Source organism: Clostridium sp. MT-14 (assembly GCF_042436595.1).
GTDB classification, from domain to species: Bacteria; Bacillota; Clostridia; order Clostridiales; family Clostridiaceae; genus Clostridium_B; species Clostridium_B aromativorans.
The window spans coordinates 1-48,464 of sequence record NZ_JBHMIY010000029.1; the positions used below are offsets into that span (position 1 = coordinate 1).

Annotated in this window: 54 protein-coding genes and 1 tRNA gene; 9 read left to right on the forward strand and 46 right to left on the reverse strand. The window is 29.4% G+C overall.

Features of this window, described 5'->3' with window-relative positions:
• Positions 1-551 precede the first annotated feature (551 nt).
• The 33 genes from ACFHWD_RS16250 to ACFHWD_RS16410 form a co-directional block, all read right to left on the reverse strand.
• Complete coding sequence (locus ACFHWD_RS16250) at positions 552-1,724, reverse strand: Ig-like domain-containing protein (protein WP_378062682.1); 1,173 nt, start codon at positions 1,722-1,724, stop codon at positions 552-554.
• A 15-nt stretch (positions 1,725-1,739) separates the two neighbouring features.
• Complete coding sequence (locus ACFHWD_RS16255; RefSeq protein WP_378062683.1) at positions 1,740-2,087, reverse strand: hypothetical protein; 348 nt, start codon at positions 2,085-2,087, stop codon at positions 1,740-1,742.
• A gap of 61 nt (positions 2,088-2,148) precedes the next feature.
• Entirely contained in the window at positions 2,149-2,667 is a 519-nt protein-coding gene (locus tag ACFHWD_RS16260; RefSeq protein ID WP_378062684.1) for a hypothetical protein, read from the reverse strand.
• Positions 2,668-2,716: 49 nt separating this feature from the next.
• Positions 2,717-3,100, reverse strand: coding sequence for a hypothetical protein (locus ACFHWD_RS16265; RefSeq protein ID WP_378062685.1), 384 nt, complete (start codon positions 3,098-3,100; stop codon positions 2,717-2,719).
• An 872-nt stretch (positions 3,101-3,972) separates the two neighbouring features.
• Positions 3,973-5,370: a phage portal protein gene (locus ACFHWD_RS16270; protein WP_378062686.1), complete on the reverse strand. Its 1,398-nt coding sequence runs from the start codon at positions 5,368-5,370 to the stop codon at positions 3,973-3,975.
• Positions 5,371-5,599: 229 nt separating this feature from the next.
• On the reverse strand, positions 5,600-7,180 hold the full coding sequence (locus ACFHWD_RS16275) for a terminase large subunit domain-containing protein (RefSeq protein WP_378062687.1): 1,581 nt from the start codon (positions 7,178-7,180) through the stop codon (positions 5,600-5,602).
• A gap of 19 nt (positions 7,181-7,199) precedes the next feature.
• Complete coding sequence (locus tag ACFHWD_RS16280; protein ID WP_378062688.1) at positions 7,200-7,634, reverse strand: hypothetical protein; 435 nt, start codon at positions 7,632-7,634, stop codon at positions 7,200-7,202.
• Between the two features lie 305 nt (positions 7,635-7,939).
• Positions 7,940-8,269 (reverse strand): hypothetical protein, encoded by a 330-nt coding sequence (locus tag ACFHWD_RS16285; RefSeq protein ID WP_378062689.1) that lies wholly within the window; start codon positions 8,267-8,269, stop codon positions 7,940-7,942.
• Between the two features lie 276 nt (positions 8,270-8,545).
• A complete protein-coding gene (locus ACFHWD_RS16290; RefSeq protein ID WP_378062690.1) occupies positions 8,546-9,652 on the reverse strand; it encodes a hypothetical protein in 1,107 nt (368 codons plus the stop codon).
• 49 nt (positions 9,653-9,701) lie between these two features.
• Positions 9,702-9,917 (reverse strand): hypothetical protein, encoded by a 216-nt coding sequence (locus ACFHWD_RS16295; RefSeq protein ID WP_378062691.1) that lies wholly within the window; start codon positions 9,915-9,917, stop codon positions 9,702-9,704.
• Positions 9,918-9,976: 59 nt separating this feature from the next.
• Positions 9,977-10,126 (reverse strand): hypothetical protein, encoded by a 150-nt coding sequence (locus ACFHWD_RS16300; protein WP_378062692.1) that lies wholly within the window; start codon positions 10,124-10,126, stop codon positions 9,977-9,979.
• A gap of 42 nt (positions 10,127-10,168) precedes the next feature.
• A complete protein-coding gene (locus ACFHWD_RS16305; protein WP_378062693.1) occupies positions 10,169-10,876 on the reverse strand; it encodes a hypothetical protein in 708 nt (235 codons plus the stop codon).
• 312 nt (positions 10,877-11,188) lie between these two features.
• Positions 11,189-11,368: a hypothetical protein gene (locus tag ACFHWD_RS16310; protein ID WP_378062694.1), complete on the reverse strand. Its 180-nt coding sequence runs from the start codon at positions 11,366-11,368 to the stop codon at positions 11,189-11,191.
• Positions 11,369-11,458: 90 nt separating this feature from the next.
• Positions 11,459-12,340 carry a DUF5309 domain-containing protein gene (locus ACFHWD_RS16315; RefSeq protein WP_378062695.1) on the reverse strand — a complete coding sequence of 294 codons (882 nt, stop codon included), beginning with the start codon at positions 12,338-12,340 and terminating at the stop codon, positions 11,459-11,461.
• A gap of 111 nt (positions 12,341-12,451) precedes the next feature.
• Positions 12,452-12,874 (reverse strand): hypothetical protein, encoded by a 423-nt coding sequence (locus tag ACFHWD_RS16320; RefSeq protein WP_378062696.1) that lies wholly within the window; start codon positions 12,872-12,874, stop codon positions 12,452-12,454.
• Entirely contained in the window at positions 12,861-13,055 is a 195-nt protein-coding gene (locus ACFHWD_RS16325) for a hypothetical protein (RefSeq protein WP_378062697.1), read from the reverse strand. Before ACFHWD_RS16325 ends, ACFHWD_RS16320 begins: the two co-directional genes overlap by 14 nt.
• A 1,311-nt stretch (positions 13,056-14,366) precedes the next feature.
• Entirely contained in the window at positions 14,367-14,714 is a 348-nt protein-coding gene (locus tag ACFHWD_RS16330) for a hypothetical protein (protein ID WP_378062698.1), read from the reverse strand.
• Positions 14,715-15,564: 850 nt separating this feature from the next.
• Positions 15,565-15,822 carry a hypothetical protein gene (locus ACFHWD_RS16335; protein WP_378062699.1) on the reverse strand — a complete coding sequence of 86 codons (258 nt, stop codon included), beginning with the start codon at positions 15,820-15,822 and terminating at the stop codon, positions 15,565-15,567.
• Positions 15,823-15,832: 10 nt separating this feature from the next.
• Positions 15,833-15,976, reverse strand: coding sequence for a hypothetical protein (locus ACFHWD_RS16340; protein ID WP_378062700.1), 144 nt, complete (start codon positions 15,974-15,976; stop codon positions 15,833-15,835).
• 2 nt (positions 15,977-15,978) lie between these two features.
• Positions 15,979-16,941 carry a tyrosine-type recombinase/integrase gene (locus ACFHWD_RS16345; RefSeq protein WP_378062701.1) on the reverse strand — a complete coding sequence of 321 codons (963 nt, stop codon included), beginning with the start codon at positions 16,939-16,941 and terminating at the stop codon, positions 15,979-15,981.
• Between the two features lie 106 nt (positions 16,942-17,047).
• A tRNA-Thr gene (locus tag ACFHWD_RS16350) sits at positions 17,048-17,123 on the reverse strand.
• Positions 17,124-17,342: 219 nt separating this feature from the next.
• Complete coding sequence (locus tag ACFHWD_RS16355) at positions 17,343-18,677, reverse strand: replicative DNA helicase (protein WP_179978235.1); 1,335 nt, start codon at positions 18,675-18,677, stop codon at positions 17,343-17,345.
• 65 nt (positions 18,678-18,742) lie between these two features.
• Entirely contained in the window at positions 18,743-20,641 is a 1,899-nt protein-coding gene (gene lonC, locus ACFHWD_RS16360; RefSeq protein ID WP_150357033.1) for a Lon family ATP-dependent protease, read from the reverse strand.
• A 12-nt stretch (positions 20,642-20,653) separates the two neighbouring features.
• Positions 20,654-21,097: a 50S ribosomal protein L9 gene (gene rplI / locus ACFHWD_RS16365; RefSeq protein WP_378062702.1), complete on the reverse strand. Its 444-nt coding sequence runs from the start codon at positions 21,095-21,097 to the stop codon at positions 20,654-20,656.
• Positions 21,098-23,083 (reverse strand): DHH family phosphoesterase, encoded by a 1,986-nt coding sequence (locus ACFHWD_RS16370; RefSeq protein WP_179978236.1) that lies wholly within the window; start codon positions 23,081-23,083, stop codon positions 21,098-21,100.
• Positions 23,084-23,099: 16 nt separating this feature from the next.
• The gene (locus ACFHWD_RS16375; RefSeq protein ID WP_378062703.1) at positions 23,100-24,089 is read right to left on the reverse strand and encodes a YybS family protein; all 990 of its coding nucleotides are present in this window, start codon (positions 24,087-24,089) and stop codon (positions 23,100-23,102) included.
• An 11-nt stretch (positions 24,090-24,100) separates the two neighbouring features.
• Positions 24,101-24,418 carry a MazG-like family protein gene (locus ACFHWD_RS16380; protein WP_150357037.1) on the reverse strand — a complete coding sequence of 106 codons (318 nt, stop codon included), beginning with the start codon at positions 24,416-24,418 and terminating at the stop codon, positions 24,101-24,103.
• A gap of 205 nt (positions 24,419-24,623) precedes the next feature.
• Positions 24,624-24,878 (reverse strand): 30S ribosomal protein S18, encoded by a 255-nt coding sequence (rpsR, locus tag ACFHWD_RS16385; RefSeq protein WP_179978238.1) that lies wholly within the window; start codon positions 24,876-24,878, stop codon positions 24,624-24,626.
• 21 nt (positions 24,879-24,899) lie between these two features.
• Complete coding sequence (locus ACFHWD_RS16390; protein WP_150359051.1) at positions 24,900-25,340, reverse strand: single-stranded DNA-binding protein; 441 nt, start codon at positions 25,338-25,340, stop codon at positions 24,900-24,902.
• A gap of 12 nt (positions 25,341-25,352) precedes the next feature.
• Positions 25,353-25,640, reverse strand: a complete 288-nt coding sequence (rpsF, locus tag ACFHWD_RS16395) for a 30S ribosomal protein S6 (RefSeq protein ID WP_150359052.1) — start codon at positions 25,638-25,640, stop codon at positions 25,353-25,355.
• A 106-nt stretch (positions 25,641-25,746) separates the two neighbouring features.
• The gene (locus ACFHWD_RS16400) at positions 25,747-25,956 is read right to left on the reverse strand and encodes a DUF951 domain-containing protein (protein ID WP_150359053.1); all 210 of its coding nucleotides are present in this window, start codon (positions 25,954-25,956) and stop codon (positions 25,747-25,749) included.
• A gap of 3 nt (positions 25,957-25,959) precedes the next feature.
• Positions 25,960-26,850 (reverse strand): mechanosensitive ion channel family protein, encoded by an 891-nt coding sequence (locus ACFHWD_RS16405; protein ID WP_179978239.1) that lies wholly within the window; start codon positions 26,848-26,850, stop codon positions 25,960-25,962.
• A gap of 15 nt (positions 26,851-26,865) precedes the next feature.
• A complete protein-coding gene (locus ACFHWD_RS16410; protein ID WP_150359100.1) occupies positions 26,866-27,111 on the reverse strand; it encodes a DUF3343 domain-containing protein in 246 nt (81 codons plus the stop codon).
• Between the two features lie 259 nt (positions 27,112-27,370).
• On the opposite strand from ACFHWD_RS16410, the gene ytvI reads away from it, so the two are divergent.
• The gene (gene ytvI, locus ACFHWD_RS16415) at positions 27,371-28,426 is read left to right on the forward strand and encodes a sporulation integral membrane protein YtvI (protein ID WP_150358933.1); all 1,056 of its coding nucleotides are present in this window, start codon (positions 27,371-27,373) and stop codon (positions 28,424-28,426) included.
• Positions 28,427-28,504: 78 nt separating this feature from the next.
• A complete protein-coding gene (yyaC, locus tag ACFHWD_RS16420) occupies positions 28,505-29,092 on the forward strand; it encodes a spore protease YyaC (protein WP_378062704.1) in 588 nt (195 codons plus the stop codon).
• Positions 29,093-29,096: 4 nt separating this feature from the next.
• On the opposite strand, the gene ACFHWD_RS16425 is transcribed toward yyaC, so the two are convergent.
• The 13 genes from ACFHWD_RS16425 to rpmH all read right to left on the reverse strand — a co-directional run bounded on the left by ACFHWD_RS16425 (position 29,097) and on the right by rpmH (position 38,892).
• Positions 29,097-29,327, reverse strand: a complete 231-nt coding sequence (locus tag ACFHWD_RS16425; protein ID WP_150358935.1) for a YkuS family protein — start codon at positions 29,325-29,327, stop codon at positions 29,097-29,099.
• Positions 29,328-29,384: 57 nt separating this feature from the next.
• Positions 29,385-29,888 (reverse strand): DUF4446 family protein, encoded by a 504-nt coding sequence (locus ACFHWD_RS16430; protein ID WP_179978240.1) that lies wholly within the window; start codon positions 29,886-29,888, stop codon positions 29,385-29,387.
• Between the two features lie 52 nt (positions 29,889-29,940).
• The gene (locus ACFHWD_RS16435) at positions 29,941-30,804 is read right to left on the reverse strand and encodes a ParB/RepB/Spo0J family partition protein (protein WP_179978241.1); all 864 of its coding nucleotides are present in this window, start codon (positions 30,802-30,804) and stop codon (positions 29,941-29,943) included.
• Between the two features lie 7 nt (positions 30,805-30,811).
• Complete coding sequence (locus ACFHWD_RS16440) at positions 30,812-31,579, reverse strand: ParA family protein (protein WP_150358938.1); 768 nt, start codon at positions 31,577-31,579, stop codon at positions 30,812-30,814.
• A 184-nt stretch (positions 31,580-31,763) separates the two neighbouring features.
• Positions 31,764-32,543: a nucleoid occlusion protein gene (gene noc, locus ACFHWD_RS16445; RefSeq protein WP_179978242.1), complete on the reverse strand. Its 780-nt coding sequence runs from the start codon at positions 32,541-32,543 to the stop codon at positions 31,764-31,766.
• Between the two features lie 99 nt (positions 32,544-32,642).
• The gene (rsmG, locus tag ACFHWD_RS16450; RefSeq protein ID WP_150358975.1) at positions 32,643-33,356 is read right to left on the reverse strand and encodes a 16S rRNA (guanine(527)-N(7))-methyltransferase RsmG; all 714 of its coding nucleotides are present in this window, start codon (positions 33,354-33,356) and stop codon (positions 32,643-32,645) included.
• A 109-nt stretch (positions 33,357-33,465) separates the two neighbouring features.
• Entirely contained in the window at positions 33,466-35,361 is a 1,896-nt protein-coding gene (mnmG, locus tag ACFHWD_RS16455) for a tRNA uridine-5-carboxymethylaminomethyl(34) synthesis enzyme MnmG (protein ID WP_179978357.1), read from the reverse strand.
• Positions 35,362-35,371: 10 nt separating this feature from the next.
• Complete coding sequence (gene mnmE, locus ACFHWD_RS16460; RefSeq protein ID WP_378062705.1) at positions 35,372-36,751, reverse strand: tRNA uridine-5-carboxymethylaminomethyl(34) synthesis GTPase MnmE; 1,380 nt, start codon at positions 36,749-36,751, stop codon at positions 35,372-35,374.
• A 93-nt stretch (positions 36,752-36,844) separates the two neighbouring features.
• Entirely contained in the window at positions 36,845-37,471 is a 627-nt protein-coding gene (gene jag / locus ACFHWD_RS16465) for an RNA-binding cell elongation regulator Jag/EloR (RefSeq protein ID WP_179978244.1), read from the reverse strand.
• A gap of 16 nt (positions 37,472-37,487) precedes the next feature.
• Complete coding sequence (locus tag ACFHWD_RS16470) at positions 37,488-38,150, reverse strand: membrane protein insertase YidC (RefSeq protein ID WP_150359026.1); 663 nt, start codon at positions 38,148-38,150, stop codon at positions 37,488-37,490.
• 20 nt (positions 38,151-38,170) lie between these two features.
• Complete coding sequence (yidD, locus tag ACFHWD_RS16475; RefSeq protein ID WP_106010981.1) at positions 38,171-38,380, reverse strand: membrane protein insertion efficiency factor YidD; 210 nt, start codon at positions 38,378-38,380, stop codon at positions 38,171-38,173.
• Positions 38,377-38,712: a ribonuclease P protein component gene (rnpA, locus tag ACFHWD_RS16480; protein WP_150358972.1), complete on the reverse strand. Its 336-nt coding sequence runs from the start codon at positions 38,710-38,712 to the stop codon at positions 38,377-38,379. The genes yidD and rnpA overlap by 4 nt, the downstream gene beginning before the upstream one ends.
• A gap of 45 nt (positions 38,713-38,757) precedes the next feature.
• The gene (gene rpmH, locus ACFHWD_RS16485; protein ID WP_179978245.1) at positions 38,758-38,892 is read right to left on the reverse strand and encodes a 50S ribosomal protein L34; all 135 of its coding nucleotides are present in this window, start codon (positions 38,890-38,892) and stop codon (positions 38,758-38,760) included.
• Positions 38,893-39,422: 530 nt separating this feature from the next.
• Here rpmH and dnaA point away from each other — a divergent pair.
• The 7 genes from dnaA (at position 39,423) to gyrA (ending at position 48,196) form a co-directional block, all read left to right on the forward strand.
• Positions 39,423-40,772 (forward strand): chromosomal replication initiator protein DnaA, encoded by a 1,350-nt coding sequence (gene dnaA, locus ACFHWD_RS16490; RefSeq protein WP_150358970.1) that lies wholly within the window; start codon positions 39,423-39,425, stop codon positions 40,770-40,772.
• Between the two features lie 258 nt (positions 40,773-41,030).
• Positions 41,031-42,134: a DNA polymerase III subunit beta gene (gene dnaN / locus ACFHWD_RS16495; RefSeq protein ID WP_150358969.1), complete on the forward strand. Its 1,104-nt coding sequence runs from the start codon at positions 41,031-41,033 to the stop codon at positions 42,132-42,134.
• 27 nt (positions 42,135-42,161) lie between these two features.
• On the forward strand, positions 42,162-42,368 hold the full coding sequence (locus ACFHWD_RS16500; protein WP_150358968.1) for an RNA-binding S4 domain-containing protein: 207 nt from the start codon (positions 42,162-42,164) through the stop codon (positions 42,366-42,368).
• Positions 42,369-42,436: 68 nt separating this feature from the next.
• Entirely contained in the window at positions 42,437-43,528 is a 1,092-nt protein-coding gene (gene recF, locus ACFHWD_RS16505) for a DNA replication/repair protein RecF (protein ID WP_150358855.1), read from the forward strand.
• Between the two features lie 19 nt (positions 43,529-43,547).
• On the forward strand, positions 43,548-43,811 hold the full coding sequence (remB, locus tag ACFHWD_RS16510) for an extracellular matrix regulator RemB (protein ID WP_150358856.1): 264 nt from the start codon (positions 43,548-43,550) through the stop codon (positions 43,809-43,811).
• Between the two features lie 19 nt (positions 43,812-43,830).
• The gene (gyrB, locus tag ACFHWD_RS16515) at positions 43,831-45,744 is read left to right on the forward strand and encodes a DNA topoisomerase (ATP-hydrolyzing) subunit B (RefSeq protein ID WP_150358857.1); all 1,914 of its coding nucleotides are present in this window, start codon (positions 43,831-43,833) and stop codon (positions 45,742-45,744) included.
• Between the two features lie 16 nt (positions 45,745-45,760).
• A complete protein-coding gene (gyrA, locus tag ACFHWD_RS16520; RefSeq protein ID WP_179978246.1) occupies positions 45,761-48,196 on the forward strand; it encodes a DNA gyrase subunit A in 2,436 nt (811 codons plus the stop codon).
• The last annotated feature ends 268 nt before the right edge of the window (positions 48,197-48,464 follow it).

A 48,464-nucleotide genomic window follows, 5' to 3' on the forward strand; every position in this document is an offset into this window, starting at 1 on the left:
CGGGGCAGGTTCACCTCAGGCACAGAGAATAATGATAGCTAGACAAGGTAATTTGGACCATAAAAAATCCTTAGCAAAAGCAATTACAAGAATTGAGGAATAGGACTTGGGGGATAAATGGAGAATATAGACAGATTTATGTAAAATAGATTTGATTTAGTTTTATATAACTGGGAATTTTGATTTTCAGTTATATTTTTTTATATTTGAGTAGAGAGTCAAGAGTGTGAAGTCTTTTATGATATTATTAACAAATAGCTATATACCCTTTCTTAATTTTTAAGAACTTATTTTATTATTCATTTCTATACACATAAAAAAGCCCCAGCCATTTACTAAATTTTACTATAGTAAATAGATGGGACAAAACCGTTGATTTAACTGGTGCTCCCAGCAGGAGTCGAACCTGTGACCTACTGATTACGAATCTTCTTAGTCACTATTATCTTACAATATAAGCATAATCTATATAATTCATATAGATCACACTCTTGTCTACTATCTAATTGATTTAAACTTACCTCTTCAGGATTATTTTGTCAAGGCCTTTTTTACCATTCGCCGGCCAATCTTATCTTAATATCTGCGGTTGTAACTCCGTCTGCTCCCGTTGCTGTGATGGTTACGTACTCCCCGCCATCACCTTTAATATTTTCTAAATTAAACTTATTTCCATCCACTACAGTTAATTTATAATAAGAACTATCTCCACCATTTTGTGAAGTTACTGCAAAAGTAAATATATCTGCTGTTTGCATATCTCCATTATAAGCATATGCAGTTATTGTTACAGTATCAGCATTTAATAATTTATATGGCTGTGTAGTAATCTCACTAGTACCATTAAAAAATCTTACTGTTTTAGCAACCACAGCATTTATTACCGTTGGTATTGTTTTTGTATATGTGTTACCATCTGCACCAACAAAACTAACTGTTATATTACAATTACCCTCAGCAATGGCCGAAACAAGTCCAGTATTATCAATTGTTGCTATATCTGTATTATCGGATGTATATGTAAGATTAGGATTTTCTACGGTTGTCCCCGAATTCGTTATTGTGGTTGTTATTTGTTGCGTTGTCCCTGCATCTATAGTAATACTTTCTGGAGAAACTGTCATCACATAATTATAAAAATAACTTCCTGCTGGTATCTCATTTATTAGATCGTCACCAGATTGAACGGTGTCTATGTCTGCTGTGATCTTTAAAAGTCCCTCCAGACTCAAGTCCAACCCAGTAACCTTCCAGGCACTTTTCATTTTAATAAATCTATCATTCACTTTTATCTGATTTGTAATAAAATTTAAAGGCATTGTTACAATTATAGTACCTGTAGGCAAAATAATTGTTTGTCCAGTAGTTACATCTATAGTTTTTGTTTCTATATATCCAACTACTGTATTCATACTTGTATTAATACTAAAATTGATACTATAAGGGCATTTTCTAATTATGTATTTATTATATGTACCCTGGTTATTCTCTTCATTTCGAGTAACTACCAGATAATTCATATTCTTGTATTCGATTATATTACCCTGCTTCAAATATGTATCTGTAAGTAAATACATTGTATCTGTTCCCTTGTTTTTATCGTCAATTTTGTGGAATAGGCCAATATGTAAATCTGCTGGATCTGTAGATATTGTAAATTCCTCCCCGAATGTATTCCCTACAATATTATAAGCATCACCAATATTAAAATAATTATTTACCATTATATTATCACCTCTTTAGTCCGTAAACATATATATAAAACTTGCTCCAGTATTATCATCTGAATCGTCCGAACTCATAAGACGGATCTTTCTGTCCAGGGCATCTATACGATCATTTATATTCTTACTAAATTGACTAATAGTCATATCATCGTTTTTAATATTTCTCATATAGATTGGATTATTGGCTATACTCTCCAAAATAGCTAATGCAGCCCTATATATATTTTTCTTATTTATATTACTTGTTGGAGTATATTCCTCAGTTGCAGTAAGATTATTTTCCTCCAGATACACAGATAATTTATCATCCTCTAGAGCAATCCCTTCTATTTCCATTTTCAATCTATCTAAATTTGTCATTGTATTACTTCCTTCCTTTATATAATAAAAGCACCCATGAGTTGACGGATGCTAAATGCTATTATTCCCTATTTATAATTGTATTATATACCTCAAATATATCTGAGCATTTTACATTTTCATGCTCACACTCATAGTAATATTTGTACTCTTTAAAATCTCTATTTTCTTTTAGAAATTGAATTGAATCTTCAAATTCTTTTATTACTTTTTCAACATTGGATAAAATATTTTCATTATCAACTTGATGTATATAATTTACTGAATATGGTTTCTTGTCTATACTAAAAGCATCTCCCAATCTTAATTTAACATTTAATATGACTTCAAATCTCCATAAAAAACTTTCATTTCTATTATCAATTACCTCCAAATTATTTTTATTTATTCTGTACTCAAAAGAACTTGATTTATAATAATTAGGTTTTATTAATTTAATACCATTATGTTTTTCAATAAGCAATTTTATGTCTTTTTTTAATATAGGATTTGCTACATCATTATATAAATCATTAACTTGATTCATTTTGTTTTTGCATATGTCTTGTAACTCTTTTAATCTTGAATATTCATTACCCATTAAATAGCCCTCTTTCGATATAATAACTAAACAATTTATTAATTATCTCTTAATTTATCTGTACATCTTCTATATGACCGCCATAGCCTTGATGTCCTTCATCATATTTATCATTAACTTTAATCGTGACCGTAAAATTATTTCTTATTGTTCCTCCAAAACTATTTTCTGCATCTACATAACTTGAAATTTCAAACTCATTGTTACCTAAAGCCTTAAATTCTGCCTCATCATATGAAAATGGGAATTTTGCTGTTGAAGGTGATTTTAAGTTATTTTTTACAGCATCTTCGGACATACTCCACAAATAGCCCTTCTGTTCATCTAAAGTCAATTGGCTAAAGGGCTTGTTTTCATCACTGCTACTTCCACATCCCACCATAAAAATACTAACAATAAGGCAACAAATAATTACAGGTATTTTCTTTTTCATAATGCTCCCCCATATCTATATTAAATTGTTCATACTTTATTCATATAGTCATAATATTCTACAAAATTATAGTAATATCCTCCTGATATACTAATTTTTTAAAAATAAAAGTATTGATTTTACTGCATTTCAAGAAACATATATCGTCAAATCTGACTTTTAAGGCTATTAAAATATTAAAAAGTATAATTATATACCCCTGAATTTAATTGCTTTTATATTGGTTATATGGAGTTTATTGCCCTGAATTACATGAATTTTTTGGTGTGTGAAAAAAGTAGTCTACTAAAGCCCTATTTTAAAGGAAAGGGGGAACCAAATTTTAAATAAAACCAAAATTTTAAGTAGTACCTTACTTAATTTTTATACATTTATTCTAATTTACACAAATGATAATGTATTTCAACTGATATGCTAACTTCGCTAAATATTCTTTTTACGAAGTTCATACTACTATTAAAATATCCTCGTAGCCCTTGATATCACTGTATTTTCTCCAACTTCACACTTTAGTTATATAAATAATTTAATTGAGAATAGCCAGAATTACCAATTATTTTACCTAATTATTACCATTCATTACATTTAATATGATATTTATACCCGCTTATTAACAATGTATATTATACAATAGCATTGAATATTTATGTATATTCTCCCTGCTTTGTTGGTCTATATGGTTATCTTAATTAATAATTATTATTTTTTAGTATTAATTTTTAAAATTTTTGAATTTCTTTAAAATTTTTTTTGAAATTGCCATAACAAATAAAACATAAATGGTATTTAATACTACATAACATAGTTTCAATAACTTCTATATATCTAATTCATTTCTGATTAAGTAATAATTATTACTTAATATTAATTGTTTATATATTATTCTCTTTATCTTCTGAAGTAGTTCCTTTTTCTGTAGTAGTACCTTTATTTACAGTAGTACCTTGGTTATCCTCCTTGCTTACCTCTTGCCCTGTCTGTATTGCCTTGATCTCTGTCTCTATGTCGTTCACATAAGGACTGTGTTCTATTGCACTATCAATACTCATTAATTTATTATTATATAAGTTCACAATATTATTTACTAATTCTGTTTCATTTGATGGTATACTCATGTTAAAGGTACAATCAACCAAACCATTTACATTAATACCTTTATACTGTAATAACTTCTCTATCTGTTCCCACCTACTATAATAACCTTGCTTCAAGTATTCAGCAGACATACTACCCTTTAATACTGGTAATGTATACATCATTCGTATTGATTCCTCTGCCAGATTAGCAGGGTTGCTACTACCATTCATTGCAATAGACGGTGTCATCGATATATCAAGTAGACTATTCATTAATATCTTATATAGTTCCTTTAATGAATTTATATCCATCTTACTCAATACCAAATCAAATGATGAATCATTATCTAATTGCATAACATTCCCTACAACCTTCTTATCTATAGCACCATTACCATCTTTATCTATATTCAATTTAGTCCCTGTCACGACTGGGATCGGATTAAGGAATTTATAAAATGAATCATGGTATTTACTAAGCAAATCTTCCATCTTATCAATGATATTGACATAGTCTTCTAAATCACTTCTGCCCTGTGTTATATCCTCTTCATTTTCTCTTTTAATATATAGCACTGGCAAACCACTCAAATTTTTATATGTATTCTTTAAATATAAGCCATTACCGCCCTGATTGTCCCACTGTTCCACTCTATCTGTATAAAACACATTGTAATAACTTATACTACTGGCTTGTATCGTGTAATGCTCTATAAAGCATACGTAATCCCCCGTATCGGTGAATACAGGATAACTATCCTCTGGCCTTATCAATTTACTTTTAATTATATCATTATCATCAATGAATAAATACTCTGAAACCATACCATATTTATTCATCTTGTCAAGTATTTTACTATCTGTATTGTTAAATCTTCCCTGCTTGTATACATCATTGATTTGATTTAATGTATTTGTATCCTCACAGGTCAATGTAATCGGATTTTTCAGCAAAAAACTCTTCTGGAACGCCAATAATGGTTTAGCATACTGCAAGCATATTTTAGTAGTTTTAAAAGTCCTACCATTGTAAACCGTATCTGCTCTGTTTAATATTGCATGGCTGCCATCTAAATATTCCTGTATATTTAATATATTCATTATCCTGTCTTGATGTATGTATTTATTACATTCATCTTGAAACCACGTTGGTTTCCCATTATAATACAAATTTATATATTCTTCTAAATTCATTTTTAAACTTCCTTTCTTTTGTAATATCCCTGAAGGAATTTACATTATGTAAAGTTCTAAAAGGACATTACATATTTATTTTACATTTCACAACTTTGGGAATGGCTTGTATCTGTTTCTTGTTAGAGCGATTTTTTTCGCCTTAGCAAATATGATAATCCAACTTTGAATTCTCTTCCGCCTGAGAGTCCGAACGGATTTCCCTAAATCGGCGTAAACTTACGCTTATTTATACATAACTTTTCCCACTTTTCAATGCTTGTACTGCTAAACTCAAGGCATCCACTAAATCATCGTGATTTTCCGATCCTTTAGCATTTCCAAATGATCCGTTATGTTCCTGAAATATACGCATCTGATCCAATGTGTCTCTATCATTGACCAATATCATGCCCATTTCAAAAACCTCTTTTAAGTCCATGACCAATTTACTTTTACTTACATTGTCCGTATACCAGCCATAATCATACTTGCTTTTGCCTGTTATCTTATCGAAATGCTTATTTCTGAGTACATTAATATATCCCATTTCTTTCCTTAATCTAGTAATTAAATCTAATCCATATGTATTTCTTTCTGGCAACAACAATGCATAATTAAAGTAATAGCCTAAATCATAACAAATTTGAGCAAATTTATATACTGGTACATCATTTCTGTTAAATGTTGCCACCTGCTCCCCTGAACTATCCAGTACACATATACTACTAGCATCTTGTTTTAATCCTGCTGATGTATCTATTCCCCCGAAATATCTCTCATTTTTCTTTATATCCTTATAAATATTTAAGCCATTACCATAATAAATACTCAAACTATTAGGTAATGGCTTTATATTCTTGATATTTAATATTTTAGGTATATAATTATACCTCTCTACAATTGTATTTGCATCAAATACACCAGTATCCTCACTCTGGAACATTTCTTCAGGTGTAGAAGGGAATTCTTGCTTGAATTGTTTTTCTGGTATATCTAATAACTTCCATTCTCTCCACATTATTTGGAGTAAACTAGCACCTTCATTCTTTAATTCCTGCTCAAGTGGAGTAAGATCCTTACTCTCCAATCTCCTGCCATGATTCCATGATTGTGTCCATGCCTCGGCTTCCTTGTATTCATCATAAAATTGCTTTTTATCGGCATACCAAGGGAAGAAAAATGCTTTGTATCTGCTATGATCTTTATAAGCATTGGTAAATAGTTTATAATAATTGTTACTTACTCCATGTGCTGTGGATTCAATTATAATATGTGAATCTTTATCCTTAGCTAGTGCCTGTTCTAATGCTAATAATCCCTTTGTATCCTGCTCATTCTGCCAGTATGCAAACTCCGTACAATGTATAAAATTATATGTTGCTCCCCTTCCTAGTTCTTTAGTTCCAACAGTAGAATTTGTTATTCTGCTGCCATTATCCAATAATAACTCATGCCTATTGAATTTGCGTGATTTAGAAGTATACTTTTCTGGTATACTCTGGTACATCTTTTGTAATTTTGTATATACTTCTGACACTGAATCACCCGAATAACTAAGCACAATACAATTAGAATTAGGTTTTGTAATAGCAGTATACAATATTAATCCTAAACTTAAAGTAGTTATACCTAATTGCCTACCCTTACCAATAATTGAGAATTTAATATTATTGTCATATATTTCTTTTACAATTTGTTTTTGCTGCTCATTTAGTTTAAAAGGAATTAATTGAGAATGGTTATCCACTATCTTAACAAAATTCTTTAGCCAAAGCACAGGATCATTATTAATTTTATCTAATTTCTGCTTATATGTAATAATAGCCATATATATGTTAACCCCCCTTTTAATCCTCTGATATGTCCAAATCATCTTTGTTTTCTTCTTGGCTATCCTCTGGAGAGATACCTGATTTTTCTATAGGACTTTTCCATATCTCTTTTTTAAGCAATAAAAAGGTTTTAATTGCCTTATCATCCCCCTTTAATGCTTTATCTTTTACAACTTCATATATTTTATATAAATCCTGTTGGCTTCTAATTTGCATGAGCAATCTATAAAGATTCTGATATTCCTCTGTTTGTTCCCATCTAGTTTTATATATTTTAAGTGTTAAAGGATATATTAGTTTCGGATATTTTTCTAATATATCCTCTTCAGTCATCTCTGAGAATTTTGTACTAATATTATTCACTTTATTTTTCCAACAAAAATAAATCCATTTTTTTCTGGATTGTCGTCTTAATTTATCTAATTGTATTTTAAATTCACTTTTTTGCATAATAATCTCTCCTTCCATAAAATTCATCGTTCATAGAGCCTTTTTAATCCATGTTTAAGCCATTAGAGGTATGAATAATCTATTCAAAATAAAAATCTATATATTGCCCCGTTATTACTCAAAATGATAGCAATATAAACGTGATGATCTCTGCGTCACTATCAACCAATCGAAACTTTGACTGGTTATTATTAATCTGCTCACCCCATGGAATGGGATCACTATCTGGATCACTTTGAGTGATTGACAAGCGTGGAAAATTCCACTTTTGCAACTATTAAAATTAGATACGGCCAAACTTGGACTTATCTCAAATACAAGTATTTAAATTCAATTTCATTATTCCCGGTATCTTCATAGAATGGAATATTAAAATATTTTATTTGATCCTTGTCAATGCAAACAGTTTTCTTCTTCTTATAATCATTAAAAATGAAATACTTATTTGTGAACTTCTCTTTGTCCTCTACCTTATAACTATTTAATGCAGGATTATTATTCAACCAATCTACAAATTCTGTTGATTCTGTTGCAGTTGTCCAAATATCTAATTCCTGCCTGAATCCTTTCAACATTACATTTATTAAAACTAAAGTTGTATCTAAATCTATTTTATTTTTATTAATTTTTGCCATATATTAAAATCTCCTTATCATTATTGAATTACACACTAAGGGGGAACGCCAAGGTCGGCACATAAGCATAGCGATTGTGCCGATAGAAGCAATTTGACTGTCTGTCAAGACACCTGTCTGGTAAGACTATGGTATTGATATATAAAAGCCCGTAAATAAAATAACCCCCTTTTGGTGGGGATTATTTATTTACTCATTAACATAAAAAAGTTGTCTATTCAAAACTATATTAAAGGAACTATTTAATAAGGTTTTAAATAGACAAGTTTTTAATCTCTAAATATCATATGTATCAATTTCATTTAAAAGATAACTCCAGTATTCCTCATGTTCATTATGTTTTTTAATTTTATATTTGTATTCCATTAGTTCAGGGATATCTACAATATCTTTGTTTTCATATGTATCTTTAATCTGGTCTTTCTTATAATTTTCCTCATTGATTTTTTTATCTTGCTTTTGCAATTTATTATAATAGTTACTGTGATCCTTCTCATACTTTGCTACTACTAAATCATCTGTATGAAGATCATACCCTTTAAAATCAATTAATTTATTAATTAAATTCTGCTCATTGCTATTTTTATCAATTATCTTGAATAATTCTTCTAATCTGTCTATTATTTTATTATTTAATTGTGCTTTCTTTGATTTTATCTCATCATACCTTTGGTTGATTGCTTTTCTGTTACAAATTAAATAATATGCCTGGTAATACCAATCAAAAGGTAATTCTTTGTAAACTAATTCCCTAAATTTTTTATACATTCTTTCACCCAAACAAAATATATCTTTTTTAGTCTGCACGCCATAATAATTAAGGGTATCCCTTTCTGCTTGTAGAATCCATTCTGTTTCCTCATTTGTTGCGCATCTTCTATTAATAATTTCTTTTTTATGCTTATCTCTGGTAATATTAACAACTACATATTGTTTATTAGGTAGCAAAATACAACGTTTTTCCATGCTATTCAATGCCCTCTCAATTATTCCTTTAAATTCTGCTCTAGTAGAAGAATAAAAATTATATATTGCCGGCATCTCAATTTTCAAAACATCACTCAATTCTTTCTTTTTGTATGTGCCTATAGAATATGTATTATTTGCAAGTCCAAGTATATTAATTAATTCACTAATAGACAATCCTACTTTATTACCACCTTTATTTACGTTATGCAATTTAAAGTGTATGTAATAAATCAATATATCCTGTATTTCATCTATGTATTTGCTATTGTTACCCTTATGTATTGGCTTTGGTAAAGGTATATTGTAAATTTCATCTATAATAAATTTATTCCCCTGTTTATGCCATTTCACATATCTACTCCATTCTTTTAATTGTGCTTGTTTGCTTGTACCAGTTTTAATCTTTTCATTCATAAGTGTACAAAACTCCTTATAATTTTTAATTACTTGTCCAACTTTTATATTATTTATTATCAATACAACTATTCCCCCAAACATTACCATATAACTTTTTTAGTTCTATCAGATGCTTCAAGGCCAATTCAAACTCGGGGGTCTTTTCAAATACAAATGTTTGTCTACCTCTTTCATCTAAAATCTTATCGTAATGATATCCAAGGTACGAAAGTCCACTTGCAAGTGTAAATTTATTAATATTATAAGTTACTTTATTTTCCATTTTATTTACCTCCTGTATAAAATCAAGGGATACAAAATTTAGTACCCCTTGATAATTTTCTACTTAAATATTTTATTTATTAATCTATGTATTATGTTTTTCTTCTTGCTTATGTATGTATTGATATTTTCATCTTTACAAATCTGTGACCACTTTAATTCTCCATCATGTGATGGTGATCTGTAGCAACCAAAAAATTTCTTTTCCATATAAACATCTCCTTATCAAATAATTTAATTAAAACTTTACTTTTAATATGTACTATAAATTGCACTGTTCTTATAACTCCATGCAAGACTAAATATTTTAGTGTCCTGCTGTGGGACACCAGTATGTATTTCAAATTTACCTATTTTTTCGTAGTCCCTCTGAGGGATATCTAAATCAATATCAAATAATTGTGACAATTCCTTGAGTTTAATATCTGTAGATATAAGATTCCAGTCATCCATATAAATCTTACCTTTTAGATTATATTTAATTTGCAGGTCTATAAAGTATTCTTGATCGTGCTGCTCTAATATATATATAAGTTCAGGATACTGGAATATTTCCCCGATATAATAAGATGCAAGTTTCTTATCAAACTTGTAATGCAAATATGTAGAATCCACACAAAGCAAGATCGCTTTCTGCTCATCTGTGAAACTATTTATATCTATGTCTAATATACTCATGACCATTAATAAGGTAGAACCTGCGTATTTTCTTGTATAGTTCCATCTACTAACATTACAATACCTATTTAAATTAATGCAATCTGGATTTTTATTGTCTGTGACGTGATTAGATAAGCATTTACCATTACAGATATCCATATCAATAGCAATACAATTCTTTTCTACTGTTGTACCTGCTTCTTTATAAATACTATAGAAGTTATAGAAATACTTTATCGGCCATCCCCTATATTTCGTTAGATAATAGCAACTCCATAAACTATCCAAATCATCTGACAAACATAAATTATATTCACCCTTTGTATAAACCCATTCGGGTAATTCCCCCTTTATTTTTTCGTTCAATTAATTCGTGCTGTGCTTGTAAAGAAACAAATCATATGTATTTAACTAAAAAACGACTATATTTAAGATAAAACTTTAATACATTTGCCTACCCTCCTGTCCTTTGTGTCAGATTTTTACAACCTATACACTTCCACCTTCCTTCCTGTAAAAATTTGTTTTTAATGAACTTCATAATTTTTTCCCCTTTTCTCTGAAAAATAAAATAAAAAAAGTACCTTCAAAGGTACATATAAACTAACTTCTTTAATAATTTTTATGCTTATTTTTTAATTTTCTAGCATTATTATTTTTTGCTTTCAATTCCATCATTTCTATTTTTGTATGCTTTTTATGTCCTGCTTCTTCTAATCTTTCTTCACTTTCCCTCAGAAATTTCTGTAATTTATTCTCAAATTTTTTCTGCGGTGTCAATTTTCTTTTCATGGTATCATCCTTTTATTTATTTTATATATTAAAGGGTACACAAAATATGTACCCTTTGAATTGTGGCTAAAATGACCACATTTTTATGTACTATGCACTTATTGTAAATGTTGCCAATGCTTTTGAATTAAGTACTTTCAATGTTGCTTCGGCAATTACCTGTCCTTTCACTGAATCGCCTGTTTTGGCCAGTATCTCGGAGAATGGGGTACGTAAAAAGCCAAGGCGTATATATGAAGGATCAAACACAATTAACGATCCTTCTGGTATATGCCTATCCAATATTAAAGAAACATGGCCAAAATTTGTATTGATACCGTTTGCCACAAGTCCAAACTCTCCCTGTGGTGCATTGTAATTATATTGTGTATTGTAAAAACTGTCTATTATTTCTTTTAAATCTGCATTACATAATGCAACATAACCATTAGAACCTAGTCCATTATCCCAAAGTTTCTTTACAGTGCCTTTGAAATCTTCTTCTGCTAATGCCGTATTAGTTACTTTATTTCCTGCATCTACAAAAGAATAAATACCATCCATATGTCTAACAAATGGAGTAGCAGAACCATCATTTTTAATTCCATTTATTAATTTATCTTCTAAATTAACTTTTAATTCGATCAATCTGTCTGCCATTTCTGAACTATACATATCTGCTATACCAGTAACACTTGATGCCTGTGCTGTTCCAGATACCTGTACCGCCTTTTTAAATATTTCACAAAAATTTGACTTTGGTACTCTTGTAGAATTCTGGAATACTGTAGTTTCGCTGCCTTCAACTTGTGAAATGTCCTCTGTAGTATCAAGAGTTTTTTCTCTAAAATAAACCAGTGGTGCTGTTTCCTTGTCTACCTGTCCTCTACCCATTAAAAGAGTTGTAAGTGGAGTATCAAGTGGCTGTGCAACCCCCAATTCTGCCATAAGGTCTATATTTTCCATTGATAAAAAATCTTTTGTTTGTATCATATAAAAACTTCCTTTCATATTTTTATTTATTTTATTGGTTTTATTTAATAAAAAAAGTAATAGAATATTTATCTATTACTAATTTATAATCTATTTATTTTATTTTTGATTTTATTTGAATAACTTGGACATTTTCGCTTTTAACATACCACCTACATCACCTTTTTTCTGTGCCTCGGTATATTCTGTCTGTGCTGTATTATGTTCAGTTGGTTTATATCCATTATCAATATCATTTTTCTTTTTTATATCAATCAATTTATTAATTTTTTTACTTGCAGTATCTATGTCCTTGCTATCTGCTACAAGATCAAACATATCCTCACTAAGTCCATTCTTAAGCATTTCAACTTTAATACTATTAGTTAAATTTGACTTTGTAAGAGAGTCTATCTTCTCTTTTTGCTTGTCTGCATCAGCAACCTTTGTATTTGCTTCATTTAGTTTAGTTGTAAAATCATTTATTTTAGTATCATAACCCTGTAGTATTTCTGTTACTTCTTCTTTTGTATAACTATCTTTATCTAATTTCATATAAATATCCCTCCAAAAATTCATCAATTTTATTTATTTTATTTTTACTCAGATACCTTCCATGTATAAAATGACTCATGTCTGTTCCTGTTAATCCTACTTGTTTTGCAATCCATGTATAAGTAATTCCTTTATAATTTTTTAGGTACTTAATTTGTTTTATAATTCCATCCTTTTGCACCTTCTCTCACCTCTGCTTATTAATTTTATTAAATTTATTTACAACTTTTTAGGTATAAAAAAAAAGAGGTAAATAAATACCTCTTAGTCTACAAAATAAAAGTATTACAATCTAATTATCATAATACTTATAACGCATTAATTCCCGTTATCCATCTAATTATTCAATGTTTTCTTGGAAGAAGTCAGATTTGAACTGACATGAACATATTAGCAAAAGTTACCAAAATAATGACTATACTATTTTTTCCCAAACACATAGAAAAGGGAAAATAAATTGTTATGCGGCACACATAACACTAATCACAAAAAAGTGACTAGAATCAATTATCTTTTATTATTAGATAACTCATCTTAATCACTTACTTTTATTACTCATATAATAAAAAAACATCATTCTTCGCTACCCTAGTGATACCAACGGTTATAGCATTTTTCTATTTTTCTTCCTATTCCAATTCTCTCTTTCCCTTAAAGTGATTTGTTCATTATCCTTCTAAACGCTATTATACATACGGTTTAGAGTACATTTCTATCTTATAACGCATCCTTATTTTTGTATACCATATAATAAAATAATTACAATACCTCTAAACGCTATTATACATACGGTTTAGAGCATATTTCTATTTTTCGGATTTATTTCTTTTGTATACCCTTAAAGTAAATAAATTATATTTTGCTAATCGCTATTATACCAACGGTTTAGAGCATATTTCTATTTCGTCCGAATTTATTTCCCCTTAAAGACTCATATCTCAAATTGCTCACAATCCCAATGATATCAATTGTTATACTACTATTATCCCTTAAAGTGATTCACCCATTATTCTCTTACCCCTAGTCATATCAACGGTTTAGAGCATATTTCTATTTTCTTAACATCCTCTTTTTTGTCTATTTCCCTTAAAGTAAATAAATTATATTATACTGAAATGCTATTATACATACGGTTATAGCGATTTTCTATTCCGTTAGAATTATTACTTTTTATGAGCATTATACCATCTATTAATCTTCTACATATCCCTTAAAGTGATTCACCTATTATTCTCTTAACCCTAGTAATACCAATGGTTTAAAGCCTATCTTTATTTATACAGAATTATGTTTTTTATGATAATATTCTTTTTGTTTTTGAGCATTATATTTATTCCATATTTCCTTAGCACACTTTTGCTTTCAAGGCATCTCATATTATTTATTTTATATGAGATACCTTGGCGATTTATATATTAGGAGGTATTATTAATTTTATTAGATTAGGTAGACTAAAGGGGAAAACCCCCCTAGTCCTATTCCTCAAATTCTTTTAAAAAAGTATAGAAATTTCCTGGTTATCCATTACTATGTTATATCCGCCACCCGGGATTTTGTCCACCTCCCAGATATTATCTAAATCAATAGAAAATCCGCAAGGATTATCATCTTCATCCCTATTTCCAAAATAAATTTTATCGTTTTTTACTTCCAAATTTAATTCTGGTATTCCAAATAGTTTACTTATACCTCCATCAAAACTTACCTCTACTTCTTCACCTTTCAATTTCTCCATTTCATTTAAAAAGTTTACAATGCTGTAAAAATTTTTGTATGCCACCTCTGTAAGATCCTCCGCAGCCATCCCATTTATTTCCTCTTGCAATTTTTTAAAATCCATATAAAATCAACCTCCTAAAATTTAATATACTACTATAATAGCATATTTCTTCAAATAAGTCAATCTATCTAATTTATCTCACTATTTTTATTAATTTTATATGGATTACTCTTAATAACTCTCTTTTATTAATTTTATATGGATTATATAAACCAAAATTAAGTTCTGGAGTTTCTACCTTATACCCTGAAAAACCGATTTTAAGAATCAAGTAAAATCAATGCTTCCCGGACTTCAATTTTCCCAAATTTGTCATTTAAGCCCCGTTTATTTCTAAAAGGTATAATTATATACCTTCAATTTTACCATGCCTTAAATCGGTTCTATAAAGATTAAATACTTGACTTTTTAATTTAATCGTGATAAACTCCGGCAATAGTTAAGCAATTTGGATATAGTTTGCCCTGGGATTTTTGAGCAAACTATTTGACATAAACTCCGTATAATGAGTTGAAGTTTCTTTGTCACACTGCCATTGTTTTATTATAGACTATCCTAACTACTCACCCATTAGGAACTACAATAAAGCCATCTTTCGATTGAGTGTACCACCCTGTATAATTTATTAGACGGTCATACATACCCGACTGAGGGGCATTAGTATAATAGCAGAAATACGCTTGTCCCCATGAATTTTAATTGCTTACGGCTCCATGTAACCCCAAGAATTATTTAATAGTTGCTCTAGTGCTTACACAACTCACATATATACCTTAAAAAAGGGTATAAGAAATAAACCTTGCAAAACTTTAATTTTTTTGATAAAATTTATGTTAGTAGATATAAATTATCAATAATAGTTTTGTAAGAACATTATTGATATTCAATTATGGCCATCTGTTAAGGGTGGTTATTTCTTTTGTAATTGCAATAACTGCTCAATCTGGGATTCACCTAAAATCATATCTTTTATGTTGTTCCAACTAATTGGCTTGTCTTTGTTTCCATCTGCTTTTATAATCCGTATATTGTCTTTCTGTTCCACAATAAAAATAGATACTCTAGAACCAAATATATCTATATCCTGTAAAACAATATTATCTGGACTTATATAGGCAGTTTGATAAAATTCCGGTAAATACTTGTATTCCTCTTGGTTTTTTAACATTTCTATCACCTCACAGAGCCGATTTAAGGCACTTTAATGCCTGAGTATGAATATCTATATCTTTCTGGCTTGTATCGTGCTGTAATTGCCATTCTAAGGCTTTAATTGTCTTTTCAATTTTTTCTTTGCTGTCTGGTATCGTAAATTCCAACATTTTTAATCACCTTTCTTCATTTTTATAAAATTTTTGTTATTTGACTTTAATTGTTCCAGTGGATTATAAGTATTAAAATCTTGTTGGAGATCATCATTGAACATATCTACATAGTTTTTTACCATACTTATGGAGGAATGCCCTAACATTTTTTGCAATTTGAATATATCACCACCATTTAAAATCCATTTCTTTGCGAATGTATGCCTGAACCTGTGAACTCCTGTGGTCATCACACCACGTTTTCTATTGTATTTCTCTATATTGTGAGAGAGGATATCAATATTTAAAAATCCACCATATGCATTTACAAATACATAATCATCAGGCTTTCCTTCTCTATATTGCAGATATTCAAGCAATACTCTTTTTAAAGTATTGCTCATAGGTACAACCTGCTGCCGTCTGTTTTTAGTCCATTCATATGTTATTAGTTCATTTTCAAAATCTAAATCTTTTATTTTCATGTTACATAATGTTCTAGCCCTACAACCTGTAGCTATAAGAGTATTTATTATTACATAATTCCTATACTCTAAAAAAGTACATTTTTTTATATTTGGCTTTTCCAGTAATATTCGCAATTCTGCATCTGTATAAGTCTCTATTACTTTTTTATCTACTTTTATAGTGTGAATTTTAAAAGTTTCCATATAATCCAGACGCATAAAGTAATATAGAATTGCCCTTAATGTTACAATACTGGTTTTTATACTTACTTCATTTTCTTTTGTTTTAGTTCTTAAAAATAAAATAAATTGTTGAATAGTTTCAGGATTAATTGTGTTGATTTGTGTTGATGGTTTAAAAAATTTATAGATAACGTGACGCATCATATTTTTATAATGCCTTATTGTAGTTTCTCTTAAATTTTTTGCTCTACAATATAAAATAAATTCTTCAAAACCTTTTTGAAATGTTTTATTTTTCTTAATTTTATTTAACTCAATTCTTTCTTTTCTCATAAAAAAAATCGCTCACTCATTTACCATATTTTAGATAGTAAACAAGTGAGTGATTTTCGCATTTCAATATTTTAAAATGCCTGTAAATCCTTCATATATCATTCTTTGGTGCTCCCAGCAGGAGTCGAACCTGTGACCTACTGATTACGAATCAGTTGCTCTACCTACTGAGCTATAGGAGCAAAGACACAATACTATTTTAATACAAATCCTGACTATAATCAAATATAAATTAATTTTATTTCACAATATTATTCTTTACTAACNAGTTGCTCTACCTACTGAGCTATAGGAGCAAAGACACAATACTATTTTAATACAAATCCTGACTATAATCAAATATAAATTAATTTTATTTCACAATATTATTCTTTACTAACAATTCACAATGATATATTGACTTACTCTTGATGAATTACGTCAAGATTCCCAAATTTACTGAACTGTCCCATCCATGCCAGTTTTACCGTCCCCGTAGGACCATTTCTCTGTTTCGCAATAATACATTCTGCTATATTTTTCTCTTCTGTTTCCTTATTATAGTATTCATCTCTATATAAAAACATAACTATATCCGCATCCTGTTCTATGGATCCAGATTCTCTCAAGTCAGAAAGCATAGGTCTATGATCTGTTCTTGCTTCTGGGGCACGTGATAACTGAGATATAGCAATAATAGGACACTGCATTTCCTTGGCAAGAGCTTTAATAGATCTTGATATTTCCGACACTTCCTGCTGTCTATTCTCTGAACTTCTTCCTCCTCTCATAAGTTGAAGATAATCCACAATTATGATATCTATACCCTTCTCTATTTTCAATCTCCTGCATTTAGATCTCATTTCCATAATTGATATACCAGCTGTATCATCTATAAAAATTTTTGAAGCAGCCAAAGGCCCTGAAGCTCTAGCAATATTTTCCCAATCTTTATCTTCCAAATTTCCAGTCCTGAGTTTTAACATATCTATATGGGCTTCAGAACATAATAATTTATACGCCAGCTGTTCTTTTGACATTTCAAGAGAAAATACAGCTACTTTTTTCCCTTCTCTCAAAGCTGCATATTCTGCTATATTAAGTGCAAAAGTCGTTTTGCCCATGGAAGGTCTTGCTGCTACTAGAACCATATCTCCTTTTTGAAATCCTGAAGTTTTGGCATCTAGTTCTCTAAATCCTGAAGCTATTCCTGTAGTTTCACCCTTATTGTTAAATAATCTTTCTATCTCCAAAAATCCTCTTTCAAGCACCACATTCATAGGCTCAAACTCCGATGTTTTCATATTGTTGGAAAGATCAAATATAGATTTTTCAGCCATATCAATGGTTTTTTCCACATCATCTTGATTATTATAGCTCTCCTCTATTATTTTTGTAGAAGCTTTAATAAGCTTTCTAAGGGTAGATTTATCTTTGATAATTTTTATATAAGATTGCAAATTAGCTGTGGATACAATAGATCCGCTTAGCTCGCTTATATAAGTTATTCCTCCGGCAGCATCAAGCTTGGACTTTGATTTTAAATTTTCCGTCAATGTTATTATATCAACAGCAATATCTTTTCTATATAGATCAAGTATGGAATCAAATATAACTTTATGGGCATCTTTATAAAAATCCTCAACCTTTAAGACCTGCATTGACTCCACTATGGCGGTTTTATCAATAAGCATTGATCCAATTACACTTTGTTCAGCCTCTATATTATGAGGTATATTTTTAAAAGGTACATCCATGGGAACCTCACTCCTAAGATTTTAATATTAAGTAAATTTATCTAGATTCACAATACCCACGATATCTATTCAAACATTATATCCATAAGTTCTTCTATATTGGATATAGTTCTTATCTTTATATCCTCGATATCATCAGATACATCTCCTAAATTTTCTTCAGGTATTAATACAGTTTTTATTCCCTTTCTTTTTGCACCGTAGATCTTTTCGAAGATACCCCCTACAGGCTTTATATTACCTCTTAAAGATATTTCACCTGTTACTGCTATATCCTGCCTTAAAGGTTTATTTAATAGAGAACTTATAATACATACCGTAATAGCAGCCCCTGCTGAAGGTCCGTCAATCTTTCCACCTCCTATTATATTCACATGTATATCATAATCCCTTATATCCTTATCAGTAGTCTTTCTTATAACCGAAGCCGCATTAAACACCGAATCCTTTGTCATACTTCCTGCAGTATCATTGAATCTTACAATTCCCTTCCCATTCTCTTTAGCTTTAAACACCACTGATTCTATTTCTATAGTATCTCCTATATATCCCATCACTCCTAATCCATAAATATGCCCTACTTCATATTTCTTTCTTGGAATAATTTCTTCAAAAGAAACAAGTCTACTTATGGATATAACCTTTTGCAAGTCATCTACTGAGATATTAACTTTATCCTTTATACCCTCAGCTCCACTATTATAGAGTACATAACCATAGGCATCCGCTAATATATTGACTGCCTTTCTTCCTTCAATGGTATATTTGCTTATAAGCTCAGATACACCATCTTCTATTTCTATATGAAGCTTATCAGCTGCATTTTCCACTATTCTTTTTATATCTTTTATAGAAAGTGGTTCAAAATAAACTTCAGTGCACCTAGATCTCAATGCAGGATTTATTTCACTAGGAGCTTTTGTAGTAGCACCTATTAGTAAAAAATCTGCTGGAGCTCCTTTTTCAAACAAATACTTTATATATTTGGGGATATTTTCATCATCTGGATCATAATATGAAGATGAAAACTGAACTCTCTTATCTTCTAACACTTTAAGAAGCTTGTTCTGAAGCATTTCATCTAATTCGCCTATTTCATCAATAAAAAGTACTCCTCCATGAGCCTCAGTAACAAGCCCTAATTTAGGCTCTGGTATACCAACTTCCGCTAGATCTCTTTTCGTACCCTGATAAATAGGATCATGTACAGAACCTAGAAGAGGATTTGTAATCTCTCTAGGATCCCATCTTAAAGTACTTCCATCTACTTCTACAAACTTAGCATCACTGCTAAAAGGAGTAAATTTCAACCTTTTAGCTTCTTCAAGGGCAATTCTGGCAGCTGTAGTTTTACCTACTCCTGGAGGCCCATATAAAATTATATGCTGCGGATAAGGCGATGCTATTTTCGAAATCATTGATTTTATGGCCCTTTCCTGACCCACAATTTCTTCAAAGCTTTCAGGTCTCAAAAGTTCCTGAATGTTTTTCCCAAATATTTTGGAATCCATCACTTCAAGCTTTGCATACTTTTTTAAAGTCTTTGCATTTTCGCACCCTTTTTGTTTCCTTATAATATTAAGCCTTATATCATCCATATATTTATCTTGACGTTCTATAAGATTTTTCTCCACTTCTTTTTCAATACTGTTTCTAACATACCTTTCCGCCAAAATTTCTGCAATCCAATTATTAGTATCCTCTAACGCATTCTGTGCTTCTGATTGATTTGGTACAATATCCAGACCTTTTCCATCACTTACTATTTTATTTAGAGCATATAATCTCTCTAATACATTTTTACTATTTACATAGTTTTGAAGTTTATACTTTACTATCCTGGATTTTATAGTGCCCTTATCCATCATTTTTTTCAATAAATTATTCAGTACATTCACTTGAGTATCTAATGATACAGAATTATTTATATCCTTTTTTAATCCGTCCATAAACTGCAGTTTCACAAATTTTCCTCCTTATTCTTCTTCAATAACCACTTTTATCTTAGTAGATATTTCAGGGTACAATTTAATCTCTACAAAATAGGCACCAAGTTGCCTTATATTATTAATCACTATTTTTTTCTTATCTACGTTTATATTAAATTTCTTTTTAAGCTCATCCGAAATATCCTTACCCGTTATTGAACCAAACAATCTCCCATTTTCTCCCGATTTTACTGTCAGTCTTATTTCTTTCCCCTTTAAATTTTCTGCAAGTTTTTGTGCCGCTTCTATTTCTGAAATCTTCTGTTTTCTCTGTGCCTCCTTTTTATTGTTCCATATATGAAGATTTACATCATTTGCTTCCTCAGCAAGTCCTTTGGGTATCAAATAATTTCTTGCATATCCATCTGAAGTTTTTACTACCTCTCCTTTTTCCCCTAATGATTTCACGTTTTTTAGTAATATAACTTTCATTTAATTTTCATCCTCCTCGACATATTTCTTTATAACAGTTTTTAATTTTTCCAGTGCTTCATCTATAGTTACAGCTTCTAATTTTGCTCCTGCCATAGTCATATGACCACCACCCCCTAAAGCTTCAAGTATAATCTGTACATTTATATCACCTAAAGATCTTCCACTAATAAATATCTCGTCTTTTATTTTAACAAAAACAAAAGAGGCTTGAATACCAGTAATATTTAGCAGTTCATCTGCTGCCTGGGCAATTAGCAATATAGTTCCTATTTCTTCAGGACATATTGCTATGGCAATGTTATTATATATTTTTGCTGATTTTATAATTTCAGCTCTTTTTAAATAGGTATCCAGATCGTCAGAAAAAAATTTTTTTACATTTATAGTATCTGCTCCCAATCTTCTTAAAAAAGAGGCAGCTTCAAAAGTTCTCACTCCAGTTTTAAAATAGAAATTTTTAGTATCCACACATATTCCTGCAAGAAGAGCTTCTGCCTCTATAGTTTTTACTTTCGGTTTTTCCACCATATATGGTAACATTTCAGTAATTAGTTCAGAAGTAGAAGAAGCATATGGTTCAATATAATTCAGAAGAGAATTTTCAATAAAATCCGGAGGTTTTCTATGATGATCAATTATGGCCATTCTATTGAACTTTTTAACCAAATCCATATTTTGAACATATCCTTTACTATAAACATCTACTATTATGAGAAGACTGTTTTCATTTACATTATCTTCGCAATCCCTACTGTGTACAAAAGCATTCCCATATTCTTCCTCTTCTTTTATCTTATTCAGTATGAGTTTTATACTCTCATTACTATTATCCAGTATTATAAAGCATTTCTTATTCAATTGAGTTATTACGCTATGTAAACCTGCTGAAGAGCCCAAGCAATCTATATCAGGATTAATATGACCCATAATAAATACATTACTGCTGTCCCTTATTATATCTACAAGTGCCTGTGCTATCACCCTTGCTTTTACTTTGGTCCTCTTTTCAACTTCCTTGGTCCTGCCGCCATAGAACAATAACTTATCTTGAGTTTTTACTACTGCTTGATCTCCACCTCTTCCTAGTGCCAATTCTTTGGCTGATACCGCATATTTTTCATTTTCTTGCGGACTTTCTCCTCCTCTTCCAACACCTATGCTCAATGTCACCGAAAGTTTATTTCCCATATTTATTTCTCTTACAGCATCAAGTATTTCAAATTTCTTTTCCATTTCTTGTTCTATATATTTGTTTTGTACACAAAATACATATTTATTTGATTCATACTTCCTTACCATGGAATTTAAACTTTGAGCGTATATATTTATAGTTCTCTCTATTTCAGCTATTATAAGAGGCTTATCATCTTCCTCCATAGTTTTTATAACATCATCAAAATTATCTACTTCTATCAGCATTATTGTATTTTTATTCGCATCTATAGAAGACATAATATTATATGAATTCGTCACATCATAAAAATATAATATCATAATCTTATCTTTAGAGTCTTCAGAAGTTTCCACTATATTTGCATATATATCATAGTGTTTATCCTCAATCTTTATATATCTGAATATATTTTCTCTTCCATTTGCAGCTTGTTTTATGTTAAAATCTCCAGCTATATTTTTAATATTCTGCCCCAATATATCCTTACCTTTTAATATAAGTGAAAAATTCTGATTATACCATAATACATCACCGGTCATTTTTATTATAACAAGTGGAAATGGCAACTTTACAAGAGTACTTCTAGTAGCTACATCAAGTTTAGATGAAAAATCCTCTATAAATTCCTTCCATCTGTTCTTTCTAGATCTGGTATTTTTTATATTATAAATTATAAGAAATACATATAAAAAAGTAGCTGTAATACCTATATTTATATGCCCATATAATATCAGCATTAAAATAAGCACTGCAATTATTATCATATATACCTTATTGCTATTTATAAAATAATTGTACTTATTATCCATTAATATAAGCCTCCAGTTATTGTTTTTTTGATTTTCTATAAGGGTCAAGTTTCCTAAAATCAAATATCATATCTATAAAACCTGCCAAAACACAAAATAATGATAAACTGGATAAAGCTGCAAATACTATAATGATAGCAACAATTTTTTTAGATATTCTAAATTTTTTCATTAAATAATATGTTAACAATGCCAATCCATCTATAAGGAATATAAGTTGTAATATAATTTCTGAAGAGGTAATCATATACTGTCCAATAGCCATATTTTCTCTATCAAATAAAATTCCACTAACAAGTATTAATCCCACTAATGTTCCCAGCCTAGTATTCATATACCATTGGTTTAAGGGTTTAATTCCATTAACTTGATATTTTAATTTTATAAGTATGGCTCTGGTTATTATGTAATTTAGATATGACAAAATAAATGAAATAATTATTATTCCTGCAGGAATAAGTCTCATAACATATTCTGGTGTAAGTACTTTAAGCATATTTTCCATAGAAGCAAATTGATTACTTGATACACCAGCTTTTTCATACATGCTTTTGCTTAAATTCATGGACTGCTTAAAATTTTCCAACATCCCATTGACAAATCCATATATTCCTTCTTTACTTATAAGCATTATATGTACAGCAAAATAAAAAATTATTCCCACTGCCATAGATATAGATAAAAATATTATAGTAGTTCCAAATTTCTTCTTATTTTTTATGCAATATCCTAAAGTCATTCCTGTTAATCCTATTAATACTATTAAAGATAATGCAGCTATGGGATTATAAAACATTGATATCAATATATCACTAGCTATGACAGAAATCAAAGCTATCTTATAATCTTGTCTAATATACAGTACAGTTATAGGTATTGGCAATATAAAATTAACAAATATAAAAAATATGGGTACATATATATTTATTAGCATTATTACTACTATAAGTGCTGTAGTTAAGCTGCCTTCAATAAGTGCCTTTGTATTATACATCCTTTTTTGCATTTTTACCTCCGCTAACTCTTTTCTTTCAGATGATTATATAATTTACTTAAATTTTTTCCATGTTGTTCTATTTTATCTTCCTCAATTATACCAACTTTCAATTTTTTTTTCATGGTTTCATCTACTTCCACATGGGAATATCCCAATCTTTCCGCAAGCAAATATAAAATTATTATTGCCCCGGAAATACAATCCAGTATGGATTCCCTTGCCACATTGCTTCCCTTTGTAAGCAATTTGAAAAAATCTCCTATTATACACAAAAGATCTGCTTTTAAATCTTCTATAATCTTAACATCATACATTATATTAAAATTCTCTTTATTCATACGTCCTTTTACCCCCCCATCATTTAACTTGACTTTAGTCCTCTTATATAATTTTACAAAACATATCCTATTCCTATAATTCTAACTTATGTATAATAATATTATACATAAGTTAGAATATAATATTAAGCTAAAATAGTAATTTAAAAGATTATTATTTTTAATATAAAAAAAAGTGAAGAATAAAATTCCTCACCCTTAAAAATTATTCTGTTGTAAATGGCAATAATGCTATATTTCTAGCTCTCTTTATAGCTTCAGTAAGTTCTCTTTGATGTTTTGCACAGTTTCCAGAAATTCTTCTTGGAAGAATCTTCCCTCTTTCTGTAACATATTTTCTCAATTTATTTATGTCTTTGTAATCTATAGATTCAGCTTTATCCATACAAAAAGCACAAACTTTTCTCTTAGATCTTCTCATCTTACCAGAATTTCTTCTTCCGCCCTCTCTATTGGCCATAAAATTCATTCCTCCTTACCTTTAAAATGGGATATCTCCATCATCAACTGGTGTAATATCCTCTCCATAAATCTCTTCATTAAAACCTTTAGTTTTATCTAAATTTTCTGATGAATTTTCATTATATGAATTTCTTGCAGTTTTTTCTCCCCATTCAAGGAATTGAACTTCTTCTGCAATAACTTCAGTAACATATCTCCTACTGCCGTCTTTAGCTTCATAACTTCTAGTTTGGATTCTACCGCTAACACCTATAAGCTTTCCCTTGCTCATATAGTTTGCTGTAGATTCAGCTTGCTTTCCCCATACAACAATGGGAATAAAATCCGCTTCTCTCTGTCCATCCTTAGAAAATCTTCTATCAACGGCTATAGTAAAGGTTGTAACTGCCTTACCCATTCCCGGTGTAAATCTCAGTTCTGGATCTTTAGTCAATCTTCCAATTAAAACAACTTTATTCAATTAAAACACCACCTATTTTTCATCCTTTACTATTATGTGCCTTATAACTGTGTCTGTAATTCTAAATATTCTATCTAATTCTTTGGGTAATTTAGAATCGCAACTAAAATTTATTAAGGTATAATATCCTTCGTTAATTTTATTTATTTCATAAGCAAGTTTTCTCTTACCCCAAATATCAACGTTTTCTATTACTCCTCCACCATTTTCTATCACATCCTTAAATTTTTCTACATTAGATTTAAAAGCCTCTTCATCTAATGATGGATGCAATATAAATATAGTTTCATATTTTTTCATTGATTCCACCTCCTCCCTTTGGACTAATGGCTGTAAACTTTACAGCAGGGACTACAGCTTATTATTTTACCACTGATTTCACATAAAATCAATCAATTTAACTCATTTACGTAGTTTTTATATTGTCAGGATTCTGCTTAATAATTCTCTTCACATTTTTAGAAAATTTGTTTCTTGGAAGCATTACTATTCTTCCACATCCACAGCATTTAATTTTTATATCAGCCCCAAGTCTTATTATTTCCCATTCATTGCTTCCACAAGGATGGCCCTTTTTCATCTCTACTATATCACCCATATAAAAAACTTTTTTCATTCATTATCCCTCCTTTAACAATTTTATCGATAAACAAGGAGTTTTTATATTTTCTAGTTTAAACATCTCTCCAATTTCTCTTCTAAGTTTAGTTTCCATATTCCACTGAGTCATTGGTTTAGTTTTACCAGATACTCTAATTGTCACTTTGTCATCTGCTATTTTCATTATTCCCTGAACAATTGGTCCTTCTGTAATAGCACCGTTTTCTTCCTTAAATTTACTACATAAATTGGACAGCAGACTTATAACTCTATTTATATCCTCTTCGTAAGAAACATCAATATCCACTACAATTCTCACATTTCCCTTGGAATGATTAGTAACTCTTGTAATAAGCCCATTTGGTATTATATGTAAATCGCCATTAAAATCTCTTATTTTAGTAACCCTGAGTTCTATACTTTCCACAACACCACTTTTGTCATCTATACTAATATAGTCCCCAACTGAAAACTGATCTTCAAATAGTATAAAAAAACCATTGATAATATCTTTTATGATATTTTGCGCTCCAAAACCAATTGCAACTCCGCCTATTCCTGCAAAAGTTAATCCAGTAACACTTATCTTCGGTGATATTATTGAAATTATAGTAAATATACCAAAAAAATATACCGAGTATTTCAATATACTTTTTAAAATGGCTCCAACCGTTTTGGCCTTTTTATCATTCAATGATATTTTAAAATTTTTTTGTCTTGAAACATATTTTGTTATAATCTTATTTCCTATTTTAATAATTAAATACATAAAGAGCAATATTAATGTTATCTTAAAAATTACTTCTATAAAATTAAAAATGCTTTCTTTATATATAGATATTTTTCCTATTTTAACAGCATCATCTTCTACAACAAATTTTAAAAAGGAAAACATCTTATTGAATAACATATTTTACCTCCAAAGTTACACTTGTATATATCCATTATCACTTCTTTTATAAATATTTTTAACAACCAGTTGTTCCTGCTCAATCAATTTTTTTACCATTTCTATATCCTCATCATCGATTTTTATACTTATTCCACAACTCCTGGTAATAACAGCTGGTGTCGGCATAACAGCAACTTTAATATCTTTTTCTTTTAAAAGCTTTTCTCCATTTATAGCGCCATGAGTATTCTTAAAAGTTATTATATAATAATCTTTCATAATTATAATAACAGCCTAAATAAAACTGTAACCTCCTGTAAAATTTTACAATAATTATATACAATATCAATTTATTAGTTTATAATTATGTATATACTTAATTTACTATTTTATATATTATTATAACAGAAATATTACTGCAAGTTTATAAAATATATATCATTTATAATTATTTTACAAAAGCTTTTCAATCCTGCATACACACTTTTATATTGCTATTAACATTTATGAAAAAACAAAAAGGAGTTGTCATCACTCTGTGAAAGAACTGATAAACAAAATCGATAAAATTGCTTTATTTTTTATACTTTATACATTAATATTTTTAATATTTTTTAGCACTATTGATTATACACTGCCTTTTGTATTAGCTTTAGTATGTGCACTAATACTCAGAAGGCCAACTATATTTATTACCAAGAAACTGAAGCTCAGCAACGGAATTGCCTCTTTAATTACAACTACAGTATTTTTTACAATAATATTGATTATACTCTCCTTTGGAATAGTAGTCATGACCCAAGAAGCCATCCAATTTGGAAAAAATGTTCAATCATATATTTCTAATAACTACAATAATATATATAACTCTATATATAAATTGCAAAAATATTACAACAATTTAGATCCATATATAATAAATACCTTCGAGGGAAATTTTACAAATTTTATTAATAAGGCATCTAATATAGCAGTAAGCTTTTCCGGGAAACTTGTAAGTTATCTAGTAAATTTAGTAGCCACAATACCTTATGTATTAATGGTGATACTCTTTACATTGCTGACAACATATTTTTTTACAAAAGATATGACTTCCTCCAATGTAAGTATACCTAATTTACTTCCAGATAACAAAACAGCTAAGCTATACAAAATATATAATGAAAGTAAAAAAATGATTGGAAATTATTTATTATCATATATGATTATCATTTCACTTACTTTTATAGAAACTTTAATAGTATTCTCAATATTTAAAATCAAATATGCACTGATATTAAGCATTATATGTGCTATAGCAGATATATTACCTATTATAGGAATAGGAATTATATATATACCTTTAGCACTCATTTATCTGATTACTACAAATAATTATGTTATTTGCCTTGGATTGATAGTATCTTACCTTATAGTCTCGATTATTAGACAGATTATTGAACCTAAAATAGTATCTTCCTCTTTAGGTATACATCCTGTGGCAGTGTTAGCATCCTTATTCATTGGATTAAAGGTCAACGGTATCTCAGGAGTAATATTTTGTATATTTTTAGTTATTTTCTTTAATATATTTAGAAAATTAGATATGTTATAGCACCTTAGATTTATGAAATATTATTATATGTATAAATAACCTCCTTATGGTAAAAACTACATTATAGGAGGTTTTCTTATGATTAAAAAAATGATAATAGATCCATCATCTTCAAATTCAATATTTATCTTAAGAGATGTTATAAGCAACGAAATATATCCTATCATAAAGTCCGGAAGAACTATAATAATACTATGCATAGGTACAGATAGATCTACTGGAGATAGCTTAGGTCCTATAGTTGGATATAAACTAAAACTTTTAATGAAAAATAAAGTTGAGTTATATGGTAATTTACAATATCCAGTACATGCAAAAAATATAACAGATGTGATAAATGAAATAAATTCTAAATACAATAATCCATTTATTATAGCTATTGATGCCTGCTTAGGTGCAATTCAAAATGTAGGTAAGATAATAATCGAGACAAAACCACTTCACCCAGGATCTGCAATGAATAAATCTCTGCCTCAAGTTGGTGATCTAAGCATCACAGGAATTGTAAACATATGTGGTACTATGGAATTTATGGTATTGCAAAATACCAGATTGTTTACTGTAATGCAGCTTGCTGATACAATTTCTAGAGGAATATATCATTCTATGTTAAAAACTGTAGGCGTAGAAAACTCAAACAATGTTTTTATAAATGCAGAAACTTAATATTTCAAAAAACTCTATCCCTAAGTATATATTCTATTTCTTCTGCATTTTTTCTCCCTAAATCAATTATCAAGGTATTCTTATTTTTTATGTGCAAATCTGCAAGTCCATTATCTTTCAATTTGCAAATTACAGCATCATATTTTGTATCTTCATTGTCATTTACTATTATATATCCTTTTTTTCGCAATTCATCTCCTATGTAATTTAAATCCTTTGGAATATATATTTTCATATAAAAAACCTCCTTAAAAAGTAATTTTCCCTTAAGGAGTTTTTTTATGTAAATAATCTATATTCTTTTATTTATACATTCCTCTAGGACCTGTTTTTCCTCCTGGGACAGTTCATATCTAGACATACCACTGTCTATAGGCTTTGCATAAGTTGTACTTTCATCTCTTCCATATATTCCAGTAATTATCACACCATCATTATTTTCATCCAATAATGCAATTGAGAAACTAAGATCACTACCTACATCTTCAAAAGCCCTATATCGTATGATTGATAATTTCTGAATACAATTTTTTACTTTTGAATTTAGATTACTATACAATTTTTTAATATCATCAGATTCTTTTTTTACATTATCTATATTATCTAAATATTTTACAATAAGTTCCTCCAAATTTTTGCCATTTGAGCCACGCATAAGTTTTCTATACCTTTTTTCCAATCTATTTAGTGATTTAAAAATTATAACATTCATGATTAACAATATTATCACTAATACAACTAGTCCAATTACAATATACAATTGCAAATTATTTATTAAGTTACTGATATTTTGCATATTTTTCTCCCTTCATGATATAAAAATGTTTCACGTGAAACATCAAAATTTATTAAATTTTTAATATATCTAATATTCTCTGTAAATCTTCCTGAGAATAGTATTCTATCTGTATTTTCCCCTTATCCTTTTTATTTATCAATAAAACCTTAGTTCCAAATAAATTTTCTAATCTCTCCTTTATATCTAAATAATAAATATTTTCCTTTTTAACAGATTTTTCTTCATCTTTTTTTGTAGAATTCAAATTTTTAATAATTTTTTCTACATCTCTTACCGTTAAATTTTTATTTATTATATTCAAAGCTAACTTATACTGCAATTCTCCATTTTCTACGCCCAAAAGTGCCCTTCCATGCCCTTCACTAATGATCCCATCTATAAGATATTTTTGAACTCTTTCATCTAGATTTAGGAGTCTCATACAATTAGAAATTGCCGTTCTGGACTTTCCTATTCTACGGCTTAATTCTTCTTGAGTTATATTAAAATCATTAATTAACCTCTTATAGGCTAAAGCCTCTTCTATGGGATTTAAATCCTGTCTCTGTATATTTTCTATAAGGGAAACTTCCAAAATCTCTCTATCAGATAAATTCATTATAATTGCAGGTATTTCTTTAATACCAATAAGTTTAGCTGCTCTCCATCTTCTTTCACCTGCTACTATGTTATACGTATTATCTTCAATTTTATTAAGTATAAGAGGTTGTATTATACCATGTTCTTTTATTGATTGAGAAAGTTGTTCTATTTTATCCTTATCAAAACTTTTTCTAGGTTGAGTCTTATTAGCTTTTATAAAATCAATATTAATATAATTTATATCATTTTGGGCTCCTTCTCCTTCATCCTCTAAAGTGTTATCAGGTATCAATGCTCTAAGTCCCTTACCTAATCCATATTTTTTACTCAAATCCTATTCACTCCTTTTGCCTATGTAAAAACTCTTTAGTCAATAATTCATAGGCTTCCGCCCCCTTACATTTATCGTCATAAAGCACTACAGGAAGCCCAAAACTCGGAGCTTCTGCCAGCCTTATATTTCTAGGTACAGTAGTTTTATATACTTTATCTTTAAAAAACTTTTTCACTTCCGAAATAACTTGAGTAGATAAATTAGTTCTCATATCACACATACTCATAATTACACCTTCAACTTCTAAATTCTTATTTAGTGACTTTTTAACTAATTGTATCGTGCTTATTAGTTGTCCAACTCCTTCTAATGCATAAAATTCACATTGAATAGGTATAATAACACTATGAGATGCTGTAAGTGCATTTATAGTTAATAGTCCCAAAGACGGTGGACAATCTATGAATACGAAATCATATTCTTGTGTTAAGCTTTTTAATTTGTTATTCAATATATTTTCTCTATTCTTTTTATCTATAAGCTCTACTTCAGCACCAGCTAACTCCATTGTAGAAGGAATTATAAAAAAATTATCTATGAGCTCACATTTTCTTACACTATCATCTATACTGATTTCTGAGTTTAACACATCATATATAGAATTTTCTATACCTCTTTTATCAATACCTAACCCACTAGTAGTATTTCCCTGTGGATCGATATCTATATCCAATACCTTATATCCCTGTATAGCTAAATATGCACTCAAATTAATACACGTAGTAGTTTTTCCAACTCCACCTTTTTGATTAAATATTGATATAATTTTTATACTGTTCACCCCCTCAATTCATTCTTTACTTTATTTTTAATTATATATTTTTATTTAAAATAATAAAAGAGTTTTCATATAAATTTAATTTTAAAATAAAATAATCATATACTTTTTTAAAGTGTATGATTTTACGATATAATTATTTAGTTTATAAAAAATAAGATGTTTCACATGAAACATCTTATTTTTTAGGTATTGTAATTATTATTTGTATTCTATCGTCAAAATCCTGGGATTTATAATTCGCATTTAACCCATATTTATCAAATATCTGTTTAACTGTATTTATATAAACCTTAGGAGAAAATATCCCCTTTATTTTTTTTGCCTTACTTTTTTTTGTTTTTCTGTTTATGATTTTATCCAATTCCCTACTGATGAGTTCTTCTGTCTTCTTCACATTTAAATTTTTTTTAACTACATCTTTCAATACCTTTTTCTGAAGCTCCACAGTAGGAAGCTTAAGCAGTGCTCTTGCATGTCTCTCAGTTAAACCATTATCCAATAATATATTCCTAATTTCATTATCTAATTTCAATAACCTGATCTTATTTGCAATAGTAGATTGCTTTTTTCCTATAACCTCAGCTAATTTTTCTTGAGTATAAGAATGATCTTTTATTAAATTGTAATATGCCTCTGCTTCCTCCAAAAAATTAAGATCTTCTCTTTGCAAATTTTCTAAAAGTGCTATAGCCGCAGATTGTTTATCACTTATATCAACTATTATTACAGGTACTTCAGTTAATCCTGCCTTTTTTGCCGCTTTAAGTCTTCTCTCTCCAGCAACCAATTCATACTTATTTTCACCTAATTTTCTCACTGACAAAGGCTGAATTACCCCGTATGCATTTATGGATTGAGCCAATCCTTCCAAACTCTCTTCGTCAAAATATTTTCGTGGCTGATATACATTAGGCAAAATTAAATCTACAGGTATATAATTAATATTCTTTTGCATATTTAATCATCCCTCTTATGTTTCCTATTATTAACATTTCTTTATTCTTTTATAAAATCCTGCTAGTTCGTATAAATTTCGTATGACAAATTGCTACATTTATTTCAGTGGTTTTTTAATAATTACTCCCGATTTTCTTGGGTAAATTTTAGGAGTTTCCCTAATCTTTTTTATTACGACTAAATTATGATTAAACCCATAATTTTCTACCTTGATTATATCCTCTACTTTCCCACCTAAAATATTAATTGCATTTCTACCATCTTTTATTTCATTCTCCACTGCAGGACCTTTCATAGCTATAAAATATCCATCTATTTTTACATATGGAATACAAAATTCACTTAAAACTGCCAAATTTGCCACTGCTCTTGACACAGCCATATCAAACTTTTCTCTATATTCCAGTTTTTTAGAAAAATCTTCTGCTCTTCCATGTATACAGTTTATCTCATCCAATTTAAGTTTTAACACAACTTGATTTAAAAAATTTATCCTCTTATTTAAAGAATCTAACAGTGTGATTCTTTTTCTTTCATCAAGTATCTTAATAGGAATTCCTGGAAATCCAGCTCCTGTTCCAACATCTATAATATTTAAAGCAGCTTTTATAGGTGAAAATTTAAATATTTCTATACAATCTATAAAATGCTTTTTAACAATATCCTCGTCTTCTACTATTGCAGTAAGATTCATTTTATTATTCCATAATTTTAATATATCTTTATATTTCATAAACTTGTTATACTTTTCTTCATTGAAACTCAATTCAATATCATTACATACTTCTTTCATAATTTGAAAATGATTCATAAAATTTCTCCACATCATTGTTATTTTAAATGACTATCAAATAATTCTAAAGTTCAGATAAGAAATGCTTTTTTGTATCTGAGCTTTAGAAGAATCTAGAAAAAAGCAATTAGCCCTTAGATAAAGCTCTTTCTCTGATTCTTTTTTCCATATAAATCAGCAATACAGAAATATCCGCCGGTGAAACCCCTGAAATTCTAGAGGCCTGGCCAATATTCATAGGTTTCACTTTATCCAATTTTTGTATAGCTTCTATCCTCAGTCCTTTAATCTCAGCATAATCTATATCACCAGGTATAAGTTTGTTTTCAAATTTTTTAAATTGATCTACCTGCTCAAGTTGTTTGTTTATATATCCCTCGTATTTTGAAATTATATTAACCTCTTCCTGAACGTCCTCACTTAATTCAGGTCTGTTCATATCCAACCCCTCTACATTAAAATAATTAAGCTCTGGCCTTTTAATCAGTTCATATAAGCTAACACTTTTTTTTAATTCAGAAGAATTCAATGAATTTAAAAAATCAATCACTTCTTTTTTCGGTGTTATTTGGACACTTTTAATTCTACTCAGTTCTTTTTCTATATTATACTTTCTTTTCAAATATCTTTTATATCTTTTTTCATCGACCAGCCCTATTTTATACCCTATTTCCGTAAGCCTTAAATCTGCATTGTCCTGCCTAAGCAATAACCTGTATTCAGATCGAGATGTCATCATTCTATAAGGTTCTTCAGTTCCTTTTGTAACTAAATCATCTATCAAAACACCTATATAAGCATCAGATCTCTTTAAAATAAAAGGTTCCTTTCCTTTAGATTTAAGAGCAGCATTAATACCCGCAATTATTCCTTGGGAAGCTGCCTCCTCATATCCAGAGCTCCCATTTAACTGACCTGCTCCAAATAGACCTTCAACTTTTTTGAATTCTAAAGAAAGCTTTAACTGAAGTGGATTTATACAGTCATATTCAATAGCATAACCTGTTCTTAAAAATTCTACATTTTCAAGCCCAATTATAGTTTTATACATGGCAATTTGTACGTCTTCAGGCATAGATGTAGAAGCACCATCCACATACATTTCATCTGTATTTTCTCCCTCAGGTTCTATAAATATTTGATGTTGTTCCTTATCTGGAAATCTAACTATCTTATCTTCAATCGATGGACAATATCTTGGACCTACAGATTTTATTGATCCATTATAAAGTGGTGATCTATCTATATTATTTCTTATAATTTTCGATGTATTTTTTGTAGTATAAGTTAAATAGCAGGAAACTTGATCTCTATCTAATTTTTCACTCATAAATGAAAATGGAATTATCCTTTTATCACCCGGTTGCTCTATCATCTTTGAGAAATCTACACTTCTCTTATTTATCCTAGCAGGTGTACCCGTTTTAAACCTCCTAAGTTCTATCCCTAAATCAAGTAAACTCTGTGAAAGATCATTAGATGGCATAAAACCATTGGGACCAGAACTATAACTAACGTCTCCTATAATTACTTTACCTTTTAAATAAGTTCCTGTAGCCAAAATTACAGCCTTCGCTTGAAAATATGCCCCATTTTTAGTAAGTACTCCACAAACTCTTTTATTTTTATCTGTTTTTATTTTTACTACTTCCAGCTGCCTCAAATACAAGTTGTGCTGTTTCTCAATTACTCTTTTCATTCTCCCTGAGTAATTTCTCTTATCAGCCTGAGCCCGCAATGAATGTACTGCAGGTCCTTTTGAAGTATTCAACATTCTTGATTGAATAAAAGTATGATCGATATTTACGCCCATTTCACCTCCCAACGCATCTATCTCCCTAACCAAATGACCTTTGGCCGTTCCTCCGACATTAGGGTTACAAGGCATAAATCCTATGCTATCCAAATTCATAGTACACATCAAAGTTTTACATCCCATTCTAGCTGCAGCAAGCCCTGCCTCACATCCGGCATGACCTCCTCCTACAACTATTACATCATATTTACCCGAAAAGTATTCCAATATCAACTACCTACTTTCCTAAACAAAATTGTGAAAATATCTTATCAATTATATTTTCTTCTAAAGTATCACCAGTTATCTTTCCCAAATTAATCCAGGCATTTCTCATATCTATAGAAGCTAAATCTATAGCAGAAGTATTTTTTAATGCATCTAACGCTTCAACGCAGTTTTCCCTGGCTCTAATTAAGCTTTCCTTATGTCTAACATTAGTTATAAATAAATCTGCAGGCTTGATTTCGCCCTTAAAAAACAGCTCTTTAATACAGATTTTAACTTTATCCAATCCCTTACCTAATTTAATTGAAGACTTTATTACAAATTTCGAATTCAGTCCACAAATATTATCTAAATCTATTTTATCACCTATATCTATTTTATTTAATAAAATTATATATTTTTTATCATTTATATAATTTATTATTTCTTCGTCTTCATCATCCAATTCTTTGCTTGAATCCAACATCAATATAATTAAATCCGAACTATCAATTCTCTCCTTGGATTTTTTAACTCCAATCTTTTCTACTAAATTATCGGTTTTTCTGATTCCAGCTGTATCAATTATCTTCACAGGTATTCCATCTATATTCATATATTCTTCTATAACATCTCTTGTAGTACCTGGTACATCAGTAACTATAGCCCTATTTTCCATTATCAGCGAATTTAAAAGAGAAGATTTGCCTACATTCGGCTTTCCAACAATTACTATGCTCAATCCTTCCCTAATTATTTTGCCTTCTTCCGCATTACTCAACATATAATCCATTCTGTTTAATATTTTCTTTAACTTTAAAGAAACTTCATCAGATGTTATTTCCTCTAAATCAGCTTCTGGGTAGTCAACAGTAGCCTCAATTGATGCAATTATTTCCAAAAGATCTTCTCTTAACAAATTAACTTCTTTGGAAATTTTCCCCTTAGACTGTTGAACTGCAGTTTTCATAGAAATTTCAGTTTTTGAATTGATTATATCAATTACTGCCTCAGCCTGACTTAAATCAATCCTTCCATTTAAAAATGCTCTTTTAGTAAACTCCCCTGGTTCTGCCATTCTAGCTCCAGATTTTATAACTTCTTCAAGTACTTTCTTAGCAGCTAGAATTCCACCATGACAATTTATTTCAACTGTATTTTCAGCTGTGTAACTTTTAGGGGCTTTCATAAAACTTACCAAAACTTCATCCAATAATTCTCCAGTTTTCTCTTCCACTATAAAGCCATATCTCATTGAGTACGATCTTATATCTAACAATGTTCTATTATTTTTTCCCCTAAATATTTTATTTACTATTTCAAGAGAATTTTTTCCCGAAACTCTTACAATTGATATTCCACTTTCACCTAAAGCTGTAGCTATTGCAGCTATTGTATTAACTCTTTCCATTATTTCACTTCCTCTTAATTCTAATCACTTGATAAAATACTAATATATAGTCTCTTCATTCACAATTCTCTTAATATGTAAAAAAGAAAGCCTCTAGGCTTTCTTCAAATCCACTACAACTCTTCTAAAAGGCTCTTGACCCTCACTATAGGTATTTACATAAAAATCATTTTGGAGAGCAGAATGAATTACTCTTCTTTCATAAGGGTTCATCGGTTCCAACTTAACTATTCTACCTGTCCTTCTAACTTTTTCGGCCACTCTTCTAGCAAGCCTCCTCAAAGTCTCCTCTCTTTTTGCCCTGTAATTTTCAGTATCTAAAATTACTCTTTTATATTCCATTTCATGATTTTTATTTATCACAAGGCTTAAAAGATACTGAATTGCATCCAAAGTCTCTCCTCTATAACCTATGAGTATTCCCATATCTGAACCGGTTAAATATATTTTTATTACATTATTCTCTTCCTTTATTTTTATTTCTGCCTTTACTTTCATTTTATCTAAGATACTTTTCAAAAATACTTTTGCCTCATATATGTAATCCCTTTTTACTTTAACCTTTATTTTAGCTGGTCGTACCCCTATAAAATTTAAAAACCCTTTATTTCCTTCATCTAATACCTCAACTTCCACTTTATCCTTTTCAACTTTCAATTCCTGCAATGCATTTTTAAGTGCCTCTTCAACGGTTTTTCCTGTAGTCTCTATAACCTTCATGCCACATAGCCACCCCCTAGGCCTTACTAGTTTTAGTTTTTTTACCCATCTCAATTTTTTTAATAACTACAGTTTGTGCTATTTGAATTAAATTACTAACAACCCAATACAATACTAATGCCGATTTAAATCTCATACTCATGTACACCATAAATACAGACATTCCAATATTCATCATTTTACTCTGTTTAGCTTGTTCCCCGGTAGAAGGCATCACCAAAACTCCTGATAAATAAGTAGTTGCTCCCGATATAATAGCAAGAAGCATATCTGTTTTAGCTAAATCCTTCATCCATAAAAAACTAACACCATTTATGCCAGATAAATTATTAAAAACATAGTAGAGAGCTATTAAAATAGGCCACTGAATAAGAAGCGGTAAACATCCACTAAAAGGGCTCGCTCCTTTTTCTTTGTACAACTTCATCATTTCCTGCTGTGCTCTTTGTGGATCTTTTTTATACTTTTCCTGCAGTTTTTTAACTTCCGGTTGAATTTCATTCATAGCAAACGAAGACCTCAATTGTTTTATTCCCAATGGAAGTATTATAATCCTAATTATTATAGTCATTAAAATTATTGCTATACCATAAGAAACATTTGGATTAGGTATAAACGAAATTACACTATTATGTAAGAAATTAAAAAATCGAACAAAAGCATCATTTAAATACTGCAAAATATTAAACCTCCTGAAATTTATTTAACCGGATCATATCCACCTTTGCAAAATGGATTACATCTCAATATTCTTTTTATAGACATAAATCCACCTTTTATAATACCATATTTTTGTAATGCTTCCAATGCATATTGTGAACAAGTAGGATAAAATCTGCAACATGGTCTTTTTAGAGGTGATATATATTTTCTATATAATTTAATTAAAAAAATTAAAAATTTTTTCATCTATTATACAAACCAGCTTTTTTGATTAAATTTTTTATGGAATTCTCTATTTCCACATAATTTTTACCATTTGATAAGTTTCTAGCTATAAATACTAAATCATAACCTATTTTTATGTTATCACTATTTAGCCTACAAATCTCTTTAATCAAACGTTTTATTCTATTTCTCTCAACACTTTTCCCTACTCTTTTATTTATAGATATACCTAACCTATTTATATTTTTCCTATTTTTATAAATATATAATACCAATAAGCTATTAGAAAAAGATCTTCCTCTTTTGTATACAGCACGAAATTCTGCATTTTTTTTTATTCTGTAAATTTTCATTTTTGCTCCTTTTTTCTACTTGCAGAAAAAGGCCACAAAAGCGGCCTATGCTGTTAATCTCTTTCTACCTTTTTGTCTTCTTCTCTTAATAATGTTTCTTCCCGATAGAGTTCTCATTCTCTTCCTAAAGCCATGTTCTTTTTTTCTCTGTTTCTTTTTTGGCTGATAAGTCATCCACATAATACCATAAATCTCCTTTCACTATTAATATTAATTTTCTATACTCAATTCTCATATATGAAATTTAATATTTTCATTATTAAATAAACAACTCCAGTTTAAAGTTTTACTATTAAATTATATATTCACTAACTTATAATGTCAATATAAATTCAAAAGTATAAATTTCACGTTTAATATTTTTATATATATTTTGTGGATAATTTCTTGAATAGGTTGTTTTGTTTTGATATTATAAATAGAGGATTGTTAATAACTTAAAAATTTATACTACTTATCCACAATTGTGGATAAGTATGTGCATAACTTGTTTTGAATTTTTTTTATTTCTATATATTTTCCTATTTTACTAACATTATTCATTGTAAATAATGTTAATATTTATTTTACTACTTAAAATTATAATTTTTTTACCTTAATTTTATAAACTTAATTATACACATGTGAATATTTTTATACACACATGTCAACAAAATATAATAATGGAATATTTAAACTCAGATTTATTTTTTAAGACTGGAGGATACAAAATGAATGCCCATCCAAACGAAATATGGGAACAATCTTTAAACATAATAAAAGGTGAAATTACTGAAGTAAGTTTTAACACATGGATTAAAAGTATTACTCCTGTATCCATCGAAAATAATACTTTCGTACTAAGCGTACCAAATGACTTAACTAAAGGAATATTATCCAGTAAATATACAAACCTAATATCTAATGCATTAAAATTAATTACCTCAAAAAAATATAATATTAAATTTTTAGTTTTATCTAAATCAGAGGAAGCATTAACACTAGATAATAAGCCTCAAGAATATACTAAAAGATCAATAACCACAAATGACGAAACAACCATGTTAAATCCCAAATACACTTTTGATTCTTTTGTTATAGGAAATAGTAATAGATTTGCTCATGCAGCATCTCTTGCTGTAGCCGAATCACCGGCCAAAGCATATAATCCACTGTTTATATATGGAGGAGTAGGTCTTGGTAAAACCCATTTAATGCATGCTATAGGCCATTATATATTAGAAAACAATAAAAAATCTAAAGTAACTTATGTTTCATCTGAAAAATTTACAAATGAACTCATAAATTCAATAAAAGATGATAAAAATGTAGAATTTAGAAATAAATATAGAAATATAGACGTACTATTAATAGACGATATCCAATTTATAGCTGGTAAAGAAAGTACCCAAGAAGAATTCTTTCACACTTTTAATGCTTTATATGAAGCAAATAAACAGATAATCTTATCAAGCGATCGACCGCCAAAAGAAATTCCTACATTAGAAGATAGACTTAGATCCAGATTCGAATGGGGGCTTATAGCCGATATACAGCCACCAGATTTTGAAACTAGGATGGCCATATTAAAAAAGAAGGCAGATGTGGAAAATTTAAACATCCCAAATGAAGTCATGGTATATATAGCTACAAAAATCAAATCAAATATTAGAGAATTAGAAGGAGCATTAATACGCATAGCTGCTTTTTCCTCACTTACAAACAAGGAGATAAGCATTGATTTAGCCGTAGAAGCATTAAAAGATATAATTTCAAGTAAACAATCTAAACAAGTTACAATAGACTTAATACAAGATGTAGTAGCAAATTACTATAATTTAAAGGTGTCTGATTTCAAATCAGCTAGAAGAACTAGAAATGTAGCTTTTCCAAGACAAATAGCAATGTATTTATGTAGAAAACTTACAGATATGTCACTGCCTAAAATAGGAGAAGAATTTGGAGGTAGAGATCATACTACCGTAATACATGCCTATGAAAAAATATCAAATAATTTAAAGAAAGATGAGAGTCTTCAAAATGCTATAAATGATTTAACAAAACGTTTAAATCAAAAATAATTATCAACATATGTTTATAATTATTTTATGATATGCTGTTGATAATATTTTTTATATATATTATTTTTTTATTATGTGGATAATACGAGCTTCAATCATTTACTTATCCACACTTATTTTTTTTATTTTTTTCAGTAGTATTAACACCTCTAGCATTTATGAACATACTAACAATACCTACTACTACTACTACTAAAAAATTTATTATCTATATATATCTAAATAAAATATGTTATCAATAAAGGAGATATAATAAAAATGAAAATTAAATGCAAAAAATTAGATTTACAAGAAGCCATAATTACGGCTCAAAGGGCAATAACCGGAAAATCTAGCATGCCTATATTGAATGGATTAAAATTAACTGCTTCAGATAATAAAATTATACTAATAGGCTCAGATATAGATTTAAGCATAGAAACCAAAATAAATGCAGATGTTGAAGAAGAAGGAACGATTGTAATTGATTCAAGACTATTTGGAGAAATTATAAGAAAGTTACCTGATGACAATATAAGTATTTCAACCATAGAAAATAATTCTGTAGAAATACTATGTCAAAAATCAAAATTCACTTTAATATATATGAATGCTGAAGATTTTCCAGAAATACCTAATATAAAAGAAAATATGATTTTTTCAATACCACAGAAAATACTAAAAAACATGATAAAGAGTGTTATATTCGCTACAGCACAAGATGAAACAAGACCTATCCTCACAGGGGTTTTATTTGAAATTAAAAATAAAAAATTGAATTTAATAGCTTTAGACGGATATAGACTTGCTTTAAGATCGGAAAATCTAAACACTGATAACATAATAAATGCTGTAATTCCAGGTAAAACCTTAAACGAAGTTTCTAAAATTTTAGAAGACAATGATAAAAATGTAAATATAACATTCACACCAAACCATATATTATTTAACTTATCTAATACCAAAGTTATATCTAGACTTTTAGAAGGTGAATTTATAAAATATAATTCCATAATCCCTGAAGAATTTAATATGAAAGTCACAGCTAAAAAAGATGAACTTTTAAATTGTATTGAAAGAGCTTCATTAATGGCTAAAGATAGTAATACCAATTTAATAAAACTAGAGCTTGAAGAAAATAGAATGGTTATAACATCTAATTCTCAATTGGGAATGGTAAGAGAAGAATTAAATATAATTTTGCAAGGCGATACTTTAAAAATTGCATTTAATTCAAAGTATTTAATCGATGTTTTAAAAATAATGGATGAGGAGGAAATTATATTAGAATTTTCCAGTAGTGTAAGTCCATGTATAATTAAAAATAAGATCGAAGATAATTGTACTTATTTAGTTTTGCCAGTTAGACTTTTAAATAGTTAAAAATAAATAAATTGGAGATAATAGAAAATGTATGAAGTTAAAATAAATACAGATGTAATAAAACTGGATTCGTTTTTAAAATGGTGTGGAGCTGTTTCACAGGGAGCTGAAGCTAAAATTTTTATAAAAAAAGGTATGGTAAAGGTAAATGGAAAAATGGAAACAAGAAGAAGTAGGAAACTTTATAAAGATTTTACTGTTGAATTTGAAAATAAAACCTATAAAATTATATAATTACGTTAAAATTTATTATTAATTATGTATTATATAATGTGATATAATTATAAATAGGTGTTTTTAAAATGTATATTAAATACTTAAAACTTATAAATTTCAGAAATTATAGAGAGCTTAATATCAAATTTGACAAAGGTATAAATGTATTTACTGGGGGGAACGCTCAGGGAAAAACAAATTTACTTGAAAGTATATATTACTGCAGTATAGGCAGATCTCCTAGGACAAATAAAGATAAAGAGTTAATTAACTGGCAGGGTAAAGAGGCTTACATAAAAGCTTATATAGAAAAGAAACAATTAGATAAAAGTATAGAAATAAAGATATTTAAAGAAGGTAAAAAAGGAATAAATATAAATTCCATAAAGGTAAATAAATTATCTCAACTTATGGGAGTTTTTAATGTAGTAATGTTTTCCCCTGAGGATTTGAAAATAGTAAAAGAATCACCGATTTATAGAAGAAAATTTTTAGATATTGAACTTTGTAAATTTAGTAAAAAATATTATTATAATCTAGTTCAATACAACAAAGTTTTAAATGAAAGAAATGCTTTACTAAAAAAATGGATCAACCATAATTATGACATAATTAAGATTTATGACAAACAGTTATCTAAATATGGCGGATTTATAGTAGAGATGCGAAATAAATATATAAAAAGGCTTAGCGAAAAAGGAAAAATTATTCATAATGATATAACCTCAGGAACTGAAAATATAGAATTTAGATACGTGACACAATTAGAAGATGTAAATAAACCAGAAAATAGCTTATTTGAATTGTTGAATGTAAACAGAAAAAGGGATATGGAACGAGGAACTACTCTTTGCGGGCCACATAGAGATGATCTTATCACAAATATAAATGGAATAAATGTCAGAAATTTCGGTTCTCAGGGGCAACAGAAAACATCAGTTTTAACTATGAAATTTGCTTCTCTTGAAATAATAAAGGAGATTATAGGTGAGTATCCTGTTTTGTTATTAGATGATGTTTTATCTGAATTGGACTCAAATAGGCAAAATTATATATTAAATTCTATAAATAAAATACAAACATTTATAACTTGTACAGGAATAGACGATATTAAAAAAAATTCTCAAAGTAAAGCAGATTTATTTGTTGTAAAAAATGGTAAGATAACTATGATTTAGTTTTGAAAGGAGATTATTTATGTTTTTACATTTAGGTGAAAATATAGTCGTTCCAATAAAAGATGTAATTGGAATATTTGATGTTGATACTTCAACATATAATTCTGACACGATTCAATTTTTGAGAATGGCTGAAGAAGATGGATTTGTTCAAAAGATTACGAAAGATAAACCTAAGTCTTTTATTATTGCCGAAGTAAATAAAAAGAGTAAAATTTATTTGTCACCTATATCTTCATCTACATTAACTAAAAGATCAAAAGCTTTAGATTATGAACTTTAAGACGAATAGGAGGATAGATATGCAGCAGGAAAAAAAACAAGTTTATGATGAAAATCAGATACAGGTGCTAGAAGGTTTAGAAGCTGTGAGAAAAAGACCAGGGATGTATATTGGAAGTACAAGTTCAAGAGGACTTCACCATTTAGTATATGAAATAGTAGATAACAGTATAGATGAAGCATTAGCAGGATATTGTGATAAGATAGATGTAATTATTCATAAAGATAACTCAATCACAGTTATAGATAATGGAAGAGGTATGCCTGTGGGAATGCATCACAAGATGAAGAAACCTACTGTGGAGGTAATAATGACCATATTGCATGCAGGAGGAAAGTTTGGTGGTGGAGGATATAAAGTTTCTGGTGGGCTTCATGGAGTAGGTGCCTCTGTTGTAAATGCACTATCTGAGATCTGTGAAGTTGAAGTAGAGAGAGAAGGACATATATGGAGACAGGTTTTTAAAAGGGGAAAAGTAGCAACGGGATTAGATATAATAGGTGATACTGATAAGCATGGTACTAAAATTCATTTCAAGCCTGATTCTGAAATATTTGAAGATATAGAATATGATTATGATATATTATCACAGAGATTAAGGGAACTGGCTTTTTTAAATAGAAATATAAAGATAAATTTAAAAGATGAAAGAGATGAAAAAGAAGAACTATTTCACTATGAGGGCGGAATAAAATCGTTTGTAACATACCTAAACAGAAATAAGCAGACAATTCACAAAGCACCCGTGTATATAGAAGGAAAAAAGGAAGATTATTCTGTAGAAATTGCTATTCAATACAATGATGGGTATACTGAAAATATTTTTTCTTTTGCCAATAACATAGATACAGTTGAAGGTGGGACTCATCTAGCTGGATTTAAGTCAGCTTTGACAAGAGTGTTAAATGATTATGCAAAAAAGTTTGGAATATTGAAAGAAAATGATAAAAATTTATCAGGAGAGGATATAAGGGAAGGTCTTACAGCTGTAATATCTGTAAAGCTGGTAGATCCCCAATTTGAAGGCCAGACTAAAACAAAACTTGGAAATAGTGAGATGCGTGGTATAGTAGATAGTATACTGGGAGAAGGGTTGAATAATTTTTTACAGGAAAATCCTCAAGTTGCAAAAATAATATTAGACAAATCTTTAATGGCATCTCGTGCTAGAGAAGCTGCGAGAAAAGCAAGGGAACTTACAAGACGTAAGTCCATACTTGAAAATACATCTCTTCCGGGAAAACTCGCCGATTGTTCATCTAAAGATTCCTCTGAATGTGAAATATATTTAGTTGAGGGAGATTCTGCAGGAGGATCAGCAAAACAGGGTAGAGATAGAAATTTTCAAGCCATATTGCCACTTAGAGGTAAAATAATGAATGTTGAGAAACAGAGACTTGATAAGATACTGGGTTATGAAGAGATAAGATCTATGATAACTGCTTTTGGCGCTGGAATAGGAAAAGAATTTGACATTGGTAAAATAAGGTATGAAAAAATAATAATAATGACAGATGCAGATGTTGATGGAGCACATATAAGAACGTTATTACTTACATTTTTTTTCAGATATATGAAAGCTCTTGTAGAAAATGGTCATGTCTATATAGCTCAACCGCCTTTGTATAGAGTATATAAAAATAAAAAGGAATACTATGCATATTCGGATAAGGAACTTGAAATAGTGTTAAATGAATTAGGTGGAAAAGATAGCAACGTGGATATACAAAGGTATAAAGGTCTTGGAGAGATGGATTCAGAGCAGCTTTGGGATACTACAATGAATCCTAGTACTAGAACACTTATTCAAGTAAATGTAGATGATGCTATGGCTGCTGATGAAATTTTCACTATACTTATGGGTGATAAGGTAGAACCTCGTAGAAATTTTATAGAAGAAAATGCTGGGAAAGTTGTAAACTTAGATATATAGTAGAGAGGTGTAGTTGATGTTTGATGAAGGTAAAATTTTACCAGTAGACATAAGTAAAGAAATGAAAAAAAGTTATATAGAATATGCAATGAGTGTTATTGTAAGCCGTGCTCTTCCAGATGTAAGAGATGGATTAAAGCCAGTTCATAGAAGAATATTATATTCTATGCATGAACTTGGGTTGACTCCAGAAAAGGGTTATAGAAAATGTGCTAGAATTGTAGGGGATGTGCTTGGTAAATATCATCCTCATGGAGATTCAGCTGTTTATGATGCTTTAGTCAGAATGGCACAGGATTTTTCAATAAGGTATACTCTAGTTGACGGACATGGAAATTTTGGTTCAGTAGATGGGGATAGTGCAGCAGCTATGAGATATACTGAAGCAAAGATGAATAAAATAACTCTTGAAATGTTAAGGGATATAAATAAAAATACGGTAGATTTTGTTCCCAATTTTGACGGTGAAGAAAAGGAACCTTCTGTATTACCATCCAGATTTCCTAATTTACTTGTAAATGGATCAGCGGGGATAGCTGTTGGCATGGCTACAAATATACCACCGCATAATCTCACTGAGGTTATAAATGGTGTGATAATGATAATAGATAATCCAGAAGTTACGATTGATGAATTGATGACATCTATAAAGGGGCCTGATTTTCCAACTTCGGGTATAATAATTGGTACCTCAGGCATAAAAGATGCCTATAAAACTGGAAGGGGGAAAATATTAGTAAGGGCTAGAACTGAAATTGAAGAGGTAAATGGGAGAAATAGAATACTTATAACTGAAATTCCATATCAGGTAAATAAATCAAAACTTATAGAAAATATAGCTGATCTTGTGAAAAATAAAAAAATAGATGGAATATCAGATATTAGAGATGAATCAGATAGAGATGGAATGAGAGTTGTAATAGAATTAAAAAGAGATGCTAATCCCAATGTTACTCTCAATCAGTTGTATAAACATACAAGAATGCAGGATACTTTTGGAATAATAATGCTGACTCTTGTAAATAATGAACCAAAAGTATTGAGTTTAAAACAAATGCTTGTTTATTATTTGCAGTTTCAAGAAGAGGTTGTAACCAGGAGGACTCAGTTTAACTTAGATAAAGCACAAGCTAGAGCTCATATTCTTGAAGGATTGAAAATAGCGTTAGATCATATTGATGCAGTAATAAATTTAATAAGATCTTCTAAAACTACAGAAATTGCGAGAAAGGGTTTGATGGCTGAATTTGATCTTTCTGAAAAACAGGCCCAGGCTATATTGGATATGCGGCTTCAAAGACTTACAGGTCTTGAAAGAGAAAAAATTGAGAATGAATACAATGAGTTGATGGAAACAATTAGGCATTTAAAAGAAATTTTGGAAAATAAATCTATTTTATTGAGTATAATTAAAGACGAACTTATTGAAATAAAAAATAAATATGGTGATGAAAGAAAAACTGAAATACAAGTAAGTAATAGTGACATAAATATCGAAGATTTAATTGATGAAAAAGAAGTGGTTATAACCTTAACTCATGAAGGTTATATAAAAAGAATCCCAGCAGATACCTATTCTTCTCAAAGAAGAGGTGGAAGGGGAATCCAGGCAATGGCTACTAAAGAAGATGATTTTGTAGAGCATATATTTATTACTTCAACTCACAGTCATATTTTATTCTTTACAAATAAGGGCAAGGTATATAAGCTTAAAGGATATGAGATCCCTGAGGCAGGTAGAACTGCTAAAGGTACAAATTTAATTAATTTACTACCTTTAGATATAAATGAAAAAATTCAAGCCGTTATAGCTTTTAAAGAAATTGATAAGGATAATTATTTCATAATGGCAACTAAGAACGGTTTAATTAAGAAAACTAAAATAGATCAATATACTTCCATAAGAAGAAATGGTCTAAATGCTATAAATTTAAAAGATGAAGATGAACTTATACAGGTTAGAATGACTACGGGGAAAAGCGAAATAATTATTTTCACCAAAAATGGTTATGCAATAAGATTTAGCGAGGAAGATGTGAGGCCTACAGGCAGAAATACTACAGGTGTAAAAGCAATAACATTGAGAGATAGTGATATAGCTGTTTCTATGGATATTGTCGATGAGAGTCAAGATGTTCTTGTCGTAAGCGAAAATGGATTTGGTAAGAGAACTCCTATAGATGAATATACTATCCATAGGAGAGGTGGAAAGGGCATGATAACATATAAAGTTACGGAAAAAACGGGATTAATAGTTGGAGCTAGAATTGTAAAAGATGAAGATGAGATTATGCTCATAAATAGCAGTAATGTGGCTATAAGACTCAATGTATCTGAAATATCTACTACGAGTAGGAACACTATGGGTGTTACACTTATGAAAACGGGAGAGGAACAAAGAGTAGTTGCTATTGCCAAAATAAATTGTAGTGATGATATTGAAAATAAATAGTTTTTTATAATTGTTGTCAGTGGTATATTTAATAGACTTAAATATACCACTGGTTATTGTGATTAAGCTTTGATAAAAAATTTTAAAAATGTATTGACTCTATTCAATTAAGATGTTAGAATATAAAAGCTGTATTAATTAAAAAGGCATTGAAAGTTTATATTTGTGAGGTATTGATAATCTTAAACTAATATGGTAAAATAAAATAGTTGTTGATATTTAGGATGATCCTTGAAAATTGAACAGAATAAATATAGGGAAACTTATA

Coding starts and splice junctions, on each gene's coding strand:
- yidD (WP_106010981.1), bottom strand. CDS start 38,380: ATGAAAAAATTTTTAATTTTTTTAATTAAATTATATAGAAAATATATA.
- ACFHWD_RS16380 (WP_150357037.1), bottom strand. CDS start 24,418: ATGAATAAAGAGAATTTTAATATAATGTATGATGTTAAGATTATAGAA.
- rpsR (WP_179978238.1), bottom strand. CDS start 24,878: ATGGCCAATAGAGAGGGCGGAAGAAGAAATTCTGGTAAGATGAGAAGA.
- ACFHWD_RS16260 (WP_378062684.1), bottom strand. CDS start 2,667: ATGGGTAATGAATATTCAAGATTAAAAGAGTTACAAGACATATGCAAA.
- ACFHWD_RS16335 (WP_378062699.1), bottom strand. CDS start 15,822: ATGTTAAAAAACCAAGAGGAATACAAGTATTTACCGGAATTTTATCAA.
- ACFHWD_RS16405 (WP_179978239.1), bottom strand. CDS start 26,850: ATGTTATTCAATAAGATGTTTTCCTTTTTAAAATTTGTTGTAGAAGAT.
- ACFHWD_RS16430 (WP_179978240.1), bottom strand. CDS start 29,888: ATGCAAAATATCAGTAACTTAATAAATAATTTGCAATTGTATATTGTA.
- recF (WP_150358855.1), top strand. CDS start 42,437: ATGTATATTAAATACTTAAAACTTATAAATTTCAGAAATTATAGAGAG.
- gyrB (WP_150358857.1), top strand. CDS start 43,831: ATGCAGCAGGAAAAAAAACAAGTTTATGATGAAAATCAGATACAGGTG.
- ACFHWD_RS16345 (WP_378062701.1), bottom strand. CDS start 16,941: ATGAGAAAAGAAAGAATTGAGTTAAATAAAATTAAGAAAAATAAAACA.
- ACFHWD_RS16250 (WP_378062682.1), bottom strand. CDS start 1,724: ATGGTAAATAATTATTTTAATATTGGTGATGCTTATAATATTGTAGGG.
- ACFHWD_RS16310 (WP_378062694.1), bottom strand. CDS start 11,368: ATGAAAAGAAAATTGACACCGCAGAAAAAATTTGAGAATAAATTACAG.
- ACFHWD_RS16320 (WP_378062696.1), bottom strand. CDS start 12,874: ATGAAATTAGATAAAGATAGTTATACAAAAGAAGAAGTAACAGAAATA.
- ACFHWD_RS16285 (WP_378062689.1), bottom strand. CDS start 8,269: ATGGCAAAAATTAATAAAAATAAAATAGATTTAGATACAACTTTAGTT.
- ACFHWD_RS16355 (WP_179978235.1), bottom strand. CDS start 18,677: ATGGATGTACCTTTTAAAAATATACCTCATAATATAGAGGCTGAACAA.
- rpsF (WP_150359052.1), bottom strand. CDS start 25,640: ATGAAAAAATATGAAACTATATTTATATTGCATCCATCATTAGATGAA.
- ACFHWD_RS16500 (WP_150358968.1), top strand. CDS start 42,162: ATGTATGAAGTTAAAATAAATACAGATGTAATAAAACTGGATTCGTTT.
- ACFHWD_RS16255 (WP_378062683.1), bottom strand. CDS start 2,087: ATGACAAATTTAGATAGATTGAAAATGGAAATAGAAGGGATTGCTCTA.
- gyrA (WP_179978246.1), top strand. CDS start 45,761: ATGTTTGATGAAGGTAAAATTTTACCAGTAGACATAAGTAAAGAAATG.
- ACFHWD_RS16295 (WP_378062691.1), bottom strand. CDS start 9,917: ATGGAAAATAAAGTAACTTATAATATTAATAAATTTACACTTGCAAGT.
- ACFHWD_RS16410 (WP_150359100.1), bottom strand. CDS start 27,111: ATGAAAGATTATTATATAATAACTTTTAAGAATACTCATGGCGCTATA.
- remB (WP_150358856.1), top strand. CDS start 43,548: ATGTTTTTACATTTAGGTGAAAATATAGTCGTTCCAATAAAAGATGTA.
- ACFHWD_RS16330 (WP_378062698.1), bottom strand. CDS start 14,714: ATGGATTTTAAAAAATTGCAAGAGGAAATAAATGGGATGGCTGCGGAG.
- dnaA (WP_150358970.1), top strand. CDS start 39,423: ATGAATGCCCATCCAAACGAAATATGGGAACAATCTTTAAACATAATA.
- ACFHWD_RS16375 (WP_378062703.1), bottom strand. CDS start 24,089: ATGCAAAAAAGGATGTATAATACAAAGGCACTTATTGAAGGCAGCTTA.
- jag (WP_179978244.1), bottom strand. CDS start 37,471: ATGAAGGTTATAGAGACTACAGGAAAAACCGTTGAAGAGGCACTTAAA.
- ACFHWD_RS16270 (WP_378062686.1), bottom strand. CDS start 5,370: ATGAATTTAGAAGAATATATAAATTTGTATTATAATGGGAAACCAACG.
- ACFHWD_RS16370 (WP_179978236.1), bottom strand. CDS start 23,083: ATGGATAATAAGTACAATTATTTTATAAATAGCAATAAGGTATATATG.
- yyaC (WP_378062704.1), top strand. CDS start 28,505: ATGATTAAAAAAATGATAATAGATCCATCATCTTCAAATTCAATATTT.
- mnmE (WP_378062705.1), bottom strand. CDS start 36,751: ATGGAAAGAGTTAATACAATAGCTGCAATAGCTACAGCTTTAGGTGAA.
- ACFHWD_RS16340 (WP_378062700.1), bottom strand. CDS start 15,976: ATGTTGGAATTTACGATACCAGACAGCAAAGAAAAAATTGAAAAGACA.
- ACFHWD_RS16280 (WP_378062688.1), bottom strand. CDS start 7,634: ATGCAAAAAAGTGAATTTAAAATACAATTAGATAAATTAAGACGACAA.
- ACFHWD_RS16275 (WP_378062687.1), bottom strand. CDS start 7,180: ATGGCTATTATTACATATAAGCAGAAATTAGATAAAATTAATAATGAT.
- ACFHWD_RS16315 (WP_378062695.1), bottom strand. CDS start 12,340: ATGATACAAACAAAAGATTTTTTATCAATGGAAAATATAGACCTTATG.
- ACFHWD_RS16300 (WP_378062692.1), bottom strand. CDS start 10,126: ATGGAAAAGAAATTTTTTGGTTGCTACAGATCACCATCACATGATGGA.
- ACFHWD_RS16400 (WP_150359053.1), bottom strand. CDS start 25,956: ATGAAAAAAGTTTTTTATATGGGTGATATAGTAGAGATGAAAAAGGGC.
- ACFHWD_RS16290 (WP_378062690.1), bottom strand. CDS start 9,652: ATGAATGAAAAGATTAAAACTGGTACAAGCAAACAAGCACAATTAAAA.
- ACFHWD_RS16425 (WP_150358935.1), bottom strand. CDS start 29,327: ATGAAAATATATATTCCAAAGGATTTAAATTACATAGGAGATGAATTG.
- ACFHWD_RS16265 (WP_378062685.1), bottom strand. CDS start 3,100: ATGAAAAAGAAAATACCTGTAATTATTTGTTGCCTTATTGTTAGTATT.
- rnpA (WP_150358972.1), bottom strand. CDS start 38,712: ATGAAAATTTACAGAATAAAAAAAAATGCAGAATTTCGTGCTGTATAC.
- dnaN (WP_150358969.1), top strand. CDS start 41,031: ATGAAAATTAAATGCAAAAAATTAGATTTACAAGAAGCCATAATTACG.
- rplI (WP_378062702.1), bottom strand. CDS start 21,097: ATGAAAGTTATATTACTAAAAAACGTGAAATCATTAGGGGAAAAAGGA.
- rpmH (WP_179978245.1), bottom strand. CDS start 38,892: ATGTGGATGACTTATCAGCCAAAAAAGAAACAGAGAAAAAAAGAACAT.
- noc (WP_179978242.1), bottom strand. CDS start 32,543: ATGCAAAAGAATATTAATTATATACCTGTAGATTTAATTTTGCCTAAT.
- rsmG (WP_150358975.1), bottom strand. CDS start 33,356: ATGAATCATTTTCAAATTATGAAAGAAGTATGTAATGATATTGAATTG.